Origin of the sequence: Geotalea toluenoxydans JCM 15764 (assembly GCF_001311985.1) — a bacterium.
GTDB lineage: Bacteria > Desulfobacterota > Desulfuromonadia > Geobacterales > Geobacteraceae > Geotalea > Geotalea toluenoxydans.
This window is the reverse complement of sequence record NZ_BBCJ01000005.1, coordinates 56,983-114,653: the sequence shown is the minus strand read 5'-3', so window position 1 is coordinate 114,653 and position 57,671 is coordinate 56,983. Positions and strand designations below refer to the sequence as shown.

Here is a 57,671-nt window from a genome sequence, read left to right as displayed (position 1 = left end):
TTCTGACTCTCTATGTGGACGGTGTACAAAAAGGGAAGTGGTCAGGTTCGGTCCCCTGGACGCAGGCAACGGTTGCAGTAACGGCTGGTACTCATACCTTCAAGTGGGTCTATTCAAAAGATGGGTCGGTATCTACCGGTTCAGACACCGCTTGGGTGGATGATATTGTCTTCCCGACGGTTACCTCTGGTCCTCCGCCTACGGGCAACGCTAAAAACGAAGGATTTGAGTCCGGCAATTTGACGTACCTCCCATGGGTGACAAGCGGCAATGGCTTGTGGGCTGTGAAAACAACGACTAAGCATGGTGGAATCTATGCCGTCGAGGCCCCCGTTTCCATCACCGACAATCAAAATGCGGGTATAGAGGTTACACAGAACTGCGCGGCTGGCAATATAACCTTCTGGTATTCAGTCAGCTCCGAGGCGAATTATGACTATCTCCGATTCTATATTGATGGCATAGAGCAAAGTAAATGGTCAGGCTCTATCGGCTGGAATCAAGCGTCTTTTCCTGTGATTGCCGGCAGCCATACCTTCAAATTGACGTATTCCAAGGACGGATCAGTCTCTTCAGGTTCCGATACCGCGTGGATTGATGACATCGTAATACCTGTTCCTTAGCCACATGTCAAAAGGGGGTGCTTTTAGCCCCCTTTAATATCCTCTGTTTCCTTTAGTTCCCCCTTTTACATTACTATTACATTAAAAAACCTCATTATCTGTTATGGTTCAAGGGCAGAACAGCATGTACGCCACTCGTCGCTGGAGGACAGGATCATGTTCAAGCCCTTGAAAATTGGCAAGTATGAAACACAGTACCCTTTGGTTCAGGGAGGGATGGGGGTTCGTATCTCTGCGGGTTCCCTCGCCGGTCACGTCGCGAAATGTGGCGGAGTCGCTGGTGGCTGCGCCGGGCATCGCCCTCAACAGCGGCCTGTATGACGGGTCCAACTATTTCGATGCTGATCTGGAAGCATTCAAGGCAGAACTGCATAAGGCATACGAAATTGCCCCTGACGGCATTATCGGCGTCAACGTCATGGTGGCTCTTTCCGATTACGAGAAACTGGTAGGAGCTGCCGTCGAGGGTGGAGCTAAGGTTATTGTCTGCGGTGCCGGCTTGCCATTGACTCTGCCGGGACTTACCGCCCATGCTCCTGATGTGGCGCTGGTTCCCATTGTTTCCTCTGTGCGGTGCGCCCAACTGATAGCTAAAAAATGGGAGAAAGGCTACAACCGCCTCCCCGATGCGGTGGTTGTGGAAGATCCTGATACGGCTGGCGGTCATCTGGGAGAGAAGATGGAATGTATCGGCACCGGTGAATACGACCAGTATGCAACGGTGCGCGGGGTGAAGGAATTCTTCCGCACAGAATATAATATTGATATGCCGGTCATTGCTGCCGGAGGCATTTGGGACCGCGCCGACGTGCTTCATGCCCTTGAACAGGGTGCTGACGGGGTGCAGATGGCCAGCCGTTTTGTGCCCACAGTGGAGTGCGATGCCGATGATGCCTTCAAACAGGCCTATCTGGATTGCAAAAAGGAAGATATCGGTCTGATCATGAGCCCTGCCGGCCTGCCGGGGCGGGCGATCCTCAAAACCAGGATCAGATTGTCCTGTACGACGAACTCAGGAGCTCGATTTGCACCACCGGCTGTCTGAAGAAATGCTCCTACAAGGAGAGCGGCGAGCGCTTCTGCATCGTCAAGGCTCTGGACCGAGCCCAGCGGGGTGATGTGGAAACCGGTCTTATCTTCTGCGGCACCAATGCTGGAAGGCCGATCGGATAACCACGGTGCAGGAAATATTTGACGAGCTGTTTGCTGAATCTGCCGTGGCGGAAAGAGCAGCATAGATCACGTTACACTATTCAAAAGACGGCCCGCGGTTAATCCGGCGGGCCGTTTTGTTTTGCGGCCCTTTCCCCCTATGGTTCTCAATCCTCTGACAGTATCCCCACGATTTATTCATCCTTAAAAAAGCCTGTACTCATATTTCATGTGTGCTATGCTTATTCCCTGCCTGCCAACTCTAACGCAGTGTGAAGTTGCCTGGAGGAAAAGCAGTTGCCCAACTCCATGATACATTGCCTGATCTCAAGCCACACCCATGATCGTTACACCCATGCATGGCCCATGTCATTTCCTGCCCTTTGCCGGTTAGTCATCCTTTCGTGGATAATTGCGCTCATCCTTTCCTGGCCACTACCAGCTTCTGCCCGACCGGGCGCCGACTCGTCCGCACCTGTCATTGTCGGCGGGGACCGGGACTATCCTCCCTATGAATTCATTGACAAGAATGGTCATGCGGCGGGTTTTAATGTTGAGCTGACCAGAGCCATTGCCGAAGTCATGGGCATGGATGTACAGTTCAGGCTGGGTGGCTGGTCGGAGATGCGCTCGGCCTTGCAATCGAACCAGGTTGATGTCCTGGATGGTATGTCTTACTCAGAAGAGCGGGCAAAGGAAGTGGATTTTTCCCTGCCCCACGCCATGATCAACCATGCAGTCTTCGCCCGCCGGGATTCACCCCCGGTAAACTCGCTGGCTGAGTTGGCAGGGAAGTCCGTTGCCGTCCATGGGGGCGGGATCATGCACGACATCTTGACCCAGCAGGGTTTCTCCGGCAGGCTTCAGCTTACGGCAACTCCTGCAGATGCCCTGCGCCTTCTGGCTGCAGGTAAGACCGACTATGCCATTGTCGCCATCCTTCCCGGAATGTACATCGTCCGTGAACTGAAGTTGACCAACATCTATCCGGCAGTGCGCAACGTGGCCACTCACCGCTATTGCTTTGCCGTTAAAAAAGGCACGCCGAGCTGCTCTCACGATTCAACGAGGGCTTGGCTATTCTTCGCAAGACCGGCCAATATGACGTGATTTACAACAAATGGCTGGGGGTGATGGAGCCGGAGCATGTGGATTGGAAGACCGTCGCCAAATATGGTGCGGTCGTTGTCATCCCACTGGTGATGCTTTTAGGTGGTTTCGCCCTCTGGTCGCGCACTTTACATCGGCAAGTAGCCGTTCGTACTGCTGATCTGACCAGAGAAATCGCCGAGCGCAAACATGCCGAGGAGGAGTTGCGCCTGAACCAGCAGCAGCTTGTCCAAGCTGATAAATTGGCTGCATTGGGGGTCCTGGTTTCCGGCGTTGCCCATGAGATTAATAATCCCACCGGCTTAATCCTCCTTGATGTACCGATTCTGAAACGGGCCCACGCAGATTCAGAGCGCATCCTTGAGCAGCATTACCAAGCCAGCGGGGATTTCATTATCGGTGGGATACCCTATTCAGAAATGCGCCATGAGATCCCAAGAGTCCTGGACGAGATGCAGGATGGGGCGAAGCGGATCAAGAGGATTGTCAACGATTTGAAGGATTTTGCCGCCGGGATGATTTGGCTGAGAAGCAGCGGGTTGATTTCAATGGCATCGTGGAGACGGCGCTACGACTGGTTGATCCGACGATTCGCAAGGCGACCAACCATCTGCAGATTGAGTATGCCCGGGAAATGCCACCGATCCTGGGCAACAGCCAACGGATAGAGCAGGTGGTGGTAAACCTGATTCTGAACGCTTGCCAGGCTTTGCCCGATGCGGAGCGGGCAATTGCCATCAGCACCCGTTATAACCGTACCACTGCCAGCGCCATATTGGTTGTCCGTGACGAAGGTGTCGGCATTGAGCCAGAGAATCTGTCACGCCTGACGGATCCCTTTTTTACCACAAAGAGGGAAAGCGGGGGGACCGGTCTTGGCTTGTCGGTTTCCGATGGCATCATCAAGGAGCACGGGGGCCGTATATACTTCAAGTCAGCCCCTGGTGCCGGCACTACCGTTACCTTGTCCATACCGGTAATTAAAGAGGAGCAGACGACGTGAATGCAATGGACCAACAGTACCTGCTTTCGGCATCCTGCTGGTGGACGATGAGCCGCCTGGTTAAAATCCCTTTCCCTGACGCTGCGAAGCTGCGCTGGGCTTACCAATATCAGTACCTGCCAGGACAGCCGCGAGGTGATGGGATTACTTGCCCAGGGAGGCATCGGCCTGGTCCTCCTCGATCTGACCATGCCCCATCTGTCGGGGGAAGAACTCCTTAAACAGGTTGCCGAGCAACATCCGGAAACGACCACCATTGTCGTCAGCGGCCTGAATCAGTTGGAAACGGCGGTCCGTTGCATGAAACTGGGCGCCTTTGACTACTTCATCAAAACCGATGATGAAGACCGGATTGTGGGAGGTGTACTGCGGGCGGTCCGGATGAAAGAGATGCAGCTTGATTATCTGGAGATGTCGAGCCGGCTTGCTTCAGGGGAATTGCAGCATCCTGATGCTTTTGCCGCCATTGTTACCGCCGATCGAGCCATGCTCAATGTCTTTGCCTATGCGGAGGCGGTGGCGAAGAGTCCCCAACCGCTGATGATCACTGGCGAAAGCGGGGTCGGTAAGGAGCTGATTGCCCAGGCCGTGCACCGGTTGAGCGGTTGCCGCGGGAAACTGGTGACGGTCAATGTGGCAGGCCTGGACGACACCGTCTTTGCCGATACCCTCTTTGGCCATGTGCGGGGTGCCTTCACCGGTGCAGATCAACTGCGCCGGGGGATGGTTGAGGAGGCAGCTGATGGTACGCTCTTTCTCGATGAGATTGGCGACCTGAGCATCCCCTCACAGGTGAAGCTGTTGCGCCTTTTGCAGGAGGGGGAATTTTTCCCTCTGGGTTGCGACCAGCCCAGGCGGCTCAAGGCACGCATAATCGTTGCCACTCACCAGAACCTGATGGAAAAGGAGTCGGCAGGAACCTTCCGCCGTGATCTCTTTTATCGTCTGCGCACACATCAGATACATGTCCCTCCTTTACGTGAGCGGCCCGGAGACATAACCCTGTTGCTGGATCATTTTTTGAGAGAAGCCGCACAAGCGCTGGTAGAAAGAAACCTACTCCTCCCCGGGAGCTGGCCCAGTTTCTCATTATGTACAGCTTTCCCGGCAATGTGCGTGAGCTTAAAGCTATGGTTTACGATGCGGTCAGCATCCACCGCGACCGAATGCTCTCCATGGAGTCATTCCTCAAGGCGGCCGGACAATCTCAGCCCGCTGCAAAAGAGTCCCCATCGCCCCCAAGACAGAATCCCTTTGCCGGTTTTGTCGATCTCCCCACCTTCAGTGATGCTGCTGCTTTTCTTGTTGCCGAGGCCATGCATCGCGCCAACGGCAATCAGACCATGGCGGCACGTCTGCTTGGCATCTCCCAGCCTGCTCTGAACAAGAGACTTAAGGTGATGCGTCCTGAACCGGTATAACCACGGGTTATACCATAACCTGAGGCTATCATCGTGCTAACATGCTGATTACATTAATATAAACCAGCAACGCAGTCTGCTGTTATAACCTCAGGCTATAGACCTTCGCTGTCAGAGATCAAAGTTCTGGTGCGTATTTATGATGTAATACCAGTAGGTTAGTCGTTTTTGTACTGCTTGGCATTCTCCATGCTCTTATGGGTTAGATACGAAAGGGAGCCATCCGGCCCCTTCAATATTAGCCCAAGTGGAGGTGTCTCATGGCAATGTTCTGGATTCAATTCGTACTCGTGCTCGGTGCCGTTCTCATCGGTATCCGGAGAGGAGGGGTAGCTCTCGGCCTTATCGGTGGGCTGGGCGTAACCTTACTGACCATAGGCTTCAGGAGTGCTCCTTCTGAGCCTCCCATTGCAGTAATGCTGATCATCCTGGCAGTGGTTACTGCCTCAGCGACACTGCAGGTAGCAGGTGGTCTGGACTACCTGGTGCAGCTCACCGAGCGGATGCTCCGTGCCCACCCCAAGTATGTGACCATTCTTGCCCCCTTAAGCACCTTTTTCCTTACTGTCTGCGTTGGAACTGGCCATGCCGTCTATGCTCTGCTGCCGGTCATTTCCGATGTGGCCATCAAGACCGGTATCCGGCCGGAGCGACCCATGGCAATCTCCAGCGTTGCCTCCCAGATGGGAATCACAGCCAGTCCGGTGGCCGCCGCAGTGACCTTTTTCCTGGGTTTTGCCGCCAAGGCAGGCCACCCGGTTACCTTGATCGATATCATCTGCGTTACCATGCCGGCCGGGATCATCGGCGTGCTTGCGGCTGCAGGTTGGAGTTTCAACCGTGGCAAGGATCTGGATAAGGATGCCGAATTTCAGGCCCGTCTTACAGATCCCGACTTTCGCAAAGCCCTCGATGCAGATGTAACGACACTGGACAAGAAGATTTCCACCACCGCCAAAGTTTCCGTAGCGCTGTTTTTTACCGGCGTAGCACCATCATACTTTTTGCGGTCTGTCCCGAACTGCTGCCCATGGGTGCCGATAAAAAGCCCGTTGCCATGACCACGGTCGTACAATTCATTATGCTGGCCTATGGCGCCTTCATCATGTTCTCAGCCAACGTCAAAGCAAAAGACATCGCCCATTCAAGTGTCTTTATCGCCGGCATGATTGCTGTCGTCTCCATTTTCGGCATTGCCTGGATGAGCGATACCTTCATCTCTGCCAACAAGAAGTTTCTGGTGGACAATATCGGTATCATGGTAAAAATCGCCCCGTGGACTTTTGCCATTGCAACCTTCTGCATCTCGGCCTTCGTCAAGAGCCAAGCTGCGACCCTTGCCATTACCCTGCCTCTCGGCCTTGCCCTCGGGCTGCCGATTCCTTTGCTGCTTGGTCTGATGCCGGCAAGCTATGCCTACTTCTTCTTTGCCTTCTATCCCAGTGACCTGGCGGCTATTAACTTCGATCGCACCGGCACTACCCACATCGGCAAGTACCTGCTCAATCACAGCTTCATGATCCCAGGGCTCATCGGCGTCGGGGTATCGACGATCACCGCTTATCTTATTTCCAGTGCCATTCTGTAAGGACAGGTTTAATAGGAAGAAGAATGGGGCTGCAGGAGGAATTGCAGCCTCTTTTTTTTTCAATATATCCCACTCAATTAATAGGGCCTTTTTTCCACTTGACCACCTTAGGGTGAAATGTTATATCAAGAAAAGTTGATATAACTTATTTGCTTCTCTTGATGTGATCATGCTAGAAACCATAAAAGCCTTGGCAGACCCATGTCGCCTGCGTCTCGTTGCTGTGTTGTCCATCGGTGAGTTCACGGTGCAGGAACTGACGCGGATCCTCGGCATGGGGCAGTCGCGCATATCCCGGCACCTGAAGATATTGACTGATGCCGGTGTTCTTGATGTAAAGCGCCAGGGCACCTGGAGCTATTACCGGGTCGGCGAAGCCAATTCCTTTTTCAGTGATATTCATCCCGCGCTGAAGAGGGAGATGGAGAGCCTTCCCGGCAGGGCCGACGACACGGCTGCCGTGGCCAGGGTGCTTGAAGAGCGTCGGCGGCGTAGCCAGGAATTTTTCGACCAGCATGCCCGTCAGTGGGATGACCTGGCCCGAACCCTGCTGCCGGTGCCGGAGTATCGAGAGCGGCTGCTGGCTAAGGTGCCGGCTGCTGCGGATGTCCTGGAGATTGGTGTCGGTACTGGGGGGCTGTTACCCCGGTTGGCTGCTGTCGCCTCCCGCGTAATCGGCGTAGATCATTCCCCTGCCATGCTTGAAGAGGCCCGCCATCGGGTTGGAGGACTTGAAGAGGTGGAACTGCGCCTCGGGAGATGACCCACCTGCCCGTTGCCGATGGCGGGGTGAGGTGTGTGGTGGCCAATATGGTTTTGCACCATGCTGCCGACCCGGTTGCCGTGTTGAATGAAATACACCGGGTATTGGCCGTTGACGGGACGCTCCTGATTGCTGACCTGGCCCGCCATGAGCGCGAGCTGGCCCGGGAGCAGCTGGCCGACCAATGGCTGGGATTCGAAGAAAACGAACTCGCCAACTGGCTTGCGGCTGCAGGTTTCGACCGGGTCGAGTGCCAATCCATCGCCGGTGATTCCGGCCATGTGCCGGTATTGCTGGTGAAGGCTACAAAACTGGCAATGAACAGGTCCTAAAGCCTGTGAAGATGTTCATCAGACAGAGAAGAGGCAGCCTCCTTCCCAAGCGGGGGAGGGAGCTGTTTCATGATTCGGTATAGCCAGCTAAAGACGACTGGCAAATGTCTATAACCAACAGCAAAGGAGAAAGCACCATGTCACAGGATTTTAAAGTAGCCGATCTGTCCCTTGCCGAGTGGGGGAAGAAAGAAATTAGAATTGCCGAAACGGAGATGCCCGGCTGATGGCAATTCGCGACGAGTACGCCGGAGCGCAGCCCTTGAAAGGAGCCCGTATCACCGGGTCGCTGCACATGACCATTCAGACGGCGGTCTTGATCGAGACGCTGAAGGCACTTGGTGCAGAGGTCCGTTGGGCATCATGCAACATATTCTCCACCCAGGATCATGCTGCTGCTGCAATAGCAGCCCAGGGGATTGCGGTCTTTGCGGTGAAGGGTGAGACTTTGGAAGAATATTGGGATTACACCCATCGCATCTTTGAGTGGCCCGATGGTGGCTTCTCCAACATGATCCTGGATGATGGTGGCGATGCAACACTGTTGCTCCATCTGGGCGCCAAAGCCGAAAAAGATGCCAAGGTACTGGACAACCCCGGCTCCGAGGAGGAAACGATCCTCTTTGCTGCAATCAAAAGCAAGCTGGCAACAGACCCCGCCTGGTACTCAACCCGTATTGGCCATGTGAAAGGGGTAACTGAAGAGACCACCACTGGCGTGCACCGTCTTTACCAGATGCACGAGCGTGGCGACCTGCGCTTCCCCGCCATCAACGTTAATGATTCGGTGACCAAATCCAAGTTCGATAATCTCTACGGCTGTCGCGAGTCCTTGGTGGACGGCATCAAGCGGGCAACAGACGTCATGGTGGCGGGCAAAGTCGCCCTGGTCTGCGGCTATGGGGATGTGGGCAAGGGCTCCGCACAAGCGCTCAGGGCGCTGTCTGCCCAGGTGTGGGTGACGGAGGTCGATCCCATCTGTGCCCTGCAGGCTGCCATGGAAGGGTATCGCGTGGTGACCATGGATTACGCCGCTGACAAGGCGGATATCTTCGTCACCTGCACCGGCAACTACCATGTCATCACCCATGAACACATGCTGAAAATGAAAGACCAGGCCATTGTCTGCAACATCGGGCATTTCGATAACGAAATCGAGGTGGCGGCCCTGGAAAAATACCAGTGGGAAGAAATCAAGCCCCAGGTAGACCACGTGATCATGCCGTCGGGCAACCGGATCATCCTGCTGGCCAAGGGAAGACTGGTGAATCTGGGTTGCGCCACCGGCCATCCCAGCTATGTCATGTCCTCTTCCTTCGCCAACCAGACCATCGCCCAGATCGAGATCTTCAGCAATCCCGGCAAATACGCGGTGGGGGTCTACACATTACCCAAGCACCTGGACGAGAAAGTGGCGAGGTTGCAACTGAAGAAGCTGAATGCCCAGTTAAGCATCCTGACCAAGGAGCAAGCCGATTACATAGGCGTAAATGTGGACGGGCCTTACAAATCTGAGCATTATCGGTATTAGCAGGTTGTTGAAAAACTGCTGCGTGGCCGATCTGCTGCGTTATCGCTCGCTCAAAACCTCAACGTACAGTGGGTACGCTTCGGCTTTTCGCTCGCTTAAGCCTTGCATTTCGGCCTACTCTCGACGTTTTTCAACAACCTGTTAGACGCATGATGTCGGCTGGACTTTTTTTTCTGAAATAAGTATATTTGGTGTGGTTATGGGCCGCCGATTTTTATCGGCGGCTTTCGCACGTCCAGCAATAAAAGGAGCAAAAGATGAAAAGCTTGACTACTGCAGTAATGCTGGTGACTCTAATGGCTGGAAGCGCCTCGGCCATGTCCAAGGAGGGGTGTGGCGGGGAATGTGCCTCGTGTCATCTTCTTTCTGTGAAAGAGGCCAATGCCTTGTAAAAGACCTTGGGGGCGGGTAACAAAGGTGAAATTTCCGGCCATGCGTGGCGTCTGGGAGCTTGACATGGAGAAGGATGGTAAAAAGGCCGTCGCCTATCTGGATTACGGCAAGAAACACGTCATTCCCGGACCCATATTCAATCTGGCAACTAAAAAACCCATAAGCGGCGGGGCACAACAGCCGGCTGGGGTAACCAAGGTGAATCCGGCTCTTCTTACGCCTGCCAACTCCATAATTCTCGGAAATCCTCAGGGGAAAAAAGGCTTTTTGTCTTTACCGATCCCGATTGCCCCTTTGCGCAAAACTGCATGTGGAGCTGAAGAAGCTTGTCGCCATGGATCCGTCGGTAGTCGTGTACGTGAAACTGTTCCCGCTGAAAATGCATCCCGCAGCCTACGACAAATCCAGGGTCATACTCCAGGGACCGTCGGCCAAGCTTCTTGACGATGCCTTTGCCAAGGTGACCTTGCCTGCTCCTGGCCCTAACACGCCGACCAAAGGTGTGGAGGAAAATATTAAGCTTGCCGGGCGGCTCGGCGTCAATTCTACGCCGACGATGATTTTTCCCGATGGCAGGGTGGTGGCCGGTTCAAAGTCTGCCACTGAAATTCAGGCTCTTTTTAAGGTTAAAAAGTCGCATAAATGATGACCAGCAAGCTGTTATGGATGGATAAAAAGAAAGGCCTGTCGATGCGACAGGCCTTTCTTTTATCTTGTGGAATTTCCTTTTTTGTTTTCTCCATCTTTTTTCCCCCGACCCGCGGTGGAGCATGCGTCGGCCATTCAGGTGGAGACGCCGAGACGTGGGAGGATATATTTCTGTAAGACTACCCATAAGACGAGAAATCCCAGCACTACAAAAATCTCTTGCATGAAAACCTCCTTTTTCCGATAAAGTAACATATATTCTAAAAACTGCATACAACGAAAATCAGACTTGCAAAAAACGGTTGACATATCCATTGTCTATCGCTATAGTGAAAATCATTTTCAATCCGGAGAGGCCTGTGAAGCGTGCCAAGAAAAAAGCTTTCAGCGAATTTATTGCCCAGAAGGGCCTCAAGTCCACGCGCCAGCGTGACATTATCCTCGATTTCTTCCTGTCTTCGTCGGAACACATGAGCCTTGAAGAGCTTTATCTCAAACTCCGGGCAAAGCACCCGGCCATCGGCTATGCCACAGTCTATCGCACACTGAAGCTTTTTGCCGAGTCAGGCATAGCCCGTGAAATCCAGTTCGGTGACGGGCAGACTCGCTATGAGCATGTGACTGAGGGGGAGCACCATGACCATCTGGTTTGTACCCGCTGCGGCGCCATTGCCGAATTTGAGAATGAGACCATTGAAAAGCTGCAGGACGAGATAGCTGCCGGCTACGGCTTTCTAATCAAAACACATAAACTCGAGCTGTATGGCCTTTGTGCCAAATGCCGGAGATAAAATTTTTTACCGCACATTTGAAAATGACTATCAATTACAACTAAGGAAGTAAACCCAAATGGATGTATTCAAGAAAAAGGCTTCATGTCATTCCAATGCCAGTGCATCAACCGGTGCGGCCAAGAAGGTCGCATTGGTGGGAAACCCTAATGTGGGGAAAAGTGTCCTTTTCAATGCCTTGACCGGTGCTTATGTCACGGTTTCCAATTACCCTGGCACTTCGGTAGAGGTGGCTCGCGGTTCTGCCTCGATCAACGGTGAAGTATGTGAGATCATAGACACGCCGGGCATGTATTCCCTCCTGCCGATTACCGAGGAGGAGCGGGTGGCCCGCGAGATTCTACTCAAGGAATCTCCCGATGTGGTTCTGCATGTGCTGGATGCAAGGAACTTGGAGCGGATGCTGGTCATGACCCTGCAGCTTATCGATGCCCAGTTGCCGGTGGTGCTGGTGGTGAACATCATGGATGAGGCGGAGCGGATGGGACTTGTAATCGACATCCCACTCTTGCAGGAAAAACTCGGTATTCCGGTCATAGGTGCTGCCACCGCTAAAAAACGCGGCCTGGAAGAGATCAGGAAGGCCATTGCCGGCTACAGCAGGAAGACTCATGCGGTATTCGGCTACAGCAAACGGCTGGAGGCGGATATCGAAAGTGTCGCTCAGCTGATCAAGTGCGACTATCCGTTAGCGAAAAAATCGCTGGCGTTGCTGCTCTTGCAGAGGGACGAAGAGGTAACCGCCCTCATTGCCGAACGTGAAGGTGAAGGTTTTGCAGCCGTTTCCGACAAAGTGCGCGAGAAAACCTTCGAGCGGCGGGAATCCTTTAACCTGGACCTGTCCATGGAGCGAAAAGGTATAGTCAAAGGACTACTTGCCGGGGTTTTCAATCTGCCGGACAAGAGGGTCGTTACATTTAATGAGCGCCTTTCCCGTTGGGCGGTCAGACCCTTAACAGGAATACCCTTGCTGCTGATAGTTCTTTATTATGGCCTTTACCAGTTCGTCGGTGTCTTTGGCGCAGGTACGCTCGTTGATTTTCTCGAAGGGACTCTCTTCGAAGGATATTTCAACCCGTGGATCACAGAACTCATCAAAGGGGTAGTTCCCTGGGAAGTCATTCAGGAACTTTTTGTCGGAGAATACGGTGTGCTGACCCTTGGTCTGCGCTATGCAGTGGGGATCATTCTTCCCATCGTGGCGACCTTCTTCCTCTTCTTTTCCATTCTTGAGGACAGCGGCTATTTTCCGCGGCTGGCGTTGCTGGTAGACAGGGTCTTCAAGAAAATCGGCCTCACCGGCCGTGCCGTCATTCCCATCGTTCTCGGTTTCGGTTGCGATACCATGGCTACCATGGTTACCCGTACGCTGGAAACGGTGCGGGAGCGAATTCTCGCCACCCTGCTGCTGGCTCTGGCCATTCCCTGTTCCGCACAGCTCGGCGTTATTCTGGCGCTATTGTCCAAGGCGCCGGGGGCTCTTCTGGTCTGGAGTATCAGCCTTTTGCTCATATTCCTTTTAATCGGTTTCCTTGCGGCCCGCCTCGTGCCCGGCGAGACCCCGATGTTCTATATGGAGCTGCCCCCCATGCGGCTTCCCCAGCTGTCCAACGTTCTGACCAAGACCTATACCAGGATGCAGTGGTACTTTCTGGAAATCCTGCCGCTCTTCATACTGGCATCGGTGCTGCTGTGGATCGGCAAACTCACTCATTTTTTCGAGAAGTCGGTGGAAGTTATGAGTCCGGTAATGTCCATGATGGGGCTGCCCAAGGATGTAGCTGTCGCCTTCATCTTCGGCTTCTTCCGTCGGGATTATGGGGCTGCCGGACTGTATGATCTGCAGACCAAGGGTATACTGGATGGACGGCAATTGACGGTTGCAGCGGTGACGCTGACCCTCTTCATTCCCTGTGTGGCCCAGTTCCTGGTCATGAAAAGAGAGCGGGGTTTAAAGGTCGCCTTGGCCATCGGTGTCTTTGTCAGCGCTCTTGCCTTTGGCAGCGGTTATCTGCTCAACCAGTTCCTGCTCGTCACCAAGCTGGTATAACAAGAGGTTATCCCAATGAAGTGCGGCTATTGCGGACACGAATTCAGCCAGGAAGAAGGCATCACCGGTTGCGGGAAATGCGGCAAACCGGGGAAATGCAGCATGGTGCGCTGTCCACGCTGCTACTACGAGAATCCGCCTGAAATGAAGGTGTTGAAAAAACTTAAGGGATTGTTGGTAAAAAACGAAAAGGAATAGCAGGTTAAAACAATACAAGGAGCATGTAATGAAGTTATCGGATAAAGCGGAAGAAATTCTGGAAGCGCTATGGATTGCCGTTGAGGAGGAAGGAAAAGGCTTTGCCGAGATCGATGGCATCGGCATTCCGGCCGGTGATCCAGCCTACCAGGAGTTGACCTCCCAGACACTGGTCGAGGTAAAGGAGGGGCGGGTCTACTTTCGTCCGGAGGGCAAGGTAGAAGGCAGGCGTACGATCCGCCGCCACAGGCTGGCAGAACGGCTGCTCATGGATGTGCTGAATGTGCGCGGGGAGGCCGGAGACGACAAGGCTGCCAGTTCGAGCATCTGCTCAACGAAGGGTCGATGCCAAGGTCTGCACCATGCTCAACCATCCCACCACCTGTCCCCACGGCAAACACATTCCGCCGGGGGAGTGCTGCGAGGAAGCGAAAAAAAGTGGTGATCTGGGTGTTGTCCCCCTCACGGAGCTGAAATCGGGCGAAGAAGGGGAAATAGCCTATATCCAGACAGAAGACAGTAAAAAGATGCAGAAACTCATGGCCATGGGGGTGCTTCCCGCAACCGCATCATCCTCTCCCAGACCTTTCCCTCCTACATTTTCAGGGTAGGTTTTTCCGAATTCGCCATCGATTCGGCCATGGCCCGTGAAATTTTCGTCCGAAAGTAGGCGGCGTTAAAAGTCTATAAATAGCTGCCGATTTCCTGTGACTTAGTATACTTATAGATGTGTACCTGCTGAAGAGGCATGTTTTTCTTGAATAAAGGACGCAAATTTATTACCCTTCACCACGTAAAAATCACGCTTTGGAGGACACATCAATGAAAAAAAAATTCTGTCATGCTGACGGCTGTTTCCCTGCTCTTCGCCGCCACTTCAGCATTTGCTGCCACCGACACGCTGCCCAAGGGGTACGAAAAGTGGAGAAAAGCAAGGAAAAGGTAGTCAGTGACAAGAGTTCGCTTTTCTATGGGGTTCACAACATCTATGTGGACAAGAAAGCCATGCCCGCCTACAAAGCCGGGGGAAAATATCCCGAAGGCAGCCGCTTTGTGGTCGATTACTACAAGTTAAAGGAAGAAAACGGCAAGCCGGTAAAAGGTAAAAAGAACATGATCGTCCTGATGAAAAAGGACAAGAAATTCAAAGAAACCGGCGGCTGGCAATTCGTCGGTTTCACCGGCGAGGGGAAGGCTTCCAAGCTTGACCCGGTGAAAAACTGCTATGAATGCCATCTGAAAGAAGCAAAAGATAGAGATTACGTCATTTCGAAGTATACCGATTTCAAGTAACAAACTCCCGCGAGAAGTCTCCATCTCAAAAAGCACCACAGGACCTGTGGTGCTTTTTTGTATTTTATCCCTCAAGCTATTCCGCCTTCTGACGATATGTTTAAAAACAAGAGGTGGTGCACTGCCTTACATCTGCATGAAACAGGGTTGAAACTATGTTTATGGATAACAACGTGCCGGCCTTCAATGTCAACTCCTTGCCATCCTCCTGGCCTGCACGCCTCGCCTCGGCAAGCCGGCTATTGATGGAGATATCAGGCACCACAGAGGAAGAATTCCTGGCAACCGGGGCGAGGCTCCACGATTTTTACGACCGGGCCGGACAAATCTCCCAAATGTCTTCGGAGATGGCCGGCCAGGTTTCCGGCGAAGAAATTTCCCATACCATTGGCCGCCTCCGGGAGATACTTGTCCAGATGGACGAGTACCTGGTCCATGGGGAGAAGGAGACGGAACAGAGTTCCCAAACCTTGCGCTCAATTCTTCTTTTATTGGACAAGACTGGTGCTCCCCTTTCAGGTTTCAGGAAAATAAACAAGTCGCTACGCATGCTCGGTATTTCAACCAAGATAGAAAGTGCACGTCTTGGGCAGAGCGCTGCAGGATTCGACACGCTGGCAAATGATGTTGGTCAGCTTTCCATTCAGGTGCTTGAAAAGGCGGGGACAATACTTGAACAAAAGGAACTGCTGACTTCTGCGATCCGCCAGACCCTGAACCAGGTTCTTGATCTGGGCATAGAACAAAAGGGTCAGGTAAAGGGAATCCTGGAAAGAACCCAGACAAGTCTTGCTGCCCTGACCGAAGTCAATTCCCGCTGTTCCACGGCTGCATCTGCCATAGCCGAAGCTTCGGGAGTCGTGTCCCGAAACATTGGCGAAGTTGTCATGTCCATGCAGTTCCACGATATAGTCCGTCAACAGATCGAGCATGTGGCCGAGGCTCTGGATGATCTGCAGAACAGCCTGGAAAGCGAGGGGGAAGACCGGGATGGGATGGCGCCCGCTCTGGCGCAGACTGCTGTCGGTATTTGCCAACTGCAGGCGGCACAGCTATCCCATGCCAGCGACGAACTCAATGGCGCTGTGGGGCGTATTGTCGACAACTTGCACGGCATAGCGGCAAAGGAAGCACGCCTTTCCGAAGATACCAGTGCCATGGCAGGTGTGGCAGATCAGACGGGAAGCTCTTTTCTGACGGGACTGGAAGCCGATCTCACCGTGGTTGGCGCCGTTCTGGATAAGAGTTCCCAGCTCAATCGTGCCCTGACCAAGGCCATGAACACCGTTGCCGAAACGGTAACGGAGATTACGGCATTCGTCAGCGATATTGAGTTCATCGGTGAGGAAATCGAACTCATCGCCCTCAATGCACAGGTGAAAGCTGCCCTGACCGGTGACGATGGCGCCGCGCTTGGAGTCCTTGCAGAGGCTATTCAACGGCTGTCGGTGGATGCCATTGCCCAGACCTCTGCCGTTTCCAATATGTTGACCGAAGTTACCAATGCCACCGAAGGCCTCTGCAACAGTGCCAAGGCGGATGCGACCGAGCTTGACCAGGAAGTGGAAGAAATGGTCAGTTCACTGCCGGGGCTGCTTCAATCCCTGCAGAGAGTGAATGATTCACTTAGCGAATGTCTGCAGAACATGCAGGGGGCTGTTGAAACGCTTTGTACAGATATTGACGCAGCAACCAACGGCATTACGGCCCATTTTCAGGTGACCCAGGTGATCGACCAGGTAAGGAGCGAACTGTGCGCCATTATCGATGAAGCCCGCCTCATCGCTCCGTCATCTGATGCTGAAAACGGCAATCTGATGCAGCTTGCCGACCGCTACACCATGGACAGCGAACGCAAGATCCATCATTCCATGATCAAAAAAGAAGAGGGAGCAAGTGCTCAACCTGTACCTGCCGGTCCTGTCAGCGAAGTTTCTTCGCCGGCATCCGATGGGCTGGGAGATAACGTGGAGCTGTTTTAAATATTCAGCGTCAGCTTTAGGAGGAGAATCTGTTATGGGTGAACTGAAGGTGACCATGGCCAAAGCGGAAGGGGACCCTGCTGCCTTGGTTGTAAAAGTCAGCGGACCGCTTACCGTCCAGAACGTTGGGGAATTGAAAGCTTCTCTTTTGCAGGCATTTGAGGGAGGGGAACAGCTTTGCCTCGACCTGGCCGGGGTGACGGAGGTCGACTTGGCAGGCCTGCAACTCCTATGCTCGGCTCACCGCAGTTCCCTGCACCTCAACAAGCATCTCTGCATCACTACCGGTGATAGCGATATTATTGATACGGCGAGCATGGAAGCAGGTTTTCAGCGCCATGTGGGATGTGCCCAGGACAAGGAAAAAGCTGCTTTTGGGTGGGAGGGAATGATTGATGGGAAAGATAATCATGACGGCGGATGATTCCGCCAGTGTCCGACAGATGGTCAGTTTTACCCTGAAACAGAACGGATACGAAGTGGTGGAAGCGGTGGACGGAAAAGATGCGCTGCAGAAGCTTGGCGGACAAAAGGTCGATATGCTCATCACCGACCTGAATATGCCGAACCTGGACGGGATCGGCCTGATCAAGGGGGCGCGGGCTCTGCCTGCCTGTAAATTCATTCCTATCGTTATGCTTACCACGGAATCCCAGGACAGCAAAAAACAGGAAGGAAAGGCCGCCGGGGCAACCGGCTGGATAGTCAAGCCTTTCAAGCCTGAACAGCTGATGGCGGTGGTGAAGAAGGTGCTCGGATGATGGACCAACATCAAGAGGCATTCAAGGAAGAGGCTTACGAGCTTCTGGCAGAGCTGGAAACTTCCCTCCTGGAGCTTGAAGAAAGGCCTGATGATGAGGAAGTGATCGGCCGGGTCTTCCGGGCCATGCATACCATCAAGGGATCGGGGGCAATGTTCGGTTTTGAAGACATTGCCGCTTTTACCCACGAAGTGGAAACGGTTTTCGATCTGGTGCGCAACGGCCTGATTCCGGTAACCAAAAAACTGGTCAACGTCACCCTGGCCGCTCGCGATCAGATCAAGGCCATGCTTGATGCTTCAACCGGGGGCGCCGTGGTTGACGTAGCCTGCACCGCAGAGATAATTGCCACCCTGAAGAGCATGCTTCCCGAAACGGAGCCTGAAAAATCATCGGCAAACCTTCAACCGGCTGAAGAGGCAAAAGGGGGACAGCAGGAATCGGCTGAAGTTACCTACCGGATCCGCTTCGAACCAGACCAGGGTATTTTCATGCGAGGAACCAATCCCCTGAGCCTGGTCAAGGAATTGAGGGAGCTTGGCCAGAGCCGGGTAATTGCCCAGGTGACCAACCTGCTTCCCCTGGAGGAAATGGATGCGGAGAGCTGCTATGTCTACTGGGATGTGATTCTGACCACCAACAGGGGAATGGATGCCATCAAGGATGTATTCATATTTGTGGAGGACGATTGCGAGCTGAAGATCGAGGTTATTGACAGTGGAACACCTTTCGTCGGGGAAGATGGCTACAAGAAACTTGGCGAAATATTGGTGGAACGGGGTGATCTGAACTTCGAAGAGATGAAGAATATCCTGTCCCAGCAGAAGCGATTTGGAGAAATTGCCATTGAGAGCGGGTTTGTGGAACCGGAAAAAATCATCTCTGCCCTTGTGGAGCAGCAGCATGTGAAGGAGGTCCGCCAGGAAAGGCAATCCCAGGAGAGTGCTTCCAGCATCCGTGTTCCGGCAGAAAAACTGGACGTTCTGGTAAACCTGGTGGGAGAGCTGGTCACGGTCCAGGCTCGTCTCAGTCAGACCTCCGCCGGGCGCAGGGATGCGGAACTGATGTCCATCGCCGAAGAGGTGGAGCGTCTGACCGCAGAATTGCGGGATAACGCCCTCAACATCAGGATGCTGCCCATCGGCACCACCTTCAGCAAGTTCAAGCGCCTGGTTCGCGACCTTTCCAACGAACTGGGCAAAAAGATTGAAATGGAGACTTCCGGTGCTGAGACGGAGCTGGATAAGACCGTCATCGAAAAGCTCAACGATCCCCTGGTGCACCTGATCCGCAACAGCATCGACCACGGCATAGAAATGCCCGAAGAGCGAGCTGCAGCCGGCAAGCCGGCACAGGGGACGGTGCATCTTTCCGCCGTACATTCCGGCGACAGTGTCTTCATTACCATCAAAGACGACGGTGCAGGACTGGACAAGGAGGCCATTCGGGCCAAGGCCATAGAAAAGGGGCTTATTCAGCCCACCACGGAACTGTCCGAAAAAGAGATCTTTGCCCAGATCTTTGCTCCCGGCTTTTCCACTGCTAAAAAGATCTCCAGCGTCTCCGGGCGCGGTGTCGGAATGGATGTGGTCAAGAGGGCCATCGAAGCGTTGCGGGGCACCATCGAAATAACCAGCAAACGGGGAGAAGGCACCACCATCACCGTAAAGATACCCCTGACCCTGGCCATCATCGAAAGCCTGCTGGTCCAGATCGGCGGCGACCGTTTCCTGCTTCCACTTTCGCTGGTGGATGAATGTGTGGAGTTGACCGGCAGCGACATCGAAAAGTCCCATGGAAGAAATCTGGCCACCGTTCGTGACCACATGGTGCCATACATCCCACTCCGGGAGAAGTTCCGGATCAGCGGCAATGCGCCGGATATCCAGCAGATCGTCATCACCCAGGTCAACGGCATGCGTGTCGGCTTTGTGGTCGACCATGTCATAGGCGAGCACCAGACGGTTATCAAATCACTGGGACGGGCTTACAAAAATGTCGAGGGCATATCGGGAGCGACGATTCTGGGTGACGGGGCGGTTGCACTGATCGTGGATATCCCGCAACTGATAAAGGAAGTGGAAGCGCAGAGCCTGCAATAGGTTGTTCAAGGACAATCTTATTTAATGTGGTTAGAAAGGGAGGAAACATTTCATGGACGTCAGCAATATGAAACTTGCTACAAAATTGTACGGTGGTATTGGTCTGATCGTCGCAGCTCTTGTGTGTGTTGTACTGTTCCAGGTGATAAAGATGCGGGAGCTGGGCAATGTCCAGGATCACGGAGCCGACCTGAGTGGCAACGCAGTTGCCATTCAGGAAGTGCAGGTGCGGCTTGAGGCTCTGTACGGCATAATGGCCGACGCGTTATCAATCGCAACCTTGCTGAATCACGCAAGGAATTCAAGGAGTCTAAAGACAACCTTCTGAAAGATGTGGATAATGTGCGCAAAATGGCCGATACGGCGGAGGAAAAGCAGTTGGCTGAAGTCTTTGCCGTCAATCTCGCCAAGTATCAGGACCTGTTTGAAAACAGGCAGCTGCCCGAGTTGCAGAAAGGCGCCGGCTCCAGCACGGAAGAGATCCGCAGGATAGACGCGCTGCTCGATGCTGCACGGGATGCCGCAATCGAGCCGTTGCATAAGATTGTCGTCTCCATCAAGAAGGAAAGCACCGATGGTGATGCAATGTTCGATGCCTTGAGGCAGCGAACCTCCACCATATCCATTGTTTGCAGCGTAGCGGCACTGATCTTCTCGGTCATTTTCGGCTGGCTGCTGGTCAGGAACGTGCAGCGGCAGTTGGGGGGAGATCCACTCTACGTGGTCGAGATAACGCGCAAGGTCGCAGCAGGTGACCTGTCAATGTCCATAGACACCACAGGCAAGGATGAACGAAGTTTGATCTTTGCCATGGCGCAAATGATGTGTACCGTAAAGGCACTAGTCGACGATACCGGCATGCTGGTAAAGGCGGCCATCGACGGCAAGCTCGATGTAAGGCTGACGCCGACAAGCACCATGGGGAATTCCAGAAAATAGTTCATGGAGTCAACGCGACCCTTGATGCGGTAGTAACCCCTCTGAACGTGACGGCCGATTATGTTGCCCGCATCTCAAAGGGTGACATGCCCCCTCAGATAACGGAGGAGTATAAGGGGCAGTACAATCTGATCAAACAGAACCTTAACCTGCTGATCGATTCCACTAACCGTATTGCAGCAGCAGCCAGGGAAGTGGCCGACGGCAACCTGCAAGTGGAGCTGAAGGCGCGTTCGGAGAATGATGAGCTGATGAAAGCATTGTCAGCCATGGTGGCCAATCTTGTGGACGTCATCGGCAACGTGAAATCTGCCGCAGACAACGTTGCAGCCGGCAGCCAGCAGCTTTCCGCAGGTTCCGAGGAAATGTCCCAGGGAGCAAGCGAGCAGGCTGCCGCTGCCGAAGAAGCATCCTCTTCCATGGAGGAAATGACCGCAAGCATCAGACAGAATGCTGACAATGCCATGCAGACCGAAAAAATCGCCCTGAAATCAACCGCTGACGCCAGGATGGGGGAAGGGCCGTTGATGAAACAGTCAGGGCCATGAAGGAAATAGCAAGCCGAATCACCATCATAGAAGAGATAGCCCGGCAGACGAACCTGCTTGCGTTGAATGCAGCCATCGAGGCGGCCCGTGCCGGTGAGCATGGCAAGGGATTTGCCGTTGTTGCTTCCGAAGTACGCAAGTTGGCCGAGCGTAGCCAGAAGGCAGCAGGTGAAATAAGCGAACTCTCGGCTTCCAGTGTCGACATTGCCGAAAAAGCAGGTCAAATGCTCGGTTCCATACTTCCCGATATTCAGAAGACGGCGGAACTGGTGCAGGAGATAAATGCATCAAGTAAAGAGCAGGATACGGGAGCAGAGCAGATAAACAAAGCAATACAGCAGCTTGATCAGGTTATACAAACCAATGCAAGTGCTTCGGAAGAGATGGCCTCCACTGCCGAAGAGCTGGCGTCCCAGGCCGAACAGCTGCAACAGGCAATCGCCTACTTTAAAATCGACAGCTCGGCAGTGGACAAACGATCGATAACCGAAAGAAAGCCGGTGCAAAAGCAACAGGCTAAAGCTGACAAATCCCTGAAAAATGCCAAAGCCAACGATTATTCAAAAAAGGCCGTCGGCCATGATCTTAATATGCAGGACCCACACAATGAATTGGATTCTGATTTCGAGAAATTCTGAGTAAGGGCAGGAGGTTATATTTCCAGTTATATTTGAGGCGCTGCTCATCGTTGCAGCGCCTCGCATTTCATCCTGACCTAGACCGACAGCCCCCGATAACAGCTTGAGACCCACCCCAATTACTCCCATGCTTATCTTTGATGACTCCAGAAAATAGTAATTACCTACCATTTTACTATCAAAATAATTTACCTGTTCTTTATAAAAAAAAGTTTAGAAAAAAAACAACAACCCGAAAAGTGACATTGTTGAAGCAGAATTTTAATCTCCTTTATTCATCCTTGATGGGGATGCTTGAAGATTCGAGCTGCTCCATCTGCAAATGAACCATATTTCCAGGTTCAATCACATTAACGTGGAGGGGTAAATGTTCAAGAACATGAAGATCGGTACCAAACTGGGAGTCGGTTATGGCGTTGTTCTTTTGCTTATGGTCTTAATGGGGGTGCTGGCCTATGTGAATGTGAGCAGGTTGAGCAACAATATCGATGAGCTTGCCGCCGACAAGTTCCCTAAGACCGTCCAGGCCAACGATGTTATCGATCAACTGAATATTGCCGCCAGAGCTACCAGAAACGCCATCCTTACCGATGACAGGTCGGAGACAGCTAAAGAAATTGGCCGTATACCAGATTGTTCCAAGATAATCAATGACAGGATGGAAAAACTCAAAGCTGCTATTCAAGATCCGAAAGGTAAAGAGCTTTTTTCTGCCGTTGAAGCTGGCAGGGAAAAGTACCGTGATGATCTGAAACAATTGATCGACCTCATTAATCAGGGGAAGAACGCACAGGCGAAAGCCCTTCTTTTCGGCAAGATGAGGACGAGCCAGCAGGATTATATGCAGGGCATAGCCGAGCTTGTCGCCTATGAGACCCAAGAGGTGAATCGGATCGGTAAGGAGGGTATAACACTCGGCAAGCAGACCATAACGATTATTCTTGCCTGCACTATTTTTGCTCTGTTGCTGGGCGCTACAATCGCCTTGATCATTACCCGAGCCATTACCAAACCTGTTGCAGCATGTATTACCGCAGCCAACAAGATAGCCGGCGGCGATATGGATGTGGCTCTGGATGTGACGGCTCAGGATGAAACCGGAAGACTGCAAGCAGCCATGCAGACAATGGTTGAAGCCATAAAAGCTTTGGTGGCAGATGCAACATGCTTGCCCAGGCGGCACAGGACGGCAGGCTGGCGACCCGTGCCGATGCAGCCAGGCACCAGGGAGACTACCAACGGATCGTTGCAGGAGTCAATCAGACACTGGATGCCGTTATCAACCCTCTCAACCTGGCCGCGGAATATGTGGACCTGATCAGCAAGGGGGACATTCCGACAAAGATAACCGCTAACTACAACGGTGACTTCAACCAGATAAAGATCAATTTGAACAACTGCATCGACATAATGCAGAGGCTGCTGGAGCAGACCGACATCCTCATTCGCGGTGCTGCTGAGGGTGAGCTTGACAAGCGTGCCAATGCAGAGCTTTTTACCGGGGGCTGGAAGGACCTGGTGGGCGGCGTCAATAATATCCTCACCAATATCGTCAATCCGCTCATGCTGACGGCAGATATGTAGACCGCATTTCCAAGGGTAACATGCCGCCGCTGATAACAGCCGAATACAAGGGGCAGTACAACATTATCAAGAACAACCTGAATCTATTGGTGGATTCGACCAACGGCATCACAGCGGCAGCTAAGGAGATAGCAGGCGGCAATCTGCAGGTGGAGCTCAAGATGCGTTCGGCTGAGGATGAACTGATGCAGGCTTTGTCCGCAATGGTGGAGAAGCTTGTAGCTATTATAAAAGAGGTGAAGTCGGCAGCGGACAATGTGGCCGGCGGCAGCATGCAATTGTCATCGGCGGCGCAGGAAATGTCCCAGGGGGCAAGCGAACAGGCGGCAGCAGCCGAAGAAGCATCATCATCCATGGAGGAGATGACCTCAATTATAAGGCAGAACGCCGACAACGCACAGCAGACGGAAAAGATAGCGGTGAAATCGGCCGAGGACGCCAAGGAGGGGGGCAAGGCCGTTGCCGAGACGGTGCAGGCCATGAGGGACATTGCCGACAAGATTTCCATCATCGAGGAAATCGCCCGGCAGACCAATATGCTGGCGCTGAACGCAGCCATTGAAGCCGCACGCGCCGGGGAACACGGCAAAGGATTTGCCGTGGTGGCAAGCGAGGTAAGGAAGCTGGCCGAGAGAAGCCAGAATGCCGCCGGCGAAATCTCCACCCTTTCCGTTTCCAGTGTGGAGGTGGCTGAGAAGGCAGGCCAGATGCTGGCAAACATCCTTCCCGACATCCAGAAGACTGCTGAACTGGTGCAGGAGATAAATGCCGCGAGCAGGGAGCAGGATTCAGGTGCGGAGCAGATTAACAAGGCTATCCAGCAGCTTGATCAAGTCATTCAGCAGAATGCAGGAGCTTCGGAAGAGATGGCTTCCACAGCCGAAGAGCTTTCTTCCCAGGCGGAGCAGTTGCAGGATAATATCTCCTTCTTCAGGATCGGAGAGACGGAGCCGGCAAAGAAGGTTAAGGATAAAAAGAAGGCTGCCAATGTTTCCCATGCCGCTCCTGCAATGGACAACATCAAACACGCCAAGGCCAATGGCTATCACAAGAAGGTGGTCGGGCACGATCTGGATATGAATGATGCCCATGACAAACTGGACGGGGATTTTGAAATGTATTGATATCAAGTAATAAAAGAGGAGTTGTGAAAAAAAGGGCTGGAACCGATGGATATCGGTTCCAGCCTTTTTCATTTTCCAGTCTGCCTGATTGCTCCAAATTTCCCTGCAGTTTGTACATGTTTTATAATTTAATTTCTACTGCTTTATGTGATTAAAAGTAGAAAGATTCCCTTCAAGTTCTGCATAACTTTACCGATAAATGTCTGTAGCCCATCAATCTAAGGTACATGGCATGCAACGGCGGAGGAGAATCATGTTTAAAGAAATGAAGTTGGCAACGCGTTTGGCCCTTTCTTATGGCGTGATCATCTTTTTGATGGTGATTATGGGGGGCATCTCACACCTGGGGCTGAAAAAAATCAATAATGCTGTCGAAGTTCTGGTAACAGACAAATGGCCAAAGACGGTTCAGGCCAACGCAATGATCGGTGAGGTAAATGTGGTTGCCAGGGCATTGCGCAACATGCTTCTGACCGATGACAAAACCGTCATGCAGAAGGAACGGTCAAGGGTAATCGAGGCCACTGCAGCCATCAACAAGCACTATGACGAACTGGAAAAGACGGTCACGAGCGAGAAAGGCAGGATGCTTCTAAAGACGCTCCAGGACGCACGTGCAAAATACGAGGCGGAAATGACCCACGTCCTTTCAGTCATAGATGCGGGAGATAAAAAAGCTGCGACAGGCTTGCTTTTCGGCAAGTATCGTCAGTTGCAGACCGCATACCTGGAGGCATCGTCAGAGGTCATCAGGTACCAGAGCGGTGAAATGGACCGGATCGGCAAAGAGGCGGTGGAGACCTATGGGAAAATTTCCCTGCTTATCTATGTTCTTCTGGCCGTCTGCTTCGCCTTGGCGGGAGTGATCGGCTGGCTGGTGACGAGAAGCATCACCAGGCCCATAGCACAGGCGGTTGACATCAGCAACCGGGTTGCCGCCGGCGACATGAGCGTTGAGATAGGCAATACCGGCGCCGATGAAACAGGCCTGCTTTTAAACAGCATGAAGAAAATGATCGACCACATAAAGATGCTGGTCGGTGATACGGATATGCTTGCCAAGCGGCCGTGGAGGGCAAGCTTACCCTGCGCGCCGATACCGCTAAACACGAAGGAGATTTTCGCAGGGTGGTCGAAGGGGTCAACGCGACCATTAACAGGCTGGTGGGCCTGTTGGACAGTATGCCGGCTCCGGCAATGATAATCGATAACGACTTCAACATCCTTTATATGAATGAATTGGGCGCCAGGTGGGAGGCAAGACGCAACAACAGGTGCTCGGCACCAAGTGTTACGACCACTTCAAGACGTCGGATTGTAAAACCACAACTGTGCCTGTGGAAGAGCGCTTCAGACCGGGCAGCCGGCAAACAGCGAGACCGATGCCCATCCTGCAGCCGGCCTCGACCTGGAAATCTCCTATACCGGGATTCCACTACGCAACGATTCGGGCCAAGTTGTCGGGGCTTTCGAGGTGGTGACCGATCAAACAGCAGTCAGGAGGGCTGCCCGCCTTGCCGCAAAAATTGCCGATTACCAGAATAAGGAAACGAAAAAGCTGGTGGAGGGGTTGGGAAGGCTGGCACAGGGTGATGTGGATTTGACGGTGGTACCGGAGTCTGCCGATGGCGACACCATGGAAGTAAAAGCTACTTTCGAAAAAATTGCCGAAGCTGTGAATAAATGCGTAGAGGTTATCAACGGCCTGAACACCGATGTAGCAATGCTTGCCCAGGCTGCCATGGAAGGACGGCTGAATATCCGTGCCGATGCCGGCAAGCACTCGGGGGCATATGGTGCCATCGTCCACGGTGTTAACGAGACCATTGGCAGACTGGTGGGCTTTCTCGACAGCATGCCGTCACCGGCCATGATTATCGATAATGATTTTACCATCCTCTATATGAATGACCTGGGGGCGAGGGTAGGTGGAAAGACGCCTGCCCAGGTGGTGGGAACCAAATGCTACGATCACTTCAAGACATCCGACTGCAAAACCGCCCGGTGTGCCTGTCAGCAGGCCATAACCGGCGGAAGTGAAGCAACCAGCGAGACGGATGCCCATCCGGCCATTGGCGTCGATCTGGATATTTCCTATACCGCAGTGCCCATAAAGGATGGTCAGGGCCATGTCATGGGGGCGCTGGAGGTAGTTACAGATCTGACCGCTGTGAAAAGGGCGGCAAGAGTGGCGAAAAAGATAGCCGACTTCCAGGCTGTAGAAACGAACAAGCTGGTTGATGGCCTGGAGCGACTGGCGAAGGGAGAGATTAATTTCACCATTGCCACCGCACCGGCAGATGACGACACCAAAGAGGTGAAACAGACTTTCGATGTTATCGCCCATGCAGTGAATACCACTGTTCAGGCCACTCAAACCATTACGGAGGCTGCCAAACTCGTTGCCGGTGGGGATCTGACCGTAGAGATCAAGGAACGTTCGTCGGAAGATGAACTGATGCATGCCCTTTCGGCGATGGTCAAAATGCTGAATGAGGTGGTATCGGATGTTAAAAAAGCGGCCGACAACGTGGCGGCCGGAAGTCAGGAATTGTCTTCGGCTTCCACCGGAATGTCCCAGGGAGCCAGTGAGCAGCTGCGGCCGCCGAAGAGGCATCTTCCTCCATGGAGGAGATGTCTTCCAATATCCGGCAGAACGCCGACAATGCCATACAGACGGAAAAAATAGCATCCAAATCGGCCACGGATGCCCAGGAGGGTGGGAAAGCGGTACTTGAGACCGTTGCTGCCATGAAGGACATCGCCGGCAAGATATCCATCATCGAAGAAATAGCCCGTCAGACCAACCTCCTTGCCCTGAATGCGGCCATCGAGGCGGCCCGGGCAGGCGAACACGGCAAAGGGTTTGCAGTGGTGGCCAGCGAGGTACGCAAGCTGGCCGAGCGAAGCCAGCGAGCTGCCGCGGAAATCTCGGAGCTGTCCTCAACCAGTGTCGGGGTAGCTGAATCGGCAGGAAACATGCTGAGTAAGATCGTTCCCGATATTCAGAAGACGGCAGAACTTGTACTGGAGATAAGCGCCAGCAGCAGAGAGCAGGATGCCGGCGCCGAGCAGATCAACAAGGCAATACAGCAACTGGATCAGGTGATTCAGCAGAATGCAGGCGCCTCCGAAGAAATGGCATCCACAGCCGAAGAGTTGGCTTCACAGGCTGAGCAGCTGCAAAGCACCATAGCCTTCTTCAAGATCCGTGACGCTATTGCCGAGAGACGACCGATGGAACAAAAAGTCATTCCCCAGGTGAAACAAAAGGTGCAGCCGGTCAAGGAGATAAAAAAAGCCAAGGCCAACGGTTATGGGAAAAAGGCAGTGGTCGGCCATGACCTGGACATGACAGAAGGACAAGACCATCTGGACAGTATTTTCGAAAAATACTAGAGGGATTTTGGTTCCCGGCAAGGCGCGACGACGCAGGCCTAGTTGCCGCCTTGCCGGAGGAGCAACACAGCGGGGGCCAAAAGACCCAAAGTGAAGCGAAAGTGCCTGGTTCAAAAGAACCAGGCACTTGAGTCTGATGAAAAAGCCCCATCTGCGGCGTTGCCCTTACCATTCGTCGCTGCGGCGTACCGTTAAGTACGCCTCACTCCTCAGGTTTCGGGCGCCTTGCACCTGGGGCTTTTTGATCAGCCTTATATTGTGACTTTGTCAGCAATCTGAAATGCCTGGTTCAAAAGAACCAGGCATTTTTATATTTAGCTTTACCTTTCAAATTAATTGAATATAATAAATCACTTCAAAACTTATCCCGAAAGGATGATGATGGCGAACGGCTCCAAGGATTATAATGTCCTGGTTGACAGGGATGGCCGGGCTGTCCAGCTGTTGGGACTGGTCTGGACTTTAGTGATTGCGGTCATGGCTATCGCGCTTCTCACCGACATCGAGGAGAGGGTCGGTTTGATCAATACTTTTGGCTTCGTAATGTTATGGATCGTGGGGATTGGCGGGATCTGTCTGGGAAGCAGAAAACTGCGGCAAAGCGAAGAGAGATTATACTGTGCTGAACAGGCTCTGTGGAAAGCGAAACAGAACCTGGAATTGAAGGTTATGGAGCGAACGAGTGAACTGGAAAAGGCTAACCTGCGCCTCAAGGATGAGGTGGAAGAACGTCTGCGCGTGGAAGCCGCCCTCCGTGCTTCGGAAATGAAATACCGCATCGTTGCGGAGAATACCTACGGATGGGAGTTTTGGCAGGATACTGAAGGGAAATTTATCTATTCCTCTCCTGCATGCAAAGAAATCACCGGCCATGGGGCTGAAGAATTCGTTGCCGATCCGGAGCTTTTCCGTCGGATCATTTTCGCCGATGATCTGAAAGGTTATGAGGCGCACATAAAAGAAGTGGAACAGGAACGGAGAACGGATTCGGTTGCTTTTCGTATAGTCAGGCCGGACGCAGTCTGCGCTGGATCGGCCATGTTTGCCAGCCTGCCCATGATGACGACGGCAATTTCATTGGCACCCGGGGAAGTAACCGTGATATCAGCGGCCGCAAACGGGCAGAAGACGAGATCCGCATGCTGAACGAGGAACTGGAGACGAGGGTGCAGGAGCGAACTGCTCAGCTTGAGGCTTCCAACCGGGAACTGGAGGGCTTCTGCTATGCCATATCCCATGACCTTCGAGCGCCGCTGACGCGTCTTGAAGGATACAGCCGGGCACTGCTCGAAGATTGCGGCGAAAGCCTCGACAGCCAGGGGCGCACCTATGGGGAAAGCATCGAGAGGAACAGCAAACAGCTGAAAGAGGTCATAGATATACTTCTTGAGCTGACCATGCTGACCCGTAGCGACCTGACGGTGGAAGAGGTAAATCTGAGCGAGATGTGCCTTTCAATCATGGATGATTTGAAAACGGCTTATGCCGGGCGCAACATCCGTTGGCTGATTGCGCCGATGGTCCTGGCAAAAGGAGATCGAAGGCTGCTGATGCTGGCCCTGAAAAATCTCCTGGATAATGCCTGCAAGTATACGGCGAAGCATCAACAGGCGATCATCGAATTCGGCGTGATGGAGCTGAAAAAGCGAAAGGTCTTTTTCATCCGCGATGATGGTGCAGGCTTCGATATGAAATTCGCCAAGAAAATGTTCAAGCCGTTCGAACGTATTCACCGCCCGGAAGAATTTTCCGGTGTGGGCATCGGGCTTGCCACCGTGCAGAGGATAATTCAGCGCCATGGAGGGCGGATCTGGGCACAAGGTGATATTGAGAAAGGAGCGACATTTTTTTTTCAGCCTGTAAGAGTTTACAACCAGTTTTGCTGAGCCGGCCACGGATTAACGTGGCCTTTTTTTTGCCCGTAATCAGAAAAAATTCCCGGATTTGCGAGGTTTTTTGTCTCCATATCCGTAAAAAAACCTTAAGCAAAATGAAATTGCTCCGATAAGGCTTACAAGTCACGTCAGAAAAATCTTACATCGACAAACCCTTGGTAGGGAAATCATCGGTTGTACAGAAAGGTTAAAACATGGAGCACACAACTGAGCAGGCTGAAGCCATCCAATATCTCACTTTTACCCTCGATGACGAAGTTTTTGCCCTGGATATCGGCAAGGTGCGGGAGGTGCTGGACTACACAACGGTGACCAAGGTCCCCCAGACCCCCGATTTCATGCGCGGCGTGATCAACCTGCGCGGCAATGTGGTGCCGGTGGTGGACATGCGGCTGAAATTCGCCATCAATGCCACGGAGAATACCGTCAATACCTGCATCATCATTGTCGAAGTGGCTGTGGACGGCGAGGTCACCATTCTTGGCGCCATGGCCGATTCGGTACAGGAAGTGCTGGACCTGGAACCGGATCAGATCGAGCCGCCTCCCAGGATCGGAACAAAAATGAGGACCGATTTCATCAGTGGCATGGGCAAACGGGATGAGCAGTTCATCATGATACTGGACATCGACAGGATTTTTTCGGGAGAGGAACTGGCTGCAGTGCAGGGGGAAAATATCGCTGCCGCAGCTAATGAATAGGTTATTGCTCGGAATTGAGAGGCTGAAAAAGGGGGTATGGAATGAAGTTAAGCAATCTGAAAATCGGTACACGCTTAGGTTTGGGTTTCAGCATCATATTGGCAGTTTTTGTCATTGCCATTGTCATTACCGCCTTGAGGCTCAACACTGTGCGCCATGACGCCAATGTGGTAGCGGCGGAATCCCTTCCCTACCTGATGACTGCTACGAGATAGATATAGAAATTACCTCGATGGCCGAAGCAATAACAGATGCTGCTGCGACACATGACAGGGAAGGTATCAAGGAAGCTGAAGAAAGCTCCAAGAAGGTGATGGAAAACCTGGAGAAATTCAAGGAGATGTTTCGCAAGGAAAACAACACGGCCAGCCTGAAGGATGTTGAGGCGATTGAGAACCGGCTGAAAGATTTCCTGCAACTGGGAAAACGGATGGTGGATGTTTTCATTGCCAGTGGCCTGGCAGAAGGAAACAAGATTAATGATGAACTGGATAAAGCACGCGGGCCGTTGGTGGAGCTCGTTGAAAAGTTGCAAAAAGCTCAAAGCGATGAGGCCATCAGGAACTCCCGTGAAGTGGTCAATCAGGCCATAAAGGTGTCGACCATCCTCCTTTCCATGGGGGCCGGCGCAATTCTGCTGGGTTGCATCATCGCTTTCTTCATGACCCGCAGCATCACCAAACCCCTCAATGACGCAGTTGGAGTATCCAACCGTCTGGCAGAAGGTGATCTGACAGTGGAAATAGATGCTACCAGCCAGGATGAGACCGGTATTCTGCTTGCTGCAATGAAAAATATGGTTGAGAGGTTGAAGGAAATTGTCGCCGAGGTTAAGACCGCAGCCGACAATGTGGCGTCGGGTAGCCAACAGATGTCATCGGGCTCGGAAGAAATGTCCCAGGGGGCAAGCGAGCAGGCGGCAGCCGCCGAAGAGGCATCGTCCAGCATGGAGGAGATGTCCTCCAACATCAGGCAGAATGCCGACAACGCCCTGCAGACGGAAAAGATCGCGGTGAAATCCGCCGGCGACGCCCGTGAAGGGGGCAAGGCAGTTGAAGAGACCGTCCATGCCATGAAGGATATCGCCGGGAAAATATCCATCATCGAAGAGATCGCCCGCCAGACCAACCTCTTGGCGCTGAATGCAGCTATCGAGGCCGCCCGTGCCGGAGAGCACGGCAAGGTTTTGCTGTCGTGGCCTCCGAGGTGCGCAAGCTGGCTGAACGGAGCCAGAAAGCAGCTGCCGAGATAAGCGAACTGTCCGCCTCCAGTGTGGAGGTGGCGGAAAAGGCAGGGGATCTTTTGACGAAGATGGTGCCGGATATCCAGCGAACCGCCGAACTGGTGCAGGAAATCAGCGCCGCCAGCAGGGAGCAGGATACCGGGGCCGAGCAGATCAACAAGGCTATCCAGCAGCTGGACCAGGTCATCCAGCAGAATGCCGGGGCTTCCGAAGAAATGGCTTCCACCGCCGAAGAGCTGGCTTCCCAGGCGGAACAGCTCCAGTCATCAATCTCCTTCTTCAGGATAGATGACGGGGAATCGGTGAGAAAGAATACTGCGAAGGCCCCGTCCCCAACCAAAACCGTTCAGCCCCGCAAGGTCAAGATACAGCATATTGCCCGTACCGAAAAGGCGAACGACTATCCTGCCAAGACTGCAGCTGGTCATGACCTGGATATGACAGGCGGAGTCGATCATTTTGATAAAGAGTTCGAGAAGTTTTAGATCTCGCTGTTGTGGTCACCGAAGCCGCGCTTTGCGCGGCTTTTTTATTAAATAGTTAACCATCTAAAGAAAAACATGCGTCTGACGATAAGTAATCATGTGTTTTGAACAGATTTGTCGAAAAGGGGGAGTCTATGGAAGGATCTCAGATTGAAGGTGCAACACAATATCTTACTTTTACCCTTGATGATGAAGTTTTCGCCCTGGATATCGGCAAGGTGCGGGAGGTGTTGGATTACACGACGGTTACCAAGGTGCCCCAGACCCCTGAATTCATGCGAGGTGTCATCAACCTGCGCGGCAATGTGGTGCCGGTGGTGGACATGCGGCTGAAATTCGGCATCAATGCCACGGAGAATACCGTCAATACCTGCATCATCATCGTCGAGGTGGATGTGGACGGTGAGATCACGATCCTCGGTGCCATGGCTGATTCGGTGCAGGAGGTGCTGGATCTGGAGCCTGATCAGATCGAGCCGCCACCGCGAATCGGCACCAAGATGAGGACCGATTTCATCCGCGGCATGGGCAAAAGAGATGAGCAATTCATTATGATCCTGGATATCGACAGGATTTTTTCCGGCGAAGAGCTGGCTGCGGTGCAGGCCATTGATGACGATATCTCACAGGTTTCCAACGGCTGACTTTTACCGGTTGAATAGTCAAATCAGGAGGATAGCAATGAAGGTTTGGGACTTGAAGATTGGAATGAGGCTGGGCCTGGGCTTTGGACTGGTGCTGGTCATGTTGCTTCTGGTAGGGTTGGTGGGCTATTGGTAAACGCCGTATCGGGTACTACAGTGGCTATGCTGGACGGCGATGCGGTAATAGCCCAGCATTCTGCCCGTGCCCGGGCCAACATCCTCGGGTTGCGGCGTTATGAAAAGGACACATTCATCAACATAGCTTCCATGGATAAGGTGGATGAGTACTTCAAGAAGTGGAACGGGGAGCGGGAAAAGGTCGAGGAGCGGATTGCCGCCCTTGAAAAGGTAGCCGTGACTACGCAGGACAAGGAGCAGGTAAAGATCATCAAGGATAAACTGGCTGGATACGCTGCCGGTTACAACAAGGTCTATTCCCTTATCAAAGAGGGGAAAATCTTGACTACTGCCGATGCCAACAAGGCCATTGGCGACGTGAAGGATGAAAGTCATAAAATGGAGCGACGGCCGTTGAATTTGCCCAAGAGGCCAATAAACGCATGGAAGGGGCGAAGAAACTGGTAATGGCGAAACAGGACAAGACGGTGGTGATGATGCTTATCGTCAGCCTGATTGCCATAGCTGTTGGATTCCTGATCAGCATACTTATCACACGCAGCATCAAGAAACCGATTTCGGAAGCGGTTGATGTCGCCAATAAGCTGGCGGATGGAGACCTGTCGGTGGATATCGTGGTTATGTCCGGCGATGAGACCGGTCAGCTGTTGAGTGCCATGAAGAACATGATCAACAGTCTGCGTGAATCGGCGCTGGCTGCGGAAAGGGTGGCAGCGGGGGATATGTCCGTCGAGATAAAAATCCGGTCGGACAAGGACCTCCTGGGTCAGAACCTGACGGCAATGGTTGCTGCCATCAAGGGCATACTCAAGGAAACGGTCACCCTCATTACAGCCATTCAGGAAGGAAAGCTGGATCGGCGCGGCGACACCTCCGGTTACCAGGGGGGATGGGCCGACCTGTTGACCGGGATCAACAGGCTGGTGGATGCCTTTGTAACGCCATTCAAAATGACCGCCGATTGTGTCAATCGTATCAGCAAGGGGGACGTGCCCCCGCAGATTACCGATGCCTATCAAGGGGATTTTAACGAGATTAAGAACAACATCAATCAGCTGATAGAGGCAATGAACAATGTGACACTGCTGGCCCAGGAGATTGCGGGGGGTAACCTGCTGGTCAAGGTGGAAGAACGCTCGGCAAACGATAGACTGATGCAGGCCCTGGCCTTGATGGTTAAAAAGTTGACGGAAATTGTCACCGAGGTGAAAAGCGCTGCCGATAATGTGGCCTCAGGTAGCCAACAGATGTCATCGGGCTCGGAAGAGATGTCCCAGGGGGCGAGCGAGCAGGCGGCAGCTGCCGAAGAGGCATCATCCAGCATGGAAGAGATGTCATCCAACATCAGGCAGAACGCCGACAATGCCCTGCAGACGGAAAAGATAGCTGTGAAATCTGCCGGCGACGCCCGTGAAGGGGGCAAGGCAGTGGAAGAAACCGTCCGTGCCATGAAGGACATTGCCGGAAAAATCTCCATCATCGAAGAGATTGCCCGCCAGACGAACCTTCTGGCGCTTAATGCGGCCATAGAGGCCGCCCGTGCCGGAGAACACGGCAAGGGTTTTGCGGTGGTGGCCTCCGAGGTGCGTAAACTGGCCGAGCGGAGCCAGAAAGCGGCTGCAGAGATCAGCGATCTGTCCGCCTCCAGTGTGGAGGTGGCGGTAAAGGCAGGGGATCTTTTGACGAAGATGGTGCCGGATATCCAGCGAACCGCCGAACTGGTGCAGGAAATCAGCGCCGCCAGCAGGGAGCAGGACACCGGGGCCGAGCAGATCAACAAGGCGATCCAGCAGCTGGACCAGGTCATCCAGCAGAATGCGGGGGCTTCCGAAGAAATGGCTTCCACTGCCGAAGAATTGGCTTCCCAGGCAGAGCAGCTCCAATGTTCGATCTCCTTTTTCCGAATTGAGAACGTCGAACAGGGGAAAAAAGCCGCTGCCAGGGCGCCTGCTTACCAGAAAGACAAACAACCCCAAAGGATCAGGATTCAGCACATGGGCAATGGCGAAAAGGCCAACAGCCATCCGTCCAAGTCTGCCGTAGGCCATGATCTGGATATGGACAGCGGAGTCGACCACATGGACGTGGATTTCGAAAAGTACTGATCTATCCATATCTCTTGCATCTGAAGGGCAGAAGTCCATTGGCGTCAGCCGGACCTCTGCCCTTTTCCATGCGCGTTTTCTTTAAACAATAGTTTCCTTGATCCGATAAGTACTCCAAAGAACTGTCTGCTGCAATCTGCAGGAGTATCACAGGGGGGTGATAATGGACCATGCTTCCGACGCTGCTCTGAATGGACGTCAATCCTTGTCGACAAAGGATTTTAACCGGTTGAGCCAGTTCATATACGATGAGCTGGGCATAAAGATGCCGCCGGCAAAAAAAACCATGCTTGAGGCGCGGCTGCAGAAACGGCTGCGTACACTGGATATATCTTCATTCAGTGACTACTGCGAGTATCTTTTCAGTAGCGAAGGGATGAACGAAGAGATGGTCCAGATGACCGACCTGGTGACGACCAACAAGACCGATTTTTTCCGCGAGCCGGAACACTTCGATTATCTTTTGAACAAGGTTCTCCCCGAATGGGAAAACAAGCACAGGGGGAAAAAGCTTATGGTCTGGAGCGCCGGCTGTTCCTCGGGAGAGGAGCCATATACCCTGGCCATGGTGCTATCCGAGTTTGGTGAAGCCTGTCCGGGGTTCAGATTCGAAATTCTGGCTACCGATATTTCCTCACGGGTCCTGGAGAAAGCCAAGCTGGCCATATATGAGGAAGAGCGGGTGATTCCTGTCCCCATGGCCCTGAAGAAAAAGTACCTGCTGCGCGGCAAAGACAAAAACAATCCCCGAGTGAGAATTATCCCTGCCCTGCGCGACAAGGTCCATTTTCGCAGGCTGAATTTCATGGATGGCGATTTCGGAATGCGGGAACAGCTGGATATTATTTTTTGCAGAAATGTCATTATTTATTTCGATCGTCAGACCCAGGAGCGGCTCTTGAACACTTTTACATGCACATGGCTCAGGGGTCGCATATTTTCATGGGGCATTCCGAAACGCTCAATGGGTTAAACGTGCCACTTACGGCGGTTCATCCGACTGTCTACAGGAAACTCAGATGAGAGGAAAAATCTCGAATTCAAAGCGTGGTGGCCATGAAAAATAAAATTCGCGTGCTCGTTGTGGATGATTCTGCCGTGGTTCGGCAGACGATGGTGGAAATCCTCGAGTCTGACCCACAGATCAAAGTCATTGCCACGGCAGCTGACCCGTTTATTGCCGCTGACCGCATCAGAGACGAGGTGCCTGACGTCATAACCCTTGATGTGGAAATGCCTCGCATGGACGGCATTACATTTCTCCACAAGATCATGAGCCAGCACCCGATTCCGGTGGTGATGTGTTCCAGCCTTACGGATTTAGGCTCGGAGACGGCTTGAAGGCTTTGGAATATGGAGCTGTGGAAATAATCCAGAAACCGCGGATGGGAACGAAGCAGTTTCTGGAAGAATCCAGGATGAGGATCTGCGATGTGGTCAAGGCTGCCAGCCAGGCCAGATTAAGAAAGGTGGCGGCAAAGCCGCGTGCCATTGCCCCGAAGCTGACAGCTGACGTCATCATGGCAAAACCGAGTTCCAAGGCTATGATGCAGACCACGGAGAAAGTTGTGGTGGTGGGAGCCTCCACCGGGGGAACCGAGGCATTGCGCGCTTTTCTGGAGGTCCTGCCTGCGGACAGCCCGGGAATAGTCATCGTGCAGCACATGCCAGAGGGTTTTACGCGGGCTTTTTCCCAGAGGTTGGACGGAATTTGCCGGGTTTCCGTGAAGGAGGCGGAAAATAACGATACGGTGGTGCGTGGGCGAGCTCTCATTGCCCCTGGCAATCACCACCTGCTGTTGAAAAGAAGCGGCGCCCGCTATTACGTAGAGGTTAAGGATGGGCCCCTTGTCTCCAGGCATCGCCCGTCTGTCGACGTGCTCTTTCGATCGGCAGCCCGCTATGCCGGTAAAAATGCCGTGGGGGTTATAATGACCGGCATGGGGGACGACGGCGCCAAGGGAATGCTGGAAATGAAAGAGGCGGGGGCAAAGACCATCGCCCAAGATGAGGCGACTTCGGTGGTGTTCGGTATGCCGAATGAAGCGATAAAACTGGGGGGAGTTGATCTGGTTCGGCCCCTGGATTGCATAGCAAGAGAAGTTATACGCCTGTGTGATTAGCAAGCTGCAAAAGTGACGTAGCAGAGAGATGCAACCAGCATTCAGGGAGACATTGTGGGGCAGGAAAAATTCTTTCTAGGACGTCAACCGATTCTGGACATAAACCAGAAGATAATCGGCTTCGAGCTTCTCTTCCGCTCGGCGGAAAGTCTCTGTTCTGCCAATATCACCGACAGCTTTCAGGCCAGTGCCAGTGTCATAATCAATGCTCTCACTGACTTCGGCACCAACGAGGTACTTGGTCGGCACAAGGGGTATTTCAACGTGGACCTGGAGATGCTCATGAGCGACAGCCTGGAACTTTTGCCCCGGGAACAGGTGGTGGTTGAGCTCTTGGAGACCATTGAAATAAACAGTCAAGTGATCGAGCGCTGCAGGGAACTCAAAAAGCAGGGTTTTACCATAGCTCTTGATGATCATGAATACAATCCGGCCTTTGAAGAGCTTTACACGCTGACCGACATTATCAAAGTGGACATCCTCCAGACCTCACCTGAGAGAATTCCGGAAATGATGCAGCTGTTGAAGCGCTGGCCCCTCACCATGCTGGCGGAAAAGGTGGAGACAGCCGAACAATACGCTTTCTGCTCAGCCCAGGGTTTTCAGTTGTTTCAGGGCTATTTCTTTGCCCATCCGGTAGTCTTGAAACAGAAGCGGGTGGACATTGCCCAGCTGACACTGACAAAACTGCTGGAAAAGGTGATGAGAGAGGCGGAGTTGAGCGAGATCGAGGAAACCTTCAAGGAAAACCCGAACCTTACTTACAACCTGCTGCGGCTGGTGAATTCGGTGGCCATCGGCCTGAGAGAGAGGATCAAGACCCTGCGTCACGCTCTTATGGTTTTAGGGCTGCAGCAGTTGAAACGGTGGATCATGCTGGCCCTTTATGCCAGCAAAAGCGACCAGGGAGTATTCAGCCCTCTTCTGGAAATTGCGGCAAGCAGGGGTAAACTGATGGAACTTCTGGTCAAAAAACAGCAAGCCATGCTCGTTAACACTGATTTTTCGGATCGTGCTTTCATGACCGGTGTTCTTTCTCTGGTTGATTCCCTGTTTGAGGTTTCCATGGAAGAGATGGTGCAGCAGCTCAATCTGGATGATGATATCCGCCGGGCTTTACTGGCTCGGGAAGGGATTCTCGGCCATTTTCTGCAACTGACGGAGACGGTTGAGCAGGCCGATTTCAAAATGGCGAGCAACTGATGAACCGGACGAAACTGACACCCGATCATCTTCTGGAAGCCCAACTGGAGACGATTAACTGGACCAATGGCTTGACAGGCATGGTCTAATTCCCTCCTTGACACGACCCTTTCTTTTGATGTAACTTACTTTGTCCCGCCCGATGAGAAGGGACACATTCCACTTTTTCTTGTTACGGTCCCTCTATCCTATGAAGATAACAGCAATTATCCCCGCAAGATATGCTTCGACGCGTTTCGAAGGGAAAGCCCTGGCTCAGATTCAGGGAAAGCCCATGGTGCAGCATGTTTACGAACGTACCCTGAAAGCATCGCTGGTCTCGGAAGTTGTCGTGGCCACCGACGACGAGCGTATCATTGCGGCTGTTCGTGCTTTCGGCGGCAGAGCGGAAATGACCTCCAGGTCCCATGAGACCGGCACCGACCGTCTGGCTGAGGTGGCTGCCCGGCTCGATTCGGACATTATCGTCAATGTACAGGGAGACGAACCCCTCATAGATCCGGCAATGATCGATGAGGCGATCAAACCCCTTGCTGAGGACTCTTCCCTGCTCATGGGAACACTGAAGACACGCATCAAGAGCCTGCATGACTTTCTCAGTCCCAACGTGGTCAAGGTTGTAACCGACTGGGAGGGGTATGCTCTCTATTTTTCCCGTTCGCCGCTGCCGAACTTTCGCGACAAGTGGAATGATCTGAAGGACGAGGCATTCTCTTCACGTAAGCTGCTCTGCTTCAAACATGTGGGGCTGTACGTCTACAGGCGCGAGTTCCTTCTTCAGTTCGCCCAGATGTCACCCACGTATCTTGAGATGGCGGAAAAACTGGAACAGCTCAGGGTCCTGGAGAATGGTTATCGCATCAAGGTGGTCGAGACCGATTTTGAATCGATCGGTGTCGATACACCTGGTGACCTGGACAAGGTGCTGGAACGGTTGAAGGACCGGGGATAAGCTTTTCCCCATAGATATTACAGGAGTTACTGCGATGAAAACCAAATTTATTTTTGTAACCGGCGGCGTTGTGTCCTCCATCGGCAAGGGACTCGCCGCCGCTTCTTTGGGTGCTCTGCTGGAGTCCAGAGGCCTCAGGGTAACCCATCAGAAGCTGGATCCATATATAAATGTGGATCCGGGAACCATGTCACCATTCCAGCATGGCGAAGTATTTGTTACCGATGACGGCGCCGAAACCGACCTTGACCTGGGGCATTACGAGCGTTACACCTCTGCCCGCCTGTCGAAGAAAAGCAACTTTACGACCGGACAGGTTTATTTTTCGGTAATTGAGAAGGAACGGCGGGGTGACTATCTGGGGGGCACGGTCCAGGTTATTCCCCATATAACCGACGAAATAAAATCGAAGATCATCGATAACGCCAAAGGGTCGGACATTGCCATTATCGAGATCGGCGGAACGGTAGGCGACATAGAATCGCTCCCTTTCCTTGAGGCTATCCGCCAGTTCAAGGCTGACCGTGGCGCGGCCAACGTCCTTTATCTTCATGTTACGCTGGTCCCGTTCATCAAGACTGCCGACGAATTGAAGACCAAACCCACTCAGCATTCGGTGAAAGAGTTGCGGGAGATCGGCATTCAGCCTGATATTCTCATTTGCCGATGTGAGCAGGACCTCCCCCGGGACATGAAGGCAAAGATTGCCCTCTTCTGCAACGTGGAAGAAAAAGCGGTCATAACCTCCCAGGACGCTGAGCATATCTATGCCGTTCCATTGGCTCTTCACCGGGAAGGTCTGGACGAGCAGGTGGTGGAAAAGCTTAATATCTGGACCAAGGCCCCGGACCTTGCCCCATGGCAGCAGGTCGTGGAAAAGCTGATGAATCCAAGTCACGGCAAGGTACGTATTGCCATCGTCGGCAAGTACGTCAACCTGACGGAATCGTACAAATCGCTGTCCGAAGCCCTTACCCACGGCGGCATTGCAAATGATTGTCGGGTACACCTGACTTATCTGGACTCGGAAAAGATAGAGCAGGAGGGCATAGATGGCCTTCTTGAGGATGTGGACGGTATTCTGGTGCCGGGTGGCTTTGGTGAACGGGGTACCGAAGGGAAAATAAAGGCAATCGAGTTTGCCAGGACGCGAAAAATCCCGTTTTTCGGCATTTGTCTTGGCATGCAGATGGCGGTGGTGGAATATGCCCGCAATGTCTGCGGCCTTGAGGATGCATTCTCCAGTGAATTCAAGCCAGACTGCCTGAATCCGGTCATCCATCTCATGGAAGAACAGAAAGGCGTCATCCGCAAGGGGGGAACCATGCGCCTGGGGGCCTACCCCTGCACCTTGACCAAAGGGAGCTTTGCCCAGAAGGCGTACGGGACGCTGGAGATATCCGAGCGCCACCGTCACCGCTACGAGTTCAATAACAAGAACCGCACCATACTTGTGGAAAACGGGCTGGTCCTTTCTGGTGTTTACAAGGAAGGGGATCTTGTTGAAATTGTCGAAATAACAGACCATCCGTGGTTTGTGGGCTGCCAGTTCCACCCTGAATTCAAATCAAAGCCGCTCAATCCGCATCCTCTTTTCAAGGCGTTCATTGCCGCTGCGCTGCAGAACAAAAAAGCGTAAAAGACACAAGGGTGCGAAATCGGTGCCCCAAAGGAAGCGAAATGGTTAAGGAAATTTCGGTCGGCAATATAAAAATAGGTGGAGATCGCCCACTGGTGTTGGTGGCGGGCCCTTGCGTCATTGAAAACGAAGCGGCAACCTGCGCTGTGCCGAGCGTCTCATGACCATCTGCAACGGTGTCTCCATCCCCCTCATATTTAAGGCGTCATACGATAAAGCAAACCGTACCTCGGTAAATTCCTTTCGCGGTCCTGGCCTCAAGGATGGCCTGAAGATTCTGAAAAAGGTCAAGGAATCTCTGGGGGTACCGGTCCTTTCCGACATACATTCCATCGAACAGGTGGAGCCTGCCGCCGAGGTGCTTGATGTCATTCAGATCCCGGCTTTTCTCTGCCGCCAGACCGATCTGGTGGTGGCCGCGGCCATGAGCGGCCGTGTCATCAATATCAAAAAGGGACAGTTTCTGGCCCCCTGGGATATGGAGAACGTGGTGGGCAAGGCGGTTTCCACCGGCAACGACAACGTGATCCTTACCGAGAGGGGGGTCTCCTTCGGCTACAATAACCTGGTTTCGGACATGCGCAGTTTTCCCATTCTGAGGCAGACCGGCTACCCTGTCATTTTCGATGCGACCCACAGCGTGCAGTTGCCCGGTGGCTTGGCGGTTCTTCAGGCGGTCAGCGGGAATTCGTCGAATATCTGGGGAGAGCGGCAGTTGCCACCGGCATAGATGGTATTTTCATGGAAGTACACGAAGATCCGGAAAAAGCGCTCTGTGACGGGCCGAATTCCGTGAAGCTGGATGATCTGCCTGCCTTGCTGAAAAAGCTGAAGGCCATCGATGCCATTGTCAAATAAGGGCTGTAACCATTTCGGGCTTGAGAAAAATATGAGTATTTTGGAAGCAGCAAAAAATGTATTTCGGATTGAGGCTGAGGCCCTGCTCGCTCTGGCTGAAGGCGTCAATGGCGATTTTGAAAAGGCGATAAGGCTGATTCTCTCTTCCCGCGGCCGGGTTGTCGTTACCGGTATGGGCAAGTCTGGACTAATCGGCCAGAAGATCGCGTCCACCCTGGCTTCCACCGGTACCCCCGCTTTTTTTCTTCATCCGGCAGAGGGGATTCACGGTGACCTGGGCATGATCATCAAAGGGGATGTGGTCATAGCCATTTCAAACAGTGGCGAGACGGAAGAGGTTGTGCGCATCCTGCCGATCATCAAGCGGCTCGGTGCAGATATCGTGGCCATGACCGGTAACCCGTCGTCAACACTGGCCAAGTCGGGGGATGTTTTTCTCGATATCTCTGTCAAAGAGGAAGCCTGCCCGCTGGGATTGGCGCCTACCGCTTCCACAACTGCTACCCTGGCCATGGGGGATGCCCTTGCCGTGGCCCTTCTTCTTGAGCGTGGCTTCAAAGCGGAGGATTTTGCCCTTTTCCATCCGGGCGGCGCGTTGGGGAAAAAGCTGATCCTCAAGGTGGAAGACGTCATGCACCAGGGAAATGAAGTCCCACTGGTGAAGGTGGGAACGCTGATGCGGGAGGCATTGTTCGTCATTACGTCGAAAGGCCTTGGCATTACAGGCGTTGTCGACGAGACCGGAGCAATGGCCGGCGTCATTACCGACGGAGATCTGCGGCGTGCCCTGGAAAAGGGATTGGATATCATTAACCTTCCCGTGGACGACCTCATGTCCATGAGTCCCAAGCGTATCAGGCGCACGGAAATGGCCGCCAAGGCGCTCCAACAGATGGAGCAGTTCTCCATTACCTCACTTTTTGTCTTTGAGGATAGGAGCTCGGTCCCGGTGGGGATCATTCATCTTCATGACCTGCTGAAGTCAGGAATCGCCTAGGAGTACCAATCATGGAAGAGACACTTACCTTGACCGACAGGTTGAAAAACATCCGGCTGCTTCTTCTCGATGTGGACGGGGTGATGACCGACGGCCGCATCATTTTTGACTCCAATGGCATAGAGAGCAAATTCTTCAACGTCAAGGACGGTCACGGCATCAAAATGGTGCAGAGGGCGGGTATAGAGGTGGGTATCATTTCCGGGCGGGAGTCGCAGGTTGTGGTCAACCGGGCGGCGGAGCTGGCTATCGGCATCGTTTACCAGAAGTGTCTGGACAAGCTGACACCGTATCTTAAGATACTGGAGGCGACCGGTCTGGACCATTCTCAGGTAGCTTTTGTCGGTGATGACGTTATTGATATCCCTGTCATGAGGCGTGCCGGTTTTGCTGCTGCTCCTGCCGACGCCGTGGCGGAAGTTATTCCTTACGCCCATTTTGTGACTAGAAATCGAGGTGGTTGGGGCGCAGTTCGCGAGGTTTGTGATCTTCTTCTCAAGGAGCAGGGGGTATGGGGAGAGATAACGGACCGTTATTATAAGTGACCCCGATCATCATTTTTTACTTGCTTTTCCGCTGTTCCTTCACCAGGTTTTTACCCTTCTTCAATCTCCATGCCAAATTTTTAATTGCCCGCCACAAAGCGCTTTACAGCCATTTTTTATGATGCTATACTTCCGGTAAATTATGCTGAGACCGAAAAAGATCAGGCTTATCCTTGCCATGGCCATAGTTCTGGCCGGTGTTTCCCTGATAGCTACCGTCATGTTAAAGGTCGAGCAGAGAAAGTCGCCCGCTGAGAAGCTTGACCCTCTGCCCCATAATGTGGAGATGGCACTGCAGAAGGTTCACTACAGCGAGGTGAAGGATGGGGTTAAAAAATGGGATCTTTTCGCCGACCAAGCCCTCTTTGATATGAAGAAAGAGGCCTTTCACCTTAAAGGTGTCCGCCTCGTCCTGGCTGCAGAAACCAGAATCGGTGACATCACTCTTACTGCCGATGAGGCAGACTACTACAGCAAAACGAAGGATGTGGAACTGTCGGGAAATGTCATAGCCAAAAGCGATACAGGCATGCATTTTTCTTCTGCAACAGCCAGGTTTGTCGGTGCCAGTGCCTTGATCAGGACAGACGATCCGGTAAGATTCACGGACGGCAGAATAGAAGTCAGCGGTGTCGGCATGGAACTTAAAACCACGACACGGGATCTTAAGATAAAGAAGGGTGTAACTGCAGACATAATGAACGGGCACAGCAAGTGATCAATAAAATCAGCAGTGCATTTACCATATTGCTAATGCTGACGGCTACCGTGTTTGCATCGGATCTTACGGGTAGCCTCAGAAGCAATCAGCCCATTAAGATAAAGTCCGACGAGCTTTCTACCGATACGGCCAACAGGACCGCCACATTTGTCGGCAAGGTTTCGGCACGACAAGGGACATCACAATCTATTCCGAAAAGTTGATTATAAAATATTCGGAAAAAGATCAGGATGTTGATAGTGTCGAGGCGAGTGGCAACGTAAGGGTGATCCAGGGGGACAGGCAGGCTACGGCAGGGCATGCGGTTTACGATAACAAGGCCGGCAAGATAGTTTTCGATGTGTCGCCCAGGGTTTTTCAAGGGGATAATGTCGTCTCCGGCAGGGTGATCACCTATTTCGTTGAAGAACAGAGAAGTGTGGTGACCGGTGGTGGAAATGGCGCTGATGCACGGGTAGAAGCTGAAATTCATCCAGGGGCAGAGGGAAAGATGGCAGCTCAAAGCCTGAAAACCTTTTGCATAGCAGTGACCTGAAAAAAAGCTTCAATCGCCGAACGGTTGTCAACGGCGTCGATCTTCAGGTGGCCTCAGGCGAAGTTATCGGCCTTCTCGGGCCAAACGGGGCCGGGAAAACGACCACCTTCTACATGATGGTTGGCCTGTGCCGGCCGGACAGTGGAAAGGTCTTCCTGAACGGTGAGGATATCACCGAGGAGCCGATGTATGTCAGGGCCCGTAAAGGAATCAGCTACCTGCCCAGGAGCCTTCGGTTTTTCGCAAGCTGACAGTCGAGGAAAACCTGCTGGCTGTGTTGGAAACCATGAAGTTATCCAAAAGCCAGTGCCGATTGAGGGCCGAAGAACTGTTAACGGAGTTCCGCATCACGCATATCGGCAAGAGTAAAGGGTTTGCCCTTTCTGGTGGCGAACGGCGCAGGGTGGAAATAGCCAGGGCGCTTGCAACCGAACCTGGTTTCATACTGCTGGACGAGCCTTTTGCCGGAATCGATCCCATTGCCGTCATTGATATTCAGAACATAATAACTGCACTTAAGGGCAAGGGTTTGGGGGTACTTATCTCCGACCACAATGTGCGGGAGACCCTTGGAGTCTGTGACAAGGCATACATTCTTAATGCCGGTGAGGTGCTGGAATTTGGTGACCCGATCCGGATTGCGGAGAGCAAAAAAGCCCGGGAACTTTATCTTGGGGAAAAGTTCAGGCTTTGAAACTGTTGTAGTTTCTTAAAAACAAAAAGCAGCACTCCCTCAGTGCAGAGGTGTAAATTTTTATGGCCATTGAAATGCGCCAACAGATGAAGCTGAGCCAGCAACTGGTGATGACTCCCCAGTTGCAACAGGCAATAAAGCTCCTTCAGCTTCCCGTCTTGAGCTACAAGATGTTGTCCGCCAGGAACTTGAGGAGAATCCGCTTCTGGATGAGGTCCCAGAAGCTGAAGAAACAAAAGAGGTTGAGCAGCTTGAACTGAGTGAAAAGGAACCAGAACCCGAAGTACCCGTCACTGAATTTCAAGAAGTGACTGCCGGTGCGGAAACCCGGGAAATGGACTGGGAATCCTATCTGGATGGTTATAATTATAGTGCGGGCGAACAGTACTATGACGACGAGGAAAGGCCTTCATTTGAAAATTTGCTGACAAAGAAGAGTACGCTGTTCGATCACCTCATCTGGCAATTGAGCCTGACCCGGCTTTCCGACGAAGAGATGCAGATAGGTACTGAAATTCTCGGCAATATAGATGAGGATGGTTATTTCCGTGCTTCTCTTGCCGAAGTAGCCACTGTCTGCGGAACCAATGAGTCCGCTGTCGAAACCGTATTGAGGCGAGTCCAGGAATTTGATCCTCCAGGGGTCGCTGTCTGTGATCTGGGAGAATGCCTCCTGCTTCAGGTCAAGGCATTGGGCATTGGTGGGAGTCTGGTGGAGTCCCTTTTAACCCATCATCTCAAGGACCTTGAAGCGCGTAAATACAAACAGGCAGCAAGGCTCTGGGAGTTGACGTCAATGACGTACTTACGGCAACGAGAATCATAGCCGGTCTCGACCCGAAGCCTGGCAGGATGTTTGGGCAGGACGATGTCCAGTACATCTCGGCCGACATCTTCGTTTACAAGATTGGTGAAGAGTACGTTGTCATGTTGAACGATGAAGGTCTGCCCAACCTGCGCATCAACCCCCTTTATTATAGTGAAGGAAAGGCCGGGTTAAATGCAGACGCCAAGGCTGAGGAGTACATCAACGACAAGATGCGTTCTGCCCTGTGGCTTATCAAGAGCATTCAGCAGCGACAGCGCACCGTGTATAAGGTGGCAAAGAGTCTGGTGAAATTTCAGCGGGATTTCCTCGACCGGGGCATTGAGCATTTGCGGCCACTGGTGTTGCGGGACATTGCAGAAGACATCGGAATGCACGAATCAACCATCAGCCGTGTGACAACCAACAAATATATGCAGACGCCACAAGGGCTTTATGAACTCAAATACTTCTTCAACAGTGGCATATCCACCAATGAAGGTGATTTTATCGCTTCCGAAAGTGTGAAGAACAAGATCAGGGAAATAGTGGATGCGGAGGACCAGCGGAAGCCATACAGCGACCAGCGTCTTGCCGAGCTTCTGGCTGCTCATAATATAAACATTGCCAGGCGTACCGTCACAAAATACAGGGAAATGTTGCGCATCGGCTCATCTTCCGAAAGAAAAAGACATTTTTAGCAATTTGGCCGATTGCAGGTGTCTGTGCTGCTGAGACAGGCTCTTGCTTATAATAAAAGACAGGAGGTATCTATTTATGCAAATTACCACGACATTCAGGCACATGGACCCGAGCGACGCCCTGAAAAGCTACACGGAAGAAAAACTGGAAAGGGTAAAAAAATATATCGATGAGCCGATTGTGGCCCAGGTATTTCTTACCGTGGAGAAGATCCGTCATTCAGCCGACGTGACCATCACCGCCAAGGGAATAACTATCAAAGCGGCGGAAGAGACCAACGACATGTACGCAGCTGTCGATGCCGTAGTCGACAAGATTGAGCGCCAGCTGCGCAGGTACAAGGAGCGGATCAAGGCTCACAAACCTGCCACCGACAGCCGCGAAAGGATAGTTCAGAAAAGTATAGTCGAGGCTGAAAGCATTGAGCAACAGAAGGAACCGGTTATCATCAGGACCAAGACCTTTTCCCTCAAGCCAATGTCTGTGGAAGAAGCAGTAATGCAGATGGATCTTCTTCACAAGGACTTTCTTGTTTACACGGAAGCTGCCACTGAAAGCATCAATGTGATCTATCGTCGCAAGGATGGCAACTATGGTTTGATCGAGCCGAACAAAGAGTAAGCGCCGCTGTGGGTAAAATGACCATTACAAGATTCCTTTTGCCTGAGGATATCGTTGCCGATCTCGTGTCCGGGAAAAAGGAAGAAGTCCTGGCAGAACTGGCTGCCAGAATTGAATTGCGGCAGCCAGAGATCGGCCGGGCAGAGCTTCTCAAGATACTGCTTGAACGTGAAAGGCTTGGCAGCACCGGTATAGGAGATGGTGTTGCCATTCCTCACGGCAAGGTGAAAAATGCCAAAGAGCTGATGCTGGTGTTCGGTCGCAGCCTCGCCGGTGTCGATTTCAATTCCCTTGACGGCAGACCGGCACAGCTGTTTTTTCTTCTTGTCGCTCCCGACCAGGCTGTTGGCGAGCATCTGAAGATGCTGGCGCGTATTTCCAGAATCCTCAAAGATTCAACCACCCGCAAAAGGCTTCTGGACGCGCCGGATGCAGCCACCGTTTATAATGTAATCAAAGAACAGGACAGCAGCTATTGAATACCATCAGCCTTTCCATTAAGGACCTTTTGGACGACAAGGTTTACGGTCTGGACTTGAAGCTGTTTGCGGGTGAAAAAGGTCTTTCCCACCGGCTGTACAGTTCGCGTATTCAAAAACCCGGCCTGGCTTTGACCGGCTATACTGAGCATCTCCATCCCGACCGCCTCCAGGTCCTCGGCAATACGGAGATTTCATATCTCAGGCAGATTCCAGAGGAATCTGCCATCGTTTACATCGAGAAACTCTGTACCTTTCCCATCTCCTGTTTTATTGTCACGAAAGGACTTAATCCCCCCGCATTCCTAAAAAAAGCAGCAGAGAATGCCGGTATTCCATTGCTGGGTACTCCCCATCAATCTTCCACTTTCATTTCCCTGATAACCAAATTTCTTGAAGAGAGCCTTCTGCCAACCACCCACATTCATGGTGTTCTGGTAGACGTACTTGGGGTAGGCGTTCTCCTCTTGGGCAAAAGTGGCATAGGTAAGAGCGAATGTGCACTGGATCTTGTCATTCGCGGACATCGACTGGTGGCTGACGATATCATCCATGTGAAAAAGAAGATGCCTGCCGCTCTCGTGGGGCAAGCTGCGGAAACCATCCAGTATCACATGGAAATCCGGGGCTTGGGCATCATCAATATCAAAGACCTTTATGGCGTTTCCTCTATCAGGGAAAAAAAATCATCGATATGGTTCTCGAGCTGGTTGAATGGGATCCCGATCAGGAATACGACAGACTGGGAATCGATGACCGGGTTTATACAATTCTTGGTGTCGAGCTACCCCATTTGATGATACCTGTCCGTCCCGGGCGAAATCTAACTTCCATTATCGAAGTGGCTGCCAGAAATTTCCTGCTTAAGGGGATGGGCTACTATTCCGCCAGGGATTTTCACGAAAAGCTTCTTGCCCGCATGGAAGTCAGACCGCTGGGCAACGAGGTGGAATGAGATGCGCATTCTTATCATTACAGGCCTTTCAGGTTCCGGTAAATCCACCGCTGTTCGTGCTCTTGAAGATGAGGGCTTTTTCTGCCAGGACAATCTGCCTGTAGCTCTTTTTCCCACCTTCGTCGATCTTGTGGACAATGCCAAGGAGCGGATACGGGATGTGGCGCTGGTGATGGATATCCGCGGCAGGGACTTCAATAAGGGATTTGAGAAGGTATTCCAGGAGATAACGGAAGCAGGCCATCTGGTGGATATCCTCTTCTTCGACGCGACGGACGAAGTGCTTATAAGACGCTTTTCCGAGACAAGGAGCGTCATCCCGCCATTGACAGCGGCTCGGTGCCGGAAGGAATCCGCTCTGAGCGACAGCAACTTGCCGGCTTACGCAGCTTCGCCACCCAGATCATCGATACCTCCGAGCTAAACGTCCACCAGTTGAAGGGTCTTGTCATATCCCTGGTCAAGGGAGGCGAGGGGGGCCGGGAGATGACCGTACACCTTCAATCCTTCGGCTATCGCTTCGGTCTTCCACTTGAATCCGATCTGGTCATGGATGTGCGTTTTCTGCCTAATCCGTACTTCATCCCTGAGCTTAAGGAGTTCTCCGGGCTCGATCCCAAAGTAAGGGCATACGTGTTGAAGCACGGGGAAACCGGGGAGTTTCTGACGAAGTTTAAAGAGCTGCTGGAATTTCTTCTGCCCGGTTACAAGCGTGAAGGCAAATCCTACCTGACCATTTCCATCGGTTGCACCGGGGGCAGGCACAGGTCGGTGGTCATCGCTGAAGAAATAAGAGATTTTTTTAAAAGAAAACAATTGAACCTGAAAGTTTCCCATCGGGATATGGAAAAGGGCTAGAACTATGATCGGATTATTGTTGGTTACCCATGCCGGCCTGGCAGAAGAACTGCTTGCGGCTGCGGAAATGATAGTGGGAAAGATTGAACTGGCAGAGACCGTAGGCATCAAGCTGATGCCAAGGTGGACGGAATAATGGCTGACATCAAGGGAGCCATCGGCAAATTATCCGGAAAAGGGGTAATTATCATGACCGACATGTTTGGCGGTACCCCTTCAAACGTCAGCCTTTCTTTTCTGGAGGATAACAAGGTGGAGGTGCTGACCGGCGTCAACCTGCCCATGGTCATCAAATTTGCCACGGAACGAAAAAGATGCGGCGTGAGTGAACTGGCGCAAAAACTGAAGGAATGCGGCCTGGAGAGTATTACCGTGGCAGGTGAATATCTGAAGAAGTAGCTGCACCGGAAGAGGGATGATCGAATATGCTTGAGCAGGAATTTACCATAGTCAATAAGCTCGGTCTTCATGCCAGAGCTTCGGCGCTTTTCGTCAAGACTGCCAGCCGTTTTGCTTCGGAGATCAGAATTGAGCGGGAAGGTGTTGAGGTGAACGGCAAGAGTATCATGGGTATCATGATGCTGGCTGCTGCAAAAGGGAGCGTTATCCGGGTGAAAGCTGAGGGGAGCGACGAGGTTGAGGTCATGGAAACCCTTGGAGATCTCATAAGAAATGGTTTCGGCGAAGATTGACAATATAATTTTGCAGGGGATAGGTGTCTCTGCCGGCATTGCCATAGGCCAGGCAAAGATTGCCGACAGGGCACGTGTTGCCGTTGTTGAAACAGCGGTGAAAAGACATGAGATCCCACTGGAGTTGGATCGCCTGAAAAAGGCGATGGCATTGGCCAAAACCGAATTAGAGGGTGTTAAAGAGGCCGTGGCGGCCAAACGTGGTGATGAGCACCTTCACCACATCGATACCCATCTGCTGCTTCTCGATGATGCGATGCTGGTTGAAGAAACATCTGCATTGATCGAGAAGGAGGGCATAAATGCAGAGGGGGCGCTGAAAAGAACTCTGCACCGGTTGAAGAACTTTTTTTAGCGGTGTCGAGGACGAATATCTGCGCGAACGCAGCGCCGACGTGGAAACAGTGGTCGAGCGTATCTTGCGCAACATGGTAGGTAAAAAGCACGAACCCCTCACCGGCATCGACGGCAAAGTAATCGTTGTTGCCCATGACCTCTCCCCATCGGACATTCTCCAGATTGACAAGACAACGGTAATTGGTTTCATCACAGAAATGGGGGGCAAAACTTCCCATACCTCCATATTGGCACGTGCTCTGGAAATCCCCGCTGTAGTGGGCATGGAGCGTATTGCCAGCGTGGTAACAGAGAATGCCACCATCATTATCGATGGCTTTACCGGCGTCGTTATTCTCAATCCCGACCAGGAAACTTTCCGCGATTATCTCCGCCGCAAACAGCATTACGAATATGTGGAGCGCGAGCTGCTCAAGCTGAAGGACCTTCCTGCCGTTACCCTCGACGGTTTCGCCATGATCCTGAAGGCAAACGTGGAGATAGTGGAAGAGGTTCCATCGGTAAGGCGGCATGGAGCTGAAGGTATTGGACTCTATCGCACTGAAATGCTCTTCTTTAACCGGGAGAACCTCCCGGACGAAGAAGAGCAGTTTCATGCCTATGCGGAGATCGTCAGGGAAATGGCCCCTAAACCGGTGACCATCAGGACTCTGGATGTGGGGGGAGATAAGGTTTTGACCGATTTGAACCTTGGAGACGAGGCCAATCCTGCCCTTGGCGTCAGGGCTATCCGCCTGTCGCTCATGCAGCCCGAAGCTTTCAGAGCACAGCTGCGTGCCATACTCAGGGCCAGCGCCCATGGGAAAGTACGGGTATTCTTTCCGATGATCTCGGGTGTCGATGAGGTAAGACGGGCCAAGGCTATTGTCGAAGAGGTCAAGCAGGAGCTTAGGAGGGCTTTCATCCCCTTTGATGAGGAGATCGAGATCGGCATCATGATTGAAATTCCTTCTGCCGTCATTATCGCCGATCTTCTGGCCAGGGAGGTTGATTTCTTCAGTGTCGGAACCAATGACCTTATCCAGTATTCTCTCGCCATCGACCGCACCAATGAACATCTCTCAGCCCTTTATGAACCATTGCATCCGGCAGTACTCAGGTCACTGAAAATGGTGGTGGAGGCAGCCCACGGGGCAGGAATCGCGGCCTGCATTTGCGGCGAGATGGCAGGCGAACCGGAATATCTGCCCATACTGCTTGGGCTTGGTTTCGATGAACTTTCCATGAATGCCGTTTCAATACCGCGAGTCAAGAAAATCCTCCGACGTTGCACAAAGAAAGAGGCAGAGGCCGTTGCTGCCCGTGCCATGACCTATGCTACCGCACAGGAGGCGGAATCCTACCTGAGAAGCGTGATTGCCGCCCGTTTTTCCGACAGCTTCGACTGATTCGCATTTCCAACAAGTATCCTCACATTGCCCTTAGGAACGCTTCTACCCTATTGCCAGACTTTTGCCTGCGGCGTTGGAGTTTCTTGCCAGTCTCAACAGTTGCGGAATAATCCACGGTTTTTTCGCGACAGTTACGAGAATTTTTGTCATTTTTATATTCATTTCACTGTCGGTGAATTCTTCCAGGCTGAAGCCCAGTTCCTCTTCAGCTGCATCGCTGATGGCGCGCATGGCGGCAAAGGGTATACCCGTTTCTGCAGCTGCTGAAGCTACAGCTGCTGATTCCATTTCCAGCGCCGGATAGGGACAATTCTCGGGCAATGCTTCGCAAGTTCGCTCTTCCCGGTGATCTCCAGGGTGGTTATAAAGGAGCTTCTGTAAATGTTGTTTTCTGCAGAGATTTGTTGCCGGACCAGGCAATGCATCCGGTCGACCAGTTCCGCTGACGGCGTTGCTTCTTTCCTGAACCGGGTTCCATCGTAACTGAAAACCTGGTCAGCCAGGACAAGGTCTCCCACACGTGGACCGGCTGTCACGGCGCCGGCAAAGCCGAAATTAAGAATAATATCCGGACTTGCTGTTTTAATAAGGAATCGGGTTGCTCTTGTGGCATGCTTCGCTCCCATGCCTGACTGGACAAGAACAATCTTTTTGACATCTAAGCCGAACCGAAACAATTCAAAGGATTCTCTTTTCTCCCTTTGATAGATGCCGATACGCTTCAGCAGCGGATTCACTTCTTCCGGCATGGCGGCGATAATTCCGATAGTGGAAATATTCATAAGCAAAACTCCCTGGGGCTTCTTTGTCGGAAGTTAACAGAGATTGCCTTGTCCGGCAACAGTAAAGAGGGCAGGGGCTTTAATCTTGACAACCAGGCCACCTATCTATATTCTAACCGTTTGTTTTTCATGAACATGGCAGCAAAGACAGGAGTTCTTGATGAAACCGTTATTTTTGAATCCACCCACTTTTGAAGACTTTGACGGCGGTGCCGGTGCCAGATATCAGGCCTCCCGTGAGGTAACCTCTTTCTGGTACCCTACCTGGCTCTGTTATCCGGCAGGCATGATCCCTGGCAGCAGGGTGGTCGATGCCCCTGTTCAGCGGCTTACCCTGGAGGACTGCCTGAAGATAGCCCTGGATTACGACATGGTGGTAATGTATACCTCAACGCCGACACTGGCCATCGATGTGGAAACGGCGCGACGGATCAAGGCGCAGAAACCCTCTACCGTAACCGTCCTGACCGGTCCCCATGTCTCGGTCCTGCCTGAGGAATCGCTCAAGTTTGCGGCAGGCGCTGTGGACCTGGTCTGCCGCGGAGAATTCGACTACTCCACAAAGGAGCTGTGCGAGGGCAGGGCCTGGCAAGAAGTTGACGGCATCACCTTCATCATGGACGGCAAAACTATCAGTACTCCTGATCGTCCGCCGATCGAGGACCTGGATGCACTGCCTTTTGCCAGTCAGGTCTACATGCGGGACCTGCCGGTCAATGAGTATGTCATCCCCCATTTCAAGCATCCCTATGTATCTATTTACTCCAGCCGCGGCTGTCCGTCCAAATGCATATACTGCCTCTGGCCTCAGACCTTCTCCGGCCGAGCCATGCGTGTCCGTAGCGCCGAGAATGTCTACCAGGAAGTGAAGTGGATAGTGGAAAATGTTCCTGGTGTCAAAGAAATCTCCTTTGATGACGACACCTTCACCGCCAACCGCGAGCATGCACGGGCCGTGGCCGAAAAACTCAAACCGCTGGGCATTTCCTGGACCATAAATGCCCGGGCCAACTGCGATTACGAAACCCTTCGCATCATGCGCGATGCGGGCTTGCGCCATGTGGTGGTCGGCTTTGAAACCGGCAACGAACAGATCCTCAAGAACATCAAAAAAGGGGTGACCAAGGCTCAGGCAATTGAGTTTACCCGCAATTGCAAGAAACTAGGCCTTTCCGTCCATGGCGCCTTCATCATGGGACTTCCTGGTGAGACCCGCGAGACAATCCGCGAAACCATAGAGTATGCCAAGGCTCTCGATCTAAATTCCATCCAGGCCTCGCTCGCTTCACCATATCCCGGTACCGAGTTCTATGATCTGTGCAAGCAGGAGGGATGGATCACCTCCGATTCCTTCCTTGATGAAACCGGCCACCAGACCTGTGTCATCAACTATCCCCACCTGTCCAACAAGGAAATCTTCGACGCTGTTGAACTTTTCTATGACAAGTTCTATTTCCGCCCCAAATATATCCTGCGCAGCATCGGCCGGATGATTGTCAATGGCGAAGAGCGGCGCAAACTTCTCAAGGAAGGACGCCAGTACCTGGAATACATGCGCAAGCGCAAGCAGGCCAGTCAGGGCTGTAACTAGCGTCATGAAAGAACTGATTATCAATGCCGATGATTTCGGCCTTTCCCGCGGCGCCAACCTCGGCATCATCCGAGCCTGGCAGGAAGGTATCCTCACCAGTGCCTCGCTGATGGTAGGAGGTCTGGCCTTTGATGAGGCAGTATCTTTGGCAAAGGCCAACCCTGGGCTGCAGGTGGGATTGCATCTTACCCTGGTGCAGGGAAGGGCTGTGGCGAAACATCCCGGCTTCCCCACCCTGATCGACAGGGAAGGTAACTTTACCAACGATCCGGTCATGGCCGGCATGCGGTATTTCTTCCTCAAACCCCTGCGCAAGCAATTGGCTGAAGAGATCGAGGCGCAAATTGAGAAATTCCTAGCCACTGGCCTGCCACTGTCACACATCGACGGTCATCTGAACATTCATATGCATCCGGTTGTCTTCGACATCCTGCTGCAGTTGATGCCAAAGTATGGCATTACCAGCTTCCGCCTGAGCAGGGAGCGATTTTTCGACAATATTGTCCTCGACCGACAGCGAATGCTCGGCAAAGCGGCTGATGCCTTCATCTTTGCTTCTTTGGCGAAACGCTGTCGACCGGAATTGGAAATGCGCAGAGTTTCGTTCGCTGGAGAGGTGAAGGGATTACTTAATTCGGGCTGTATGACCGAACCTTATCTGCTGAAAGCCCTGGAAAGGTTGCAGCCGGGCCTGTCCGAGATTTATTTCCATCCCGGCTGCTACCCTTGCGATGAACTGAAAAAATGGATGCCCGATTATCTGCATGAAGGGGAGTTGGCGGCCCTGACCAGCCAGGTGGTGAAAGAGAAGCTGATGTCGCTGGGAGTAACCCTGCGCAATTACCGTGGAGAAAAGAAGGCTTATGCTTAAGACTCTAATTGTAATGCTTGTGGCCATAACGGCCGGAACAATCGGCGACATTCTCCTGGCCAAGGGGATGAAGGAACTGGGGGATCTTTCCTCCATGAATCTGCGCGGCATTCTCAATGTGGCCGTTCAGGCGCTGACATCGCCGAAGCTGATCATAGGCACCACCATGCTGGCAATTTTTTTCTTTCTGTGGTTGGCGGTGCTTTCCTGGGAAGACTTGTCGGTGGCTCTTCCGATGCAGGCATTGAACTACGTGCTGGTTGCTTTCCTCTCCCAGTATTTTCTCCATGAGACCGTCACCCCCATGCGCTGGGCCGGTACCGTACTAGTTTGCGTCGGGGTCATGCTCATTACCAAAAGCAGTGGAAGCTAGCAGGCTGCTGGCCTGCTAGCTTTTCTTCTGCACATCTTTAACCGCCTTTTCGAATTTCTGCTGGTCGAATCCCTTGAGAATGACCTCGTCATTGCCGATGACAATCACCGGCACCCCCTGGCTTTTATACTTTTTTGTCAGATCGTCCATGGCGTCGTCGTCTACTTCAACATCCCTGTTGAGGAAAGGAATGTTGTTCCTGGTCAGATATTCCTTTGCCGCCTTGCAATGTGGGCACCAGGACACGGAATAGAGTACAATCCTCGGATATTTCTGTTGGGCCGCTGCGGGTGGTTTCAGAGGGCTTTGCGGACTTTCTTCCATGGCTGCTGCCTGACAGAATGTCGCGGTGCACAATAAAGCAGAGATGATCAGGATTCTGGTGGCAGTTTGCATGACAGCTCCTCCTGTTCTCACTTTCCTTTTGTTTTGGCGGTAACGAGTTGTCTGCGGGTCAGGTTGAAGGTGATGGCCTTGGCGATGCCGGGTCTGCGGACCTTGAGCATCACCTTTGTGCCGGCAATGCCTCGCAGACGGTGATCTACCATATCCTGAAAGTTACTTCCCTCAGTGGGCTTGCCGTCAATATGGGTTATAATGTCGCCTGTTTTTAACCCCGCCAGATGCGCCGGGCCTCCTGCCACCATCTGGCGAACTACGATCTGACCGTTGGCCCAGGGTACGCCGTCTATGCCGATGCCGCCGAAATTGCTGGCGGAGTTGGCTGCCATGGCCTGCAAAGCCGTAAGGGTGAACATGGACAAAGTGATGGTAAGAGTTTTAAGCATACCTGCTAAAATATACTCCCAGCCTTAATCCTGTCAACCATGGATAAGCTGGAGGTTTGCGGTATGCTTTATAATTATGCATTCGGGAGAAATGGTCATGACTGGCAGAATCAGGGTATGCGACGCATTGACTGCGAAAGAGGCGGGTGGAGAGCTTCTGGTAAAGGGATGGGCGAGGACGGTAAGGCAGGCAAAGACGTAGCTTTCCTTGCCGTCAATGACGGCTCATGCATGGCAAACCTGCAGGTGGTCGTAGAACCACATATAGTCAATTATCCGGAAGTGAGCAGGCTCGGCACCGGCAGCGCCGTGGCCGTAAGGGGTGTTTTACGTGAGTCGCCTGCAGCTGGACAGAGGTATGAGCTTTCTGCCACACAGATTGAAATCATCGGCCCGGCAGACGAATCCTATCCACTACAGAAAAAACGCCACAGCTTCGAATACCTGCGGACTATTGCCCACCTGAGGCCCCGTACCAATACCTTCGGCGCTGTTTTCAGGGTCCGCTCATCCCTGGCCCAGGCCATTCATCGCTTCTTTGCCGAGCGAGCTTTCTCTATGTCCATACACCCATAATCACCGCCAATGATTGCGAGGGGGCAGGGGAGTTGTTCCGCGTCACGACCCTCAATATGGCAAAGCCGCCGCTGAAGGCAGGCGAAGTTGATTATTCCGGAGATTTTTTCGCCCAGGCAACCGGGCTTACCGTCAGTGGACAATTGGAGGGAGAGCTTTTCGCCCAGGCATTTTCAAATATCTATACCTTAGGCCCGACTTTCCGGGCTGAAAATTCCAATACGGCGCGTCACGCGGCAGAATTCTGGATGATAGAACCGGAGATGGCCTTCGCTGATCTTATGGCTGATGCGGCTCTGGCTGAAGACTTTTTGAAGTTTCTCTGCCGTCATGTTCTGGACAATTGCACGGAGGACATGCAGTTTTTCAATGACCAGAT

42 protein-coding genes and 19 pseudogenes (2 of these 61 only partly in view) are annotated in these 57,671 nt (G+C 52.6%); 57 read left to right on the top strand and 4 right to left on the bottom strand.

Going from position 1 to position 57,671, the window contains the following annotated elements:
* From JCM15764_RS04480 to ptsP, 53 genes and pseudogenes are all read left to right on the top strand, one after another.
* A protein-coding gene (locus JCM15764_RS04480; protein WP_243688351.1) for a hypothetical protein crosses the window boundary here: on the top strand, positions 1-623 show its 3' portion. The gene continues 1,507 nt to the left of window position 1, outside the view; 623 of the gene's 2,130 nt are visible here — the last part of the coding sequence; its start codon lies beyond the left edge, outside the window; its stop codon occupies positions 621-623.
* A gap of 156 nt (positions 624-779) precedes the next feature.
* Positions 780-1,861 (top strand): annotated as a pseudogene (locus tag JCM15764_RS04475) (NAD(P)H-dependent flavin oxidoreductase).
* Between the two features lie 280 nt (positions 1,862-2,141).
* Positions 2,142-3,888: pseudogene (locus JCM15764_RS04470) on the top strand (transporter substrate-binding domain-containing protein).
* Between the two features lie 31 nt (positions 3,889-3,919).
* A pseudogene (locus tag JCM15764_RS04465) lies at positions 3,920-5,309 on the top strand (sigma-54-dependent transcriptional regulator).
* Between the two features lie 260 nt (positions 5,310-5,569).
* Positions 5,570-6,897 (top strand): annotated as a pseudogene (locus JCM15764_RS04460) (anaerobic C4-dicarboxylate transporter).
* A 169-nt stretch (positions 6,898-7,066) separates the two neighbouring features.
* Positions 7,067-7,660, top strand: coding sequence for a metalloregulator ArsR/SmtB family transcription factor (locus JCM15764_RS26085; protein ID WP_279384272.1), 594 nt, complete (start codon positions 7,067-7,069; stop codon positions 7,658-7,660).
* Positions 7,657-7,992, top strand: coding sequence for a class I SAM-dependent methyltransferase (locus tag JCM15764_RS26080; protein WP_279384271.1), 336 nt, complete (start codon positions 7,657-7,659; stop codon positions 7,990-7,992). The genes JCM15764_RS26085 and JCM15764_RS26080 overlap by 4 nt, the downstream gene beginning before the upstream one ends.
* 104 nt (positions 7,993-8,096) lie before the next feature.
* Positions 8,097-9,523 (top strand): annotated as a pseudogene (ahcY, locus tag JCM15764_RS04450) (adenosylhomocysteinase).
* 257 nt (positions 9,524-9,780) lie between these two features.
* Positions 9,781-9,915 carry a hypothetical protein gene (locus JCM15764_RS26075; protein WP_279384270.1) on the top strand — a complete coding sequence of 45 codons (135 nt, stop codon included), beginning with the start codon at positions 9,781-9,783 and terminating at the stop codon, positions 9,913-9,915.
* 311 nt (positions 9,916-10,226) lie between these two features.
* Entirely contained in the window at positions 10,227-10,562 is a 336-nt protein-coding gene (locus tag JCM15764_RS21810; RefSeq protein ID WP_243688350.1) for a thioredoxin domain-containing protein, read from the top strand.
* Between the two features lie 361 nt (positions 10,563-10,923).
* Positions 10,924-11,355 (top strand): Fur family transcriptional regulator, encoded by a 432-nt coding sequence (locus JCM15764_RS04435; protein WP_012647335.1) that lies wholly within the window; start codon positions 10,924-10,926, stop codon positions 11,353-11,355.
* A 58-nt stretch (positions 11,356-11,413) separates the two neighbouring features.
* Positions 11,414-13,405 carry a ferrous iron transport protein B gene (gene feoB / locus JCM15764_RS04430; RefSeq protein ID WP_054692984.1) on the top strand — a complete coding sequence of 664 codons (1,992 nt, stop codon included), beginning with the start codon at positions 11,414-11,416 and terminating at the stop codon, positions 13,403-13,405.
* A 15-nt stretch (positions 13,406-13,420) separates the two neighbouring features.
* On the top strand, positions 13,421-13,603 hold the full coding sequence (locus JCM15764_RS04425; RefSeq protein WP_054692981.1) for a hypothetical protein: 183 nt from the start codon (positions 13,421-13,423) through the stop codon (positions 13,601-13,603).
* Between the two features lie 28 nt (positions 13,604-13,631).
* Positions 13,632-14,273 (top strand): annotated as a pseudogene (locus JCM15764_RS27825) (metal-dependent transcriptional regulator).
* A gap of 152 nt (positions 14,274-14,425) precedes the next feature.
* Positions 14,426-14,896: a cytochrome P460 family protein gene (locus JCM15764_RS04415; RefSeq protein ID WP_439645259.1), complete on the top strand. Its 471-nt coding sequence runs from the start codon at positions 14,426-14,428 to the stop codon at positions 14,894-14,896.
* A gap of 173 nt (positions 14,897-15,069) precedes the next feature.
* The gene (locus JCM15764_RS04410; protein ID WP_243688349.1) at positions 15,070-16,878 is read left to right on the top strand and encodes a methyl-accepting chemotaxis protein; all 1,809 of its coding nucleotides are present in this window, start codon (positions 15,070-15,072) and stop codon (positions 16,876-16,878) included.
* A 34-nt stretch (positions 16,879-16,912) separates the two neighbouring features.
* Positions 16,913-17,302 (top strand): STAS domain-containing protein, encoded by a 390-nt coding sequence (locus JCM15764_RS04405; protein ID WP_054692975.1) that lies wholly within the window; start codon positions 16,913-16,915, stop codon positions 17,300-17,302.
* On the top strand, positions 17,274-17,639 hold the full coding sequence (locus JCM15764_RS04400) for a response regulator (protein ID WP_012647342.1): 366 nt from the start codon (positions 17,274-17,276) through the stop codon (positions 17,637-17,639). The genes JCM15764_RS04405 and JCM15764_RS04400 overlap by 29 nt, the downstream gene beginning before the upstream one ends.
* Positions 17,636-19,741, top strand: a complete 2,106-nt coding sequence (locus tag JCM15764_RS04395) for a chemotaxis protein CheA (protein WP_243688348.1) — start codon at positions 17,636-17,638, stop codon at positions 19,739-19,741. Before JCM15764_RS04400 ends, JCM15764_RS04395 begins: the two co-directional genes overlap by 4 nt.
* A 52-nt stretch (positions 19,742-19,793) precedes the next feature.
* Positions 19,794-20,069, top strand: a complete 276-nt coding sequence (locus JCM15764_RS04390; RefSeq protein WP_054692972.1) for a hypothetical protein — start codon at positions 19,794-19,796, stop codon at positions 20,067-20,069.
* Positions 20,070-20,572: 503 nt separating this feature from the next.
* Positions 20,573-21,866: pseudogene (locus tag JCM15764_RS21805) on the top strand (methyl-accepting chemotaxis protein); the annotation flags it as partial.
* A gap of 367 nt (positions 21,867-22,233) precedes the next feature.
* Positions 22,234-24,574, top strand: a pseudogene (locus JCM15764_RS29330) (methyl-accepting chemotaxis protein).
* A 253-nt stretch (positions 24,575-24,827) separates the two neighbouring features.
* Positions 24,828-25,775 carry an MCP four helix bundle domain-containing protein gene (locus tag JCM15764_RS29325; protein ID WP_439645258.1) on the top strand — a complete coding sequence of 316 codons (948 nt, stop codon included), beginning with the start codon at positions 24,828-24,830 and terminating at the stop codon, positions 25,773-25,775.
* 273 nt (positions 25,776-26,048) lie between these two features.
* Positions 26,049-27,263: a PAS domain-containing protein gene (locus JCM15764_RS29320; protein WP_439645257.1), complete on the top strand. Its 1,215-nt coding sequence runs from the start codon at positions 26,049-26,051 to the stop codon at positions 27,261-27,263.
* Positions 27,200-27,973 carry a methyl-accepting chemotaxis protein gene (locus JCM15764_RS29315; protein WP_439645256.1) on the top strand — a complete coding sequence of 258 codons (774 nt, stop codon included), beginning with the start codon at positions 27,200-27,202 and terminating at the stop codon, positions 27,971-27,973. The genes JCM15764_RS29320 and JCM15764_RS29315 overlap by 64 nt, the downstream gene beginning before the upstream one ends.
* A gap of 375 nt (positions 27,974-28,348) precedes the next feature.
* Positions 28,349-29,119, top strand: a complete 771-nt coding sequence (locus JCM15764_RS04350) for a PAS domain-containing protein (RefSeq protein ID WP_243688347.1) — start codon at positions 28,349-28,351, stop codon at positions 29,117-29,119.
* Positions 29,113-29,859, top strand: a complete 747-nt coding sequence (locus tag JCM15764_RS04345; RefSeq protein ID WP_054692947.1) for a sensor histidine kinase — start codon at positions 29,113-29,115, stop codon at positions 29,857-29,859. The genes JCM15764_RS04350 and JCM15764_RS04345 overlap by 7 nt, the downstream gene beginning before the upstream one ends.
* Before the next feature lie 203 nt (positions 29,860-30,062).
* Positions 30,063-30,569 carry a chemotaxis protein CheW gene (locus JCM15764_RS04340; protein WP_054692944.1) on the top strand — a complete coding sequence of 169 codons (507 nt, stop codon included), beginning with the start codon at positions 30,063-30,065 and terminating at the stop codon, positions 30,567-30,569.
* Between the two features lie 41 nt (positions 30,570-30,610).
* Entirely contained in the window at positions 30,611-30,784 is a 174-nt protein-coding gene (locus JCM15764_RS21795; protein ID WP_243688346.1) for a hypothetical protein, read from the top strand.
* A 494-nt stretch (positions 30,785-31,278) separates the two neighbouring features.
* Positions 31,279-32,297 (top strand): annotated as a pseudogene (locus JCM15764_RS04335) (methyl-accepting chemotaxis protein); the annotation flags it as partial.
* Positions 32,298-32,431: 134 nt separating this feature from the next.
* Complete coding sequence (locus JCM15764_RS04330; RefSeq protein WP_054692941.1) at positions 32,432-32,941, top strand: chemotaxis protein CheW; 510 nt, start codon at positions 32,432-32,434, stop codon at positions 32,939-32,941.
* A 129-nt stretch (positions 32,942-33,070) separates the two neighbouring features.
* Positions 33,071-33,526, top strand: coding sequence for an MCP four helix bundle domain-containing protein (locus JCM15764_RS21790; protein ID WP_243688345.1), 456 nt, complete (start codon positions 33,071-33,073; stop codon positions 33,524-33,526).
* Complete coding sequence (locus tag JCM15764_RS04325; protein WP_243688344.1) at positions 33,502-35,184, top strand: methyl-accepting chemotaxis protein; 1,683 nt, start codon at positions 33,502-33,504, stop codon at positions 35,182-35,184. Before JCM15764_RS21790 ends, JCM15764_RS04325 begins: the two co-directional genes overlap by 25 nt.
* Before the next feature lie 163 nt (positions 35,185-35,347).
* A pseudogene (locus JCM15764_RS04320) lies at positions 35,348-36,207 on the top strand (CheR family methyltransferase).
* A 33-nt stretch (positions 36,208-36,240) separates the two neighbouring features.
* Positions 36,241-37,307, top strand: a pseudogene (locus tag JCM15764_RS04315) (protein-glutamate methylesterase/protein-glutamine glutaminase).
* 54 nt (positions 37,308-37,361) lie between these two features.
* The gene (locus tag JCM15764_RS04310; RefSeq protein WP_243688343.1) at positions 37,362-38,510 is read left to right on the top strand and encodes an EAL and HDOD domain-containing protein; all 1,149 of its coding nucleotides are present in this window, start codon (positions 37,362-37,364) and stop codon (positions 38,508-38,510) included.
* A 190-nt stretch (positions 38,511-38,700) separates the two neighbouring features.
* Positions 38,701-39,462 (top strand): 3-deoxy-manno-octulosonate cytidylyltransferase, encoded by a 762-nt coding sequence (gene kdsB / locus JCM15764_RS04305; protein WP_054692938.1) that lies wholly within the window; start codon positions 38,701-38,703, stop codon positions 39,460-39,462.
* A gap of 34 nt (positions 39,463-39,496) precedes the next feature.
* Positions 39,497-41,101, top strand: a complete 1,605-nt coding sequence (pyrG, locus tag JCM15764_RS04300; protein ID WP_054692935.1) for a CTP synthase — start codon at positions 39,497-39,499, stop codon at positions 41,099-41,101.
* 41 nt (positions 41,102-41,142) lie between these two features.
* Positions 41,143-41,959 (top strand): annotated as a pseudogene (gene kdsA / locus JCM15764_RS04295) (3-deoxy-8-phosphooctulonate synthase).
* A gap of 31 nt (positions 41,960-41,990) precedes the next feature.
* Positions 41,991-42,956 (top strand): KpsF/GutQ family sugar-phosphate isomerase, encoded by a 966-nt coding sequence (locus tag JCM15764_RS04290; RefSeq protein ID WP_054693137.1) that lies wholly within the window; start codon positions 41,991-41,993, stop codon positions 42,954-42,956.
* A gap of 11 nt (positions 42,957-42,967) precedes the next feature.
* Positions 42,968-43,501 (top strand): KdsC family phosphatase, encoded by a 534-nt coding sequence (locus JCM15764_RS04285; protein WP_439645255.1) that lies wholly within the window; start codon positions 42,968-42,970, stop codon positions 43,499-43,501.
* A gap of 142 nt (positions 43,502-43,643) precedes the next feature.
* Positions 43,644-44,219, top strand: coding sequence for an LPS export ABC transporter periplasmic protein LptC (lptC, locus tag JCM15764_RS04280; RefSeq protein ID WP_054692931.1), 576 nt, complete (start codon positions 43,644-43,646; stop codon positions 44,217-44,219).
* Between the two features lie 35 nt (positions 44,220-44,254).
* Positions 44,255-44,757: pseudogene (gene lptA, locus JCM15764_RS04275) on the top strand (lipopolysaccharide transport periplasmic protein LptA).
* A 47-nt stretch (positions 44,758-44,804) separates the two neighbouring features.
* Positions 44,805-45,451 (top strand): annotated as a pseudogene (lptB, locus tag JCM15764_RS04270) (LPS export ABC transporter ATP-binding protein).
* A 62-nt stretch (positions 45,452-45,513) separates the two neighbouring features.
* Positions 45,514-46,957 (top strand): annotated as a pseudogene (rpoN, locus tag JCM15764_RS27805) (RNA polymerase factor sigma-54).
* A 76-nt stretch (positions 46,958-47,033) separates the two neighbouring features.
* Positions 47,034-47,579, top strand: a complete 546-nt coding sequence (hpf, locus tag JCM15764_RS04260) for a ribosome hibernation-promoting factor, HPF/YfiA family (RefSeq protein WP_012647364.1) — start codon at positions 47,034-47,036, stop codon at positions 47,577-47,579.
* 17 nt (positions 47,580-47,596) lie between these two features.
* Positions 47,597-48,058 carry a PTS sugar transporter subunit IIA gene (locus tag JCM15764_RS04255; RefSeq protein WP_054692928.1) on the top strand — a complete coding sequence of 154 codons (462 nt, stop codon included), beginning with the start codon at positions 47,597-47,599 and terminating at the stop codon, positions 48,056-48,058.
* Positions 48,055-49,013, top strand: a pseudogene (gene hprK, locus JCM15764_RS04250) (HPr(Ser) kinase/phosphatase). The gene JCM15764_RS04255 and the pseudogene hprK overlap by 4 nt, the downstream one beginning before the upstream one ends.
* Before the next feature lies 1 nt (position 49,014).
* A pseudogene (gene rapZ / locus JCM15764_RS04245) lies at positions 49,015-49,871 on the top strand (RNase adapter RapZ).
* Positions 49,872-49,875: 4 nt separating this feature from the next.
* Positions 49,876-50,270: pseudogene (locus JCM15764_RS04240) on the top strand (PTS sugar transporter subunit IIA).
* Between the two features lie 26 nt (positions 50,271-50,296).
* Positions 50,297-50,563 (top strand): HPr family phosphocarrier protein, encoded by a 267-nt coding sequence (locus tag JCM15764_RS04235; protein WP_054692925.1) that lies wholly within the window; start codon positions 50,297-50,299, stop codon positions 50,561-50,563.
* Complete coding sequence (locus JCM15764_RS29310; RefSeq protein WP_279384264.1) at positions 50,544-50,918, top strand: phosphoenolpyruvate-utilizing N-terminal domain-containing protein; 375 nt, start codon at positions 50,544-50,546, stop codon at positions 50,916-50,918. Before JCM15764_RS04235 ends, JCM15764_RS29310 begins: the two co-directional genes overlap by 20 nt.
* 40 nt (positions 50,919-50,958) lie before the next feature.
* Positions 50,959-52,308 (top strand): phosphoenolpyruvate--protein phosphotransferase, encoded by a 1,350-nt coding sequence (gene ptsP, locus JCM15764_RS04230; protein WP_279384263.1) that lies wholly within the window; start codon positions 50,959-50,961, stop codon positions 52,306-52,308.
* A gap of 45 nt (positions 52,309-52,353) precedes the next feature.
* Here the strand turns inward: ptsP and JCM15764_RS21785 are convergent, their stop codons facing one another.
* Together JCM15764_RS21785 and JCM15764_RS04225 are read right to left on the bottom strand one after the other, a co-directional pair.
* On the bottom strand, positions 52,354-52,599 hold the full coding sequence (locus tag JCM15764_RS21785) for a phosphorylase family protein (RefSeq protein WP_243688341.1): 246 nt from the start codon (positions 52,597-52,599) through the stop codon (positions 52,354-52,356).
* The gene (locus JCM15764_RS04225; protein ID WP_243688340.1) at positions 52,581-53,093 is read right to left on the bottom strand and encodes a phosphorylase family protein; all 513 of its coding nucleotides are present in this window, start codon (positions 53,091-53,093) and stop codon (positions 52,581-52,583) included. The genes JCM15764_RS21785 and JCM15764_RS04225 overlap by 19 nt, the downstream gene beginning before the upstream one ends.
* Before the next feature lie 160 nt (positions 53,094-53,253).
* Here JCM15764_RS04225 and hpnJ point away from each other — a divergent pair, with 160 nt between their 5' ends.
* The 3 genes from hpnJ to JCM15764_RS04210 are packed head-to-tail and all read left to right on the top strand — an operon-like array spanning position 53,254 to position 55,928.
* On the top strand, positions 53,254-54,684 hold the full coding sequence (gene hpnJ / locus JCM15764_RS04220; RefSeq protein ID WP_054692921.1) for a hopanoid biosynthesis associated radical SAM protein HpnJ: 1,431 nt from the start codon (positions 53,254-53,256) through the stop codon (positions 54,682-54,684).
* A gap of 4 nt (positions 54,685-54,688) precedes the next feature.
* On the top strand, positions 54,689-55,555 hold the full coding sequence (hpnK, locus tag JCM15764_RS04215) for a hopanoid biosynthesis-associated protein HpnK (RefSeq protein ID WP_054692918.1): 867 nt from the start codon (positions 54,689-54,691) through the stop codon (positions 55,553-55,555).
* Positions 55,548-55,928, top strand: a complete 381-nt coding sequence (locus JCM15764_RS04210) for an EamA family transporter (protein WP_012647374.1) — start codon at positions 55,548-55,550, stop codon at positions 55,926-55,928. The genes hpnK and JCM15764_RS04210 overlap by 8 nt, the downstream gene beginning before the upstream one ends.
* Before the next feature lie 15 nt (positions 55,929-55,943).
* Here JCM15764_RS04210 and JCM15764_RS04205 read toward each other — a convergent pair whose 3' ends face one another.
* Positions 55,944-56,324, bottom strand: coding sequence for a glutaredoxin domain-containing protein (locus JCM15764_RS04205; RefSeq protein ID WP_054692915.1), 381 nt, complete (start codon positions 56,322-56,324; stop codon positions 55,944-55,946).
* A 17-nt stretch (positions 56,325-56,341) separates the two neighbouring features.
* The gene (locus JCM15764_RS04200; RefSeq protein WP_054692913.1) at positions 56,342-56,716 is read right to left on the bottom strand and encodes a S41 family peptidase; all 375 of its coding nucleotides are present in this window, start codon (positions 56,714-56,716) and stop codon (positions 56,342-56,344) included.
* A gap of 97 nt (positions 56,717-56,813) precedes the next feature.
* On the opposite strand from JCM15764_RS04200, the pseudogene asnS reads away from it, so the two are divergent.
* Positions 56,814-57,671: pseudogene (gene asnS, locus JCM15764_RS04195) on the top strand (asparagine--tRNA ligase) (it continues 526 nt past the right edge of the window).

Excerpts from the sequence above, each read along its gene's own strand:
- JCM15764_RS29315 (WP_439645256.1), top strand. The coding sequence starts at position 27,200 with ATGGAGGAGATGTCTTCCAATATCCGGCAGAACGCCGACAATGCCATA.
- feoB (WP_054692984.1), top strand. The coding sequence starts at position 11,414 with ATGGATGTATTCAAGAAAAAGGCTTCATGTCATTCCAATGCCAGTGCA.
- JCM15764_RS26075 (WP_279384270.1), top strand. The coding sequence starts at position 9,781 with ATGAAAAGCTTGACTACTGCAGTAATGCTGGTGACTCTAATGGCTGGA.
- JCM15764_RS04290 (WP_054693137.1), top strand. The coding sequence starts at position 41,991 with ATGAGTATTTTGGAAGCAGCAAAAAATGTATTTCGGATTGAGGCTGAG.
- JCM15764_RS04425 (WP_054692981.1), top strand. The coding sequence starts at position 13,421 with ATGAAGTGCGGCTATTGCGGACACGAATTCAGCCAGGAAGAAGGCATC.
- JCM15764_RS04405 (WP_054692975.1), top strand. The coding sequence starts at position 16,913 with ATGGGTGAACTGAAGGTGACCATGGCCAAAGCGGAAGGGGACCCTGCT.
- JCM15764_RS04255 (WP_054692928.1), top strand. The coding sequence starts at position 47,597 with ATGACCATTACAAGATTCCTTTTGCCTGAGGATATCGTTGCCGATCTC.
- JCM15764_RS04200 (WP_054692913.1), bottom strand. The coding sequence starts at position 56,716 with ATGCTTAAAACTCTTACCATCACTTTGTCCATGTTCACCCTTACGGCT.
- JCM15764_RS26080 (WP_279384271.1), top strand. The coding sequence starts at position 7,657 with ATGACCCACCTGCCCGTTGCCGATGGCGGGGTGAGGTGTGTGGTGGCC.
- JCM15764_RS26085 (WP_279384272.1), top strand. The coding sequence starts at position 7,067 with ATGCTAGAAACCATAAAAGCCTTGGCAGACCCATGTCGCCTGCGTCTC.
- JCM15764_RS21785 (WP_243688341.1), bottom strand. The coding sequence starts at position 52,599 with ATGGAATCAGCAGCTGTAGCTTCAGCAGCTGCAGAAACGGGTATACCC.
- hpnJ (WP_054692921.1), top strand. The coding sequence starts at position 53,254 with ATGAAACCGTTATTTTTGAATCCACCCACTTTTGAAGACTTTGACGGC.
- hpnK (WP_054692918.1), top strand. The coding sequence starts at position 54,689 with ATGAAAGAACTGATTATCAATGCCGATGATTTCGGCCTTTCCCGCGGC.
- JCM15764_RS04345 (WP_054692947.1), top strand. The coding sequence starts at position 29,113 with ATGCTGAACGAGGAACTGGAGACGAGGGTGCAGGAGCGAACTGCTCAG.
- JCM15764_RS04330 (WP_054692941.1), top strand. The coding sequence starts at position 32,432 with ATGGAAGGATCTCAGATTGAAGGTGCAACACAATATCTTACTTTTACC.
- lptC (WP_054692931.1), top strand. The coding sequence starts at position 43,644 with ATGCTGAGACCGAAAAAGATCAGGCTTATCCTTGCCATGGCCATAGTT.
- JCM15764_RS04205 (WP_054692915.1), bottom strand. The coding sequence starts at position 56,324 with ATGCAAACTGCCACCAGAATCCTGATCATCTCTGCTTTATTGTGCACC.
- JCM15764_RS04415 (WP_439645259.1), top strand. The coding sequence starts at position 14,426 with ATGAAAAAAAAATTCTGTCATGCTGACGGCTGTTTCCCTGCTCTTCGC.
- kdsB (WP_054692938.1), top strand. The coding sequence starts at position 38,701 with ATGAAGATAACAGCAATTATCCCCGCAAGATATGCTTCGACGCGTTTC.
- JCM15764_RS04325 (WP_243688344.1), top strand. The coding sequence starts at position 33,502 with ATGGAAGGGGCGAAGAAACTGGTAATGGCGAAACAGGACAAGACGGTG.
- JCM15764_RS04340 (WP_054692944.1), top strand. The coding sequence starts at position 30,063 with ATGGAGCACACAACTGAGCAGGCTGAAGCCATCCAATATCTCACTTTT.
- pyrG (WP_054692935.1), top strand. The coding sequence starts at position 39,497 with ATGAAAACCAAATTTATTTTTGTAACCGGCGGCGTTGTGTCCTCCATC.
- JCM15764_RS04235 (WP_054692925.1), top strand. The coding sequence starts at position 50,297 with ATGCTTGAGCAGGAATTTACCATAGTCAATAAGCTCGGTCTTCATGCC.
- JCM15764_RS04210 (WP_012647374.1), top strand. The coding sequence starts at position 55,548 with ATGCTTAAGACTCTAATTGTAATGCTTGTGGCCATAACGGCCGGAACA.
- JCM15764_RS04395 (WP_243688348.1), top strand. The coding sequence starts at position 17,636 with ATGATGGACCAACATCAAGAGGCATTCAAGGAAGAGGCTTACGAGCTT.
- JCM15764_RS04400 (WP_012647342.1), top strand. The coding sequence starts at position 17,274 with ATGGGAAAGATAATCATGACGGCGGATGATTCCGCCAGTGTCCGACAG.
- JCM15764_RS04225 (WP_243688340.1), bottom strand. The coding sequence starts at position 53,093 with ATGAATATTTCCACTATCGGAATTATCGCCGCCATGCCGGAAGAAGTG.
- JCM15764_RS29325 (WP_439645258.1), top strand. The coding sequence starts at position 24,828 with ATGTTTAAAGAAATGAAGTTGGCAACGCGTTTGGCCCTTTCTTATGGC.
- JCM15764_RS04390 (WP_054692972.1), top strand. The coding sequence starts at position 19,794 with ATGGACGTCAGCAATATGAAACTTGCTACAAAATTGTACGGTGGTATT.
- JCM15764_RS04350 (WP_243688347.1), top strand. The coding sequence starts at position 28,349 with ATGATGATGGCGAACGGCTCCAAGGATTATAATGTCCTGGTTGACAGG.
- JCM15764_RS21795 (WP_243688346.1), top strand. The coding sequence starts at position 30,611 with ATGAAGTTAAGCAATCTGAAAATCGGTACACGCTTAGGTTTGGGTTTC.
- hpf (WP_012647364.1), top strand. The coding sequence starts at position 47,034 with ATGCAAATTACCACGACATTCAGGCACATGGACCCGAGCGACGCCCTG.
- JCM15764_RS04285 (WP_439645255.1), top strand. The coding sequence starts at position 42,968 with ATGGAAGAGACACTTACCTTGACCGACAGGTTGAAAAACATCCGGCTG.
- JCM15764_RS29310 (WP_279384264.1), top strand. The coding sequence starts at position 50,544 with ATGGTTTCGGCGAAGATTGACAATATAATTTTGCAGGGGATAGGTGTC.